The sequence below is a fragment of the Burkholderia sp. COPS genome (assembly GCF_019425585.1).
Classification (GTDB): Bacteria; Pseudomonadota; Gammaproteobacteria; order Burkholderiales; family Burkholderiaceae; genus Burkholderia; species Burkholderia cepacia.
On record NZ_WIXR01000032.1, the window covers coordinates 1 to 55,540 of the forward strand.

Genomic DNA, 55,540 nt, shown 5'->3' on the forward strand with positions numbered 1-55,540 from the left:
GCATAGGTCGGCATGTAGAACGTCAGGATGTAGGTCGACACCGTCCCGCCCATCACCGTGAGCATCAGCAGCAGCACCGTGCGCGTGTGCTTCGAGAACAGCTCGTGCAGCACGCCGCGTTCGATCCCGTGATGGCGGTCGCCGGGCGCATCGTCCGCGAGCCGGCGGCGCAGGTACATGCCGACCGGCGCGATCAGCACGCCGACGAGGAACGGCAGCCGCCAGCCCCAGCTTTCGAGCGCGTCCTTCGTCATCGTGTTCGACAGCAGCGCCGCGAAACCCGAGCCCATCAGCGCGGCGCCGCCCTGCGTCGCGAGTTGCCAGCTCGCGCGGAACGCGCGGCGCGACGTGCCGCCCTGTTCGAGCAGCGTCGTCGTCGCCGCGCCGAATTCGCCGCCCTGCGAGAAGCCCTGCATCAGCCGCGCGAACACGACGAGCAGCGGTGCGGCCACGCCGACCTGCGCATACGTGGGGGCAATCGCGATCAGGCCGGTGCCGAGCGCCATCAGCATGATCGTCAGGTTCAGCGCGGCCTTGCGCCCCTTGCGGTCCGCGTAGACGCCGAGCACGACGCTGCCGAGCGGCCGCGTGAAGAAGCCGGCGGCGAACGTCGCGACCGACAGCAGCAGCGACGTGGTCGGGTCGCTCGACGGGAAGAACAGCTTGCCGATCAGCACCGCGAAGAAGCCGTACACCGTGAAGTCGAAGAATTCCAGCCAGTTGCCGATCACGGCCGCCGCGATCGCGCCGCGCCGCGTGACGGCAGGCGCGCCCGGCGCGCCGGCTTCGGCCACGCCCGTCGACGCGGGGTGCAGCGCGAGATGGTCTTTCTGCATCGCTATCCTCTCCTGTCAATGCGGCCGGAAGCGGCGGCTGCGCCCCCCGCCGCTGGAATCACCGCCCGAGGTAACGCTCCACGAGACGCGTCCAGAACGCCGCGCCGATCGGCAGGTTGCGATCGTTGAAGTCGTATTTCGGGTTGTGCACCATGCAGCCGTCCTCGCCTTCGCCGTTGCCGAGCCGCACGAACGAGCCCGGCCGCTGCTGCAGCATGAATGCGAAATCCTCGCTGCCCATCAGCAGGTCGGTCTGCTCGACCACGTGCGCATCGCCGACGAGTTCGCGAGCGACCTGCGCGGCGAAATCCGTTTCGGCATCCGTATTGACGACGACCGGATAGCCCTCGATGTACTCGACGTTCGCGCTCGCGCCGTAGCTCGCGGCCTGCGTTTCGGCCAGCTCGGTGATGCGGCGCTTGAGCAGCGCGCGAACCTCGGGGCTGAACGAGCGCACGCTGAGTTCGAGGCGCGCGCCGTTCGGGATCACGTTGTTCGCGGTGCCCGCGTGCATCGAGCCGACCGTGACGACCGCCGGCTGCGCGGGGTCGACGTTGCGCGCGACGATCGTCTGCAGCGCCATCACGATGCTTGCCGCGACGACGACCGGGTCGACCGTCAGGTGCGGCCGTGCCGCGTGGCCGCCGACGCCTTCGATCGTGATGATCGCCTTGTCGCCGGCCGACATGAACGGGCCGCGCCGCGTGAGGAAGACGCCGGGCGCCGCGCCCGGATGGTTGTGCATGCCGAACACCGCATCGCATGGGAAGCGCTCGAACAGGCCATCGTCGATCATCTTCTTCGCGCCGCTGTCGACGCCGTGCTCTTCCGCCGGCTGGAAGTACAGGTGTACGGTGCCGGAGAAGTTGCGTGTCTTCGCGAGATGCTGCGCGGCGCCGAGCAGCATCGTCGTGTGGCCGTCGTGGCCGCAGGCGTGCATCTTGCCGTGCGTGCCGCTCGCATACGGCAGGCCGGTCGCCTCGACGATCGGCAGCGCGTCCATGTCCGCGCGAATGCCGATGCTGCGCGCGCCGTCGCCCACCCGCAGCGTGCCGACCACGCCCGTCTTGCCGACCCCTCGCGTCACCTGCCAGCCCCATTGCTCGAGCTTGTCCGCGACGAGCGCGGCCGTGTCGTGCTCTTCGTACGCGAGTTCGGGGTGGTGATGGATGTGGTGACGGATCTCGCGCAGCCCGCCGGCGGCGGGCATCAGATCCTCGACTTCGGTGAAGCGGGTATCGGTGGTCATCAAGGGGCTCCTGCGTTTGTCTGCGCACGCCGGTGGCGCGTGCGGGAAAGCGAGCCACTATAGCCAGCCGATATCGGTTCAATAAGATGCGGAATTTTTCACCGTGATAAGTATTTTTAATCAGGGTTAATGCGTAGTCGGCTCATCGCTTTCGGCGCGAACGTCACGGCTTTCCGGCAATCGGCAACCAAGTCGGAGCGGCCGGGCGCGACACGCCCGGCCGTTGCCATCGCAGACGAATTCAGTTCGTCCGGGCGTTCAGTTTCGCCACGAGGACGTCGCCGAATTCCGGCGCCGACATCGGCTGCTGCCCCGTGATCAGCTCGCGATCGACGACCACGTTGCTGTGCCAGTTCGCCACCGTGTCGACGTGAGCGCCGGCTTCGGCCAGCGCGTTCACCGGATAGAACTGCACGTTGCCGCCGAGCCCGTTCGGGCCTTCGAGCTGCTGCTCCTCGCCCGTCGAGAAGACAGTCATCCGGTAACCGGCATACGGCCAGCCGGCCGCGAGGGAATTCGCGTTGCCGTCGTTGGCGACCATCGATGCAACGAAGGCATTCGGGTCGCGCAGCGTGGACAGCAACACGATCGGCCCGTGACAGATGATCCCCTATTCGCGCAGGAGTCTCGCGACATCCTCCTTGCGCTACGCAAATCCGTACAGCTTCGCCGGGTTCGTGACGAATATCAATTGCTGCCGGTCCGCCCGCCCGATCCAGCCGGCGATCACGTCCAGCATGCTCGCGTCGTCCGGCTTGTCCGTCTTCTGCGTCGGGTGCGGCCAGTCGGTGCCCCACAGCATGCGCTCCGGCGCCATGTCGATCAGCGCCTTCGCGACCGGCGCGACGTCGTCGTAGGCCGGCGCCCCCGACTTGCTGTCGACGTACGGCCCCGACAACGTGATCCACGTATGGCCCTTTTCGACGAGGCGTTTCGCAGTCCGAAACGCGGCCGACGACAGCCCGCCGGGCTGCGGCACATGCGCGATATGGTCGATGACGAGCGGGCACGGCAGCGCCGCGAGATGTGGCTCCAGCTCCGGCAGCCGCGCGCCCTGCACCACCAGTTCGATATGCCACCCGAGGTTCGCGATACGCGCGGCGAGCGGCGCCAGCATGTCGAGCGTCGTCGCGCCCGGATAGCTCAGGTTGAACCGGATCGCCCGGATGCCGCCGCGATCGAGCGCCCGAAGTTCGTCGTCGCTCACGGTGCCGTCGACGACGGCCACCCCGCGCGCGTCGTCGCCGAACTGCGCGAGCGCCGCCAGCGTGCAGCGGTTGTCCGTCCCGTACGTCGACGGCGTCACGACCACGTTGCGCGTCACGCCGATACGCGTCTGCACGCGCCGGTATTGCGCGACGGTCGCATTCGGCGGCCGCAGCGTCGTGCCCGGCGCGACCGGGAACCGGTCGTCGTAGATGTGCATGTGACAGTCGATCGCCCCTTCGGGCAGTTGGAACGCCGGCCGCTCGTTGCCGCTCGACCACGTTTCGTCGGCAGCGGCCAGCGTCGGCAATGCGGCCGAAGCCAGCGTCGCGCCGGCGATCCTGAGGAATTCGCGTCTCGCGATGCGCGCCATGATCAGATCGTCCCCGTCTTGCCGACCAGCTTGCCGGACGCATGATCGCGCGTGAGCAGCAGCAGCGTCGCGACGCTCACGAGCGTGAGGATCGCGAGCGGCATCAATGCGAGCGCGTAGCTGCCCGTCGCCGCCTTCACCCACCCGTACACGTTCACCATCAGCCCGCCGCCGAGCAGGTTCGCGATCGCATTGACCGTCGCGAGCCCGGCCGCCACGGTGCTGTTGGACAGCATGTCGGTCGCGAGCGCCCAGAACGGGCCCTTGAACGAATACGCGCCGACCAGCACCGCACAGAGCATGCAGACCGTCGGCAGCAGCGATCCGCTCAGCGACGTCGCGAACAGGCCCACGCCGATCAGCAGCATCGGCACGACCGTGTGCCAGCGCCGTTCGCCGACGCGGTCCGAGCGCCGGCCCCAGTAGACCATCAGGACCGAGGCCACCGCATACGGCACCGAATTCAGCAGCCCGGTCTCCATGACGGTCAGGCCGAACGACTTCAGCAGCTGCGGCTGCCATACGGACAGCGTGCTGCCTGCCGCGGAAGCACAGGTGTCGACGAGCGCGAGGCACAGCACGTAGCGGTTGCGGAACAGTTGCGTGAGCGGCAGAGACGGCACTTTCTTGCGCGTCTTGTGGCCCGCGGCCAGCGCGGTCGTGAGCCATGCGCGCTCGTCGTCGTCGAGCCACTTCGCGTCGTCCGGCTTGTTCGTCAGCATGAACAGGCACGCGATGCCGAGCAGCACGGTCGGAATGCCTTCGAGGATGAACAGCCAGTGCCAGCCGCGCAGGCCCCACACGCCGTCCATCTGCAACAGCAGCGCGGAGATCGGCGAGCCGATGAAGCTCGCGGCCGGAATCGCGACCATGAACGTCGCGACGATCCGCGCACGGTACTGCGCGGGAATCCAGTACGACAGATAAAGCAGCACGCCCGGGAAGAAGCCGGCCTCGGCGGCGCCCAGCAGGAAACGCAGCACGTAGAACGTCGTCGCGTTGTGCACGAGCGCGGTCGCCGCCGACACGATACCCCACGTGATCATGATCCGTGCGATCCAGATCCGCGCGCCGTATTTCTGCAGCGCGAGATTGCTCGGCACTTCGAAAAAGAAGTATGAAATGAAGAACAGGCTGCTGCCGAAGCCGAAGACCTGTGCCGACATTTCCAGGTCATGGTTCATCTGCAGCGATGCCATCCCGACGTTGCCCCGGTCGATGAAGGCAAGCAGGTAGCAGATCATCAAGAAGGGAATGAGTCGCCAGACGACCTTGCGTAAGGTCCGGCGCTCGATCGCGGACGCTTCCATGAAACCGGTTTGCATGTTGTCTCCGTTTATTGTGCGCCTGAGCGCGTTCCTGTGAACCGTTGCCACGCGATGACCGCGATGACCCCGCACGCGAGCACGGCCGCCATGGCGGCGAAGGTGTGTCGCACGCCGAGCGCCTCGGACGCGCTGCCGACGAGCAGGTAACCGAACGGCATCGTGCCGTTGTAGGCCATGCCGTACATCCCGACGAGCCCGCCGCGCACGTGCTCCGGACACTGGCGCTGAATGGTCGCGTTGGTCGACGTGGCCGCGAACGTGAGGCTGAAGCCGAGGGCATAGAACGCGGGAACCGATCCCGCCGCATCGGTGGTCGCGGCCAGCACGGCCAGCGCGCCGACGGCCGTCCACGGCGCATACGCGATGAACCGGCGCGACGCGCGCGGGCCGAGCGCCGACGACAGCAGCACCGCCGCGCTCAACGAGCCGGCCCCGGCGCACGCGAAGAACACGCCGGTAAAGCGCGCGGCGTCGTGAAAGCCCTGGTCCGCGAGCAGCGGCACGAGCGTCTGGTAGCTGCCGGCGAACAGGCCGATGCACGCGAGAATCGGCAGATAGCGAGCCGAGAACGCATCGGACAGCACGTAGCCGACCGCGTCGCGCAAGCCGCTCTCCGCGCGTGACGGGCGGTCCACCGACGCCGCCCGGATCGAGCGCACGCACGCCGCCATGAAGCACAGCGCGAGTGCATAGATCGCAAACGACGTCCTGGGCCCGAGCGTCGGATAGACGAATCCGGCGATGGTCGGGCCGACCATGCGCCCGACGTTGTAGACCATCGTGTTCATCGCGACCGCGTTGGACGTGTGCGTTGCATCCTGCAGGCTCGTCAGCAGCAGCACCTGCCGTGCCGGCGTTTCCACCGCGCTCGACACGCCGATCGCCAGTGCATGCGCGAGGATCAGCTTCACGCCGAGCAGGCCGAGCAGCGACAACGTGAAGAGGCTGCCCGTCAGCAGCAGCGATGCCGTCAGCACGCAGAGCGTCACGCGGCGCGCGTTGGCCGAGCCGATGCGGGAGCCCGCCACCGGCGCGACGATCAGTTGCGGCCCGTACAGCAGGAAGTTGAGCAGCGCGAGGATCGCCGCGGAGCCGGACAGGTGATAGATCAGCAGGTTCAGCGTGACGTTCTGCGTCCAGCTGCCGAGCACCGACGCGACCTGCCCGCTCAGATAGCGCCGCAGCGATGCCTCCGACAGCGCGGGAAACAGCCGGCTCACCCTACCCGCTTGCGTCGCCACGTTCATGACAACGCCTTCCCGCGCGTTTCGGGCGCGACCAGCACGACCACGGCCGCGGCGATGAACGCGACGATCGTCGTCGCGAGTCCGAGCACGAAGCCGCCCGACGTCGACGCGAGCGCGCCGATGATCAGCGGCGCGATGAAGCCGCCGAGCCGGCCGCCGTTGTACGCGAGGCCCATGAAGAACCCGCGCGATGCCGTGTTGCCGATGATCTCCGCGAGGAACGGGCCGGCACCCGCGAAGATGCCGTTCACGCTGAAGCCGGTCAGGAAGATCGCGCTCATCAGCAGCAACGGATTCGCCGACACGATGTACACGCCGACGGCCAGCGCGCCGACCAGCAGGTACGCCAGGAACATCGGCCGCCGGCCGATGCGGTCGACCCATGCCGAGAACAGCAGAAACCCGGCGATCGCGCCGAACTGCAGCGCCAGCACGAACTTCAGGCTGTGCACGAAGTCGAGGTGCTTCACCGTGATGAGGAACGTCGGCGTCCACGTGAATACGCCCCAGTACAGGTACTGCAGAAAGAAGATGAAGCAGAAGGCGGTGAGCAGGCCGCGCACGTTCAGTTTCTCGTGATTGGCCGTGTCGGTCTTGCGGGCCCGAGACTTCGCGTGCCGGCGTTCGAGCCAGATCGGTGATTCCGGCGTCTTGCGCGCGACCCAGAACAGGATGAAGAACGGCGACGCACCGATCAGGAACAGCAGACGCCAGCCGTCGCCGCCCAACCCGCCATGCGCGGCGCCGACGATGCCCGAAATCGCGATCGCGAGAATCGCGCCGATCGGCAAGCCCATCTGCATCAGCGCGCCGCCCTTGCCGCGCCGGCTCGGGTGCCAGGTCTCCGCGATCAGCGCCGCGCCGGCGGTCCAGGTTCCGCCCATGCCGAGCGCGCCGACAAAGCGCAGCGCGGCAAACCCGTGCGCGTCGGGCGCGAATGCAATCAGGCCGGAGAACAGCGAGTAGATGCCGACGCAGAGCAGCGCGGTGCGCACGCGCCCGATCCGGTCCGACACGAAGCCGAACAGAATGCCGCCGACGATCTGTCCGGCCGCCGTGACGCTCGTGAACATGCCGAGCTGCGCCTTGCTCAGCCCGAACTGCAGCGCGAGCGTCGGCAGCAGCAGCGACAGCAGGAACGAGTCGTAGCTCTCGAACGTCCAGCCGAGCCCCGCGAGCGACAGCGAACGCCATTCGGTGCCGGTCACGCGCGTCAATCCTTTTTCCGCGGCGGCGGACTCCATGTCCTGCGTCGCCGCGGTTGCAGTCGTCTTCATGGGTTGTCTCCGGGAAGCGCGATGCGATACGTCGATGCGGCCGTCCGGCTGAACAGCGCGGCCCGTTCATCGGCCGACATCGCGGACGCGAGTCGTTTGAAGGCGTTCCACAGCACGCGATAGCCGAACATCCCCTTGTCGACGGGGAAGTTGCTTTCGAACATGCAGCGCTCGACGCCGAAGCATTCGACGCAGGTGTCGAAATACGGCTGCCACGCCGCCGCCAGTTCGGGCGACGACGGCGGCAGGTCGCGCGCGGCGAAGTCGAAACCGAACACGGTCATGCCCGCGCCGCCGAGCTTCATGCGCGTGTTCGGCAGCGCCGCAAGACGCGCGAGTTGCCGTTTCCATTGCGCATGCACTTCCGTGCGCCGGCCGGCATGCGGGCCCACGCCGAGCGGGCCGCCGAAATGGTCGATGACGATGGTGACGCCATCGCACGCGCGCGCGAGTTCGTACAGGTCGTCGAGCTGCGTGTGATAGACCCACGCGTCCAGCGACAGCCCGTAGCGGCCGAGCGTCGTCACGCCCTGCCGGAATGCCGGGTCCGACATCCGGTCGCGCGGCGGCGTCACCGGGCTCGATCGCACGTCGGGGCTCGCATGCCACGCGAGCGGGTTGCGGATCCCGCGCAGTCGCCCGCCGGATACCTGCAGCATCGTGTCGAGCACCGCCTCGAGTTCCGCACCGAGCGACAGATCGGCGCCGCCGACGATGGCCTCGCAGCATCGCGCGGGACCGTATGCGCCGCTGTCGAACATCGCGGCGACGCCGCTCGCGAACTCCACTTCGCCGACCGGCTTGAACGCATCCGGGCCGCTTGCACGCAACATCGATCGGCACTGCACGTAGACCGTCGACACGACGCGATGCCCGCTGCGCACGTCCGCGCCGAACTCGTCCGCGAGATAGCGCCCGGTCTGCCGGTCCCACAGGTGATGATGGGCGTCGACGATCGCAAGCTCGGGTTCGAGCACCGGCTCGTCGCGCAACGCGAGCCACTCGGGCCGGACGGGCAGATGGGGCGCGTGAACGATCTGCATCGCGGTCGCCGTCAGAACTTCTGGCGCATGCCGATCACCACGCCCGTCTGGTTGTGATCGGGTGCGACCGTGCCATAACCGTTCACGCCGAGCGCGGAGCCGCCCTTGTTACGCGCGAAACCCGCCGTCGCATAGATATCCGTGCGCTTCGACAGCAGATAGTCCGCGCAGAGCACGGCGAGCCACGGATCGGCACTGGTCGAATGCACGTCCTGGTAATAGGCGGTTGCCGTGACCACGAACGCGGGCGACACCGCATATTGCGCGCCGGCCCAGTACAGGTTCGCCGCGCTGGCTTCGGAGCCGTTCGCGACCCGGATCGGGTTCGCCGGCAGGAACGCGTTCGACGCCCGAAGATAGCGATAGCCGGCGAATCCCTTCACCGGTCCGAGCGTAAACGACGCGGCGGCCGTCGCACGACGCTCGGTGCCCGTGTTCGTCGCGACGGTGTTGCTGTTGCGCTGCTCGTACGACACGCTCGCGGCGAGCGGCCCTTGCGAGAAAGTCAGCGCCCCGCTGTAGAAGCGGCCGGTGAGTTGCGCGCCCGGCACCTCGGCGCCGTACCCGGTGTCGTAGCGGGTGCTGTACATGGCTTGCGCCGTCAGCGGACCGAACACGCCGGTGTACTTCACCGAATTGTCGATACGCGCGGCCGCCGCGTAGTCAAGCGACAGCACCGAGTATCGCGACGACGCGCCCATCGGGTCGAAGGCCACGGCCTGTTCATAGAAGAGCGCGTTCTGGCGGCCGAACGTCAGCTGCTGACCCCGGTACGCCAGCCCGACCCACGCCTGCCGGCCGAAAATCCGCGACGTCGTGGCGGCATTCGCACCGAGGCCTTTCGTCGACTGCGCGGTCGTGCCGTCATTGAGGTTGAAGCCGTTTTCCAGCTGGAACAGGGCTTTCATGCCGCCGCCGAGATCCTCGACGCCCTTCAGTCCCCAGCGCGAACCGGACAGATTGCCCGACGCTTCGCGCGTCTGCGCGCCGCCGGTACTCGTATTGTTGATGTGCTCGATGCCGACGTCGGCAATGCCGTACAGCGTGATGCTGCTTTCTGCATGGGCGGTCCCGCACCACGCGGTCGCGCTCGCGACGGTGAGGGCGCCGAGCATGAGGCGGGGTTTCGGGCGGGAATTCTGGCTGGCCTGATTCGACGACATGAAGTCTCCAAACTGTTTTTTGTGGGTGGGTCTTCCGGCGAAAGAACATTCACGGCTCGCGGACGGCAGGCGCTTCGCCAGCGCCCGCGCCCGGATCGCCGAGCCACGCGATGGTCAGCGCGCCGAGCAGCAGCACACCTGACACGGCGATGAGCGGCGCGGTGAAGCCGCCCGAGAATTGCTTGAGCGCGCCGATCATCGACGGCCCGACGAAACCGCCGAGATTGCCGACCGACACGATCAGCGCGAGTCCGCCCGCGGCAGCCCGTCCGGTGAGGAATCCGGACGGGATGGCCCAGTAAGTCGCCTGGAACGCGAGGATCCCGCTCACCGTGACGCACAGCGCGATCAGCTTGAAAACCGGCGCATGAATGAAGGCGCTCGCGCACAACGCCGCGGCGGCGACAGCCAGCGCACCGGCGATATACGGAATACGGTTGGCCGCCCGATTGGCGAGACGCGCCCACCCGAGCATCACGCCGGCGCCGATCGCATACGGAATCGCCGTCAGCCAGCCGACCACCGCGTGTTCGACGCCGAACTGCTTGATGATCTGCGGCATCCACAAGCCGACGCCGAGCGAGCCGACGATCCCGCAGAAGTTGACGAACGCGAGCACGAACACACGCCAGTTCGTCATCGCGTCGCGCAGCTTGCTGCCGTGCTTCGCGCCGATGTCGCGCTGCTCGAACGCGAGGCGCTTCGCGAGCGACGCCTTCTCTTCGTCATTGAGCCACGCGGCTTTCTCGGGGCGGTCGGCCAGCACGAACAGGCACGCGACGCCGAGCATCACGGCCGGTACGCCTTCGATCAGCAGCAGCCACTGCCAGCTGCGCAGCCCGTGCAGGCCGCCGAGTTCGAGCAGCGCACCGGAAACCGGCGAGCCGATCATGTTCGCGACGGGAATGCCGACGAGGAAGGCGGCCGTCACCTTCGCGCGCCACTTGCCGGGAAACCAGTGCGTGAAATACAGGTAGATGCCGGGCGTGAACCCGGCCTCGGCGAGCCCGAGCAGGAAGCGCGCGGCCGCAAAGCTTTTCGGTCCGACGACGAACGCCGTCGCCATCGAGAACAGGCCCCACGTGATCATGATTCTCGCGATCCATACGCGCGCCCCGACCTTCTGCATGATCAGGTTGCTCGGAATCTCGAACAGGAAATAGCCGATGAAGAACAGGCCGGCGCCGACACCGAACTGCTCGGCCGTCAGACCGAGATCCTTGTTCATCGTCAGCGCGGCAAAACCGACGTTGGTCCTGTCGAGATAGCTGATCACGTAGCAGACGAAGATGAACGGCAGAATGCGCCGGAACGCCTTCGCGAGCGTGCGCTCGCTGGCCGCGTAATCGTCGCCGGCAAGCTGCGCCGACGATGGTGCGTCGGCGCGCGGTGCGTCATCGCCGGCACGCAGCGCGTGCGAAATGGTCATGCTTGTCTCCTTCGTCGCGCGGCTGGCGGCACGATCTTTCGGCATGCGGGCGGGAAGCCGACGCGCGGCTTCCCGGCTCGTGGGTCTCAGTCCTGCTTCACTGCCTGTTTCGCCGCCTGTTTCGGCAGCGGGCCGGCGATGCTCATGTCCGCTTTCAGCACGGAACCGGACGTCGATTCGGTGATGAAGAGCGTCTTCATGTCCGGGCCGCCGAAGCACACGCTCGTGAGCGACGCCCCTTTCGGCCCGGTCAGGATCTCGACGGGCTCCGCGCAGTGGTTGAGCACCCACACGCGCCCGAGCCCCGGATTCGCGACGAACAGGCGGCCTTCGAGATCGACCGTGAGGCCGTCGGGGCCGCTCGGTCCGTAGGAGGTAAAGAACTGGCTGACCTTGGTGACCGACCCGTCGGCCTGCAGCGGCATGCGCCACACGGCATTGCCGCGCGTCATCGCGACGAACAGCACTTTCTCGTCGCGCGACAGCACGAGCCCGTTCGGGCTCGGGCAGGTGCCGAGCAGCATGTCGAGCTTGCCGTCGGGCGACAGCCGATACACGCGGCCCGTCGGATCGTGCAGCCCGGTCTGCCCCTGGTCGGTGAAATAGATATTGCCGGCCGAGTCGAACGTCAGGTCGTTCACGCCCTTGAAGCGCTCGGTGTTGCGGCGCTCGAGATACGGGCGAATTTCACCGCGCTCGATATCGAGCAGCATCAGGCCGTTCCGGTAGTCGGTGATGATCAGGTGCGATGCGTCGAAGCGCTTCATCCCGTTGGGCTCGCCGTCGTATTCGACGACGAGCTCCCAGTCGCCCGACGGCGAAATGCGGAAGACGCGCCCGTGCGGAATGTCGGTCACGAACAGATAGCCGTCCGGATCCCAGACCGGCCCTTCGAGAAAGGAATCCGTGACCATGCCGCCGCGATTCGCGCGCGCCCATTCCGTGCGGACGTCCGGCTTGCGAAACTTGTCCGGCATGCGCGTGAACACGTCGGCTTCGCGCACGTCGGGGTTCGTCAGATAAAACATGCGTTCCTCGATGTTCAGGGTTCAAGCCGCGCTGTGCGCGCGTTCGTCGAGCACCGCGAGGACGTTGGCGGCCGCGCCCTTGCCCATGTTCACGTACGCGGCATCGCTGACGCCGCCGATATGCGGAGACAGAATCACGTTGGGGATCTGCTGGAACGGGTGCGGCGTCGTCATCGGCTCGACGTCGAAGCTGTCGAGCCCGGCCGCGCGCACCTGGCCGCTCGCCAGCGCGTCGGCAAGCGCGGGTTCGTCGATCAAGCCACCGCGTGCGGTATTGACGACGATCGCCCCGCGCTTGAAACGCGCGAGCGTGTCGCGGTTGAGCATCCGGCGGTTGTCGGCCGTCAACGGACAATGCAGCGACACGACGTCCGACTCCGCGTACAGCGTGTCGAGCGGCACGAGCTTCACACCGACAGGCGCTTCCTTGGCGAACGGATCGAACGCGAGCACCTTCATCCCGAACGCCGCGCCGATCGCGGCCACGCGCCGGCCGATCGCGCCGAGACCGACGAGGCCGAGCGTGCGCCCGTCGAGTTCGACGGACTTGTGCGTCGACTTGTCCCAATGACCTTCGCGCATGCGCATATCGAGCTGCGTAACCGACTTCGCACATGCGAGCAACAGCGCCCATGCGTGCTCGGCGACGGCGGCCGCATTCGCGCCGACCGCCGCGCGCACCGCGATGCCGCGTGCGGCAGCCGCGTCCTGATCGATCACGTCGATGCCGCTGCCGTGCTTCGAAATCACCTGCAGGTTTTCGGCGGCGTCCATGATGCGGGCGTTGATCTTGCCGTACCGGACGATGATCGCGACCGGCTTGTGCTCGATGCACAGCGCCACGATGTCGTCCTCGGTCGGTTGCTTGCCGGCGAACACGACGTCGAACTGCGCGAGCATGTCGAGCGCTTGCGGCGCAAGGTCGGCGGCGGTCACGAGGACCACGGGTTTAGGCGAAGCGGCGTGCATCACAGCGCCTCGCCTTCGGCCAGCATGCCGGCCGCGCGCAGTTCCTTCTCGATCCAGCCTGGACGAAGGTCGCCCTTGTGGATCGCCGCGATACGCGCGGTCTCGAAGTCGAGCTTTTTCTGCGCGAGATCGACGATGCGCGCGACGTCGGCGCGCGCAATGACGACGACGCCGTCGGCGTCGCCGACCACCAGGTCGCCCGGATTGACCGCCGTGCCGCCGAGCGAGATCGGCGCATTCACGCGCCCCGCGATGCTCTTGGTCGGGCCGCACGGATTGAGGCCGGCCGCGAAGACCGGATAGTCGCCGTTGGCCAGTTCATGCGCGTCGCGCACCGCGCCGTCGATGACGATGCCGGCGATGCCGCTCGCCTTCGCCTGCGCCGCCATGATTTCGCCGAGCAGCGCGCACGAGATGTCGCCCTTGCCGTCGACCACGACGACGTCGCCCGGCTGCGCGACGGCGAGCGCCGCATGGATCGCCAGGTTGTCGCCCGGGCGGACTTCGACCGTGATCGCGGGGCCGGCGACCTTCATCTTCGGCGACAACGGCCGCACGCGGCCATGCACCGTGCCGCGGCGGCCGGCGACGTCGGCCAGGATCGCGGCCTGGTAGCGCGCGGCCGCCTGAACGAGTTCCGGCGACACGCGTTCGATGTCGCGATTGATCGGAGAAGTGCTGGCGGATGTGTTGCTCATGATTCGACCTCGAGTTGCGCGTTGTACTCTGTACAACACTGGTGTACATGGTGAAATCACTATAACCAGACGACGCGCGCCATGGCACTGGCGTTTACCCTTTTACGTGGTAAACCAGCGTTTTACTCTGTACAATCTCAGGTGAATGTCGACGGGAGAGAAGGAATGGGAAACGACGGGGTCGTTGCCGTGGAAAAGGCGCTTGCGCTGCTGGACTGCTTCAAGCCCGGCGCCGAATCGCAGTCGCTCGCGACGCTGTCGCAGGCATCCGGCATGCACAAGACGACGGTCTATCGGCTGATGAATTCGCTGGAGCGAATGGGCTACGTCGTGCGCGCGCAGTCCGGCAACTATTCGCTCGGACATCGCGTGCTGTACCTCGGCAAGCTGTACGAGCAGTCCTTCCATCTGTCCACGGTGGTGGAACCGGCGCTGCATGCGCTGGCCGCGCTGACGAAGGAAAGCGCATCGTACTACGTGCACGACGACGGCCAGCGGCTTTGCCTGTTTCGCGTCGAGCCGTCCGAAGGTCTACGTGAAACGCGCCTCGCGGGCACGAAGCTGCCGCTCGACGACACCGCCATCAGCCACGTGATCCGCTTCTGGGGGCTCGGCGAACCGATCTACGACAAGCCGCCTGCGCTGCCCCTCTTCACCGCGGGCGCGCGCGACGTGCACACGGCGGCGTTCGCGGTGCCGGTCTTCGGCGCCGGCGACAAGTTCATGGCGGCACTGACGCTTTCCGGTCCGGCATCCCGCCTGAGCGTCGCGCACGAGTCGGGCGAGCTCGATCGACCGCAACTGGATGCGGCCGCCGATCTCTCCCGGAAGCTGGGGGCGAGCGTCGCGCTCTGCGAGCACGTCTACGGCACCTGATCGCCGTTTCGGCAAAGGTCGGAGTCAAGCCGACGAGCCGTTCGTCGCCTGACGGTGGAAACGTTCGCCCACGCCACGCCCGCGCGCTGCGGCATGACGCCTGCATCGCCGCACCGACGCGACGGCCCGTCGGCTCCGCCGAGAAAATCGATCGCGCCGGCCCGCGACCGGGCTTGCGCGGGCGGCACGCTCGACGCGCCGCCCGCGACGACGGCCGCCCTTACTCGATAGCCTTGAGCGCATCCAGCCCGTCCGGCAGCTTCGCGTCCGGGAACTGCGTGGACAGCGTGGCGTCGCGCCACCGCGCCGCCTCTTCCGCGCGCTGTCGTTCCGCCTGCTCGCAGACGAACAGCGCATCGCCGCCGAGCAGCAGGCGCAGCGGCACGTCGTCGCGACGCGACAGGTCGACGATCAGCGCCGCGATCCGCGCGGGATCGCCGATCTCGTGGCCGCCGTACGCACCGAGCAGCTCGAGAATCTTGCCGACCGACGGCTGATAGTCGGGCAGCAGATCGTCGACGTCACGCTTCGCCTGCGCGGCCCATTCGGTACGCATCCCGCCCGGTTCGAGCGTGCACACGCGCACGCCGAACGGCGCGACTTCCTTCGCGAGCACGTCGCTGAATCCGCCGACCGCCCACTTCGCGGCCTGATACGCGGACAACCCGGGCGTCGACGTCCGCCCGCCGACCGACGACACCTGGAAGATGTGCCCCGCGCGCTGCGCGCGCATCGTCGGCAGCACCGCGCGCGTCAGGTTGATCACGCCGAACAGGTTCGTTTCGACCTGATCGCGGAACGCGTCGGCGCCCATCTGCTCGAACGGCGCCGTATGGCCGTAGCCCGCGTTGTTCACCAGCACGTCGATGCGGCCGAACGCGGCGCGTGCCGCGGCGACGGCCTGCTCCGCCGCCGCTTCGTCGGTGACGTCGAGCGCGACCGGCAGCAAGCGGTCGCCATACCGTTCGGCCAGATCGGCCAGTCGCGCCGGGTCGCGTGCGCCGGCCACCAGTCGGTCGCCCGCCGCCAGCACCGCTTCCGAAATCGCTCGCCCGAGGCCGCGTGCGGCCCCCGTTACCATCCAGACTTTCGACATTTTTCCACTCCTTGATCGTGGTGAAACGATGAAAATGAATGATTACTCACTCATTAATATGGACGATGAAGCGATCCTTGATGACCTGCATCGCCCTGCCTGAAACGCCCCGCCCGTCGTCGCGGCACGCGCCGCGCCGACGTCCATGCTTGATTCACACCGTGTGCAACGCGGCCCACATCGCGCGAAACCCCGCTTCCCGGTAGGCATCGGCCCGCGCCGGATCGCGCGCGATGGATTCCATCGCGGTTTCCGCGATCGACGCGAACAACGCCGAACAGAACGCATGCGCTTCGTCGCGGTTCAGCGCGCCCGACGCGGCGACCTGCTCGCGCAGCAGCGCACCGATCCCGCCGAAGCCTTCCGAGCCGGCCGCACGATGCGCGTCGTCGATGCGCCCGCTCACGCCCAACTGCTGCAGCGCACGCCGGCCGTCCGGATTCGCGACGCCCCACGACACATAGCCGTTCCACGCATGCCGCACCGCCTGCTCGGCCGGCGCGTGTTCCGGAAACCCGGTCATCATCGCCTCGCGCAGGCCGGCCTTCAGGTTCAGGTAGAGCGCGTTCAGCAACGCATCCTTGGTCTCGAAATAGGTGAACACCGTGCCTTCCGCCACGCCGGCCAGCCTGGCGATGCGCGCGGTCGTCGCGCTCGCGCCGTCCTCGGCGAGCGCGCGCGCGGCCGCGGCGAGGATGGCGTCGTGCTTGTCAGGACTGCGCGGTCGGGCCACAATCGATTCCTTTAATGAGTGAGCGCTCAATCATAATGGGGCGATCATGTGGAATGCAAGCCCTGTTTCATCCGGGGGAACCCATACGCAATCCATCAAAACCGTGCACTATTAGCGTTTTCACGTACGGGTGCGTTCACGTATCGGCGCCCTGTGCCTCGACGTTCGTTCCACGCTCACCGTTTCAGACGCGAACCTCCCATGACGAATCAGCCTACCCAGACCGCGGCCGACCGGCCCGTTGACATGATCATCTTCGGCGGCGGCGGCGACCTGGCCGCCCGCAAGCTGTTGCCCGCGCTGTACATGGCGCACCTGCACTGCAACCTGCCGCCGGAGACGCGCATCATCGCGGTCGGCCGCCGCGACTGGGGCATCGACGGCTATCGCAAGTTCATGGACGAGCAGTCGCGCCCGTTCATCGACGAGAAGGCGTTCGACGCCGATGCGTGGAGCCGCTTCCTCGACCTGTTCAAGTACGTGCTGATCGACGTGAACGCGCCGGAAGACTACGCGCGGCTCGCCGAAGCGGCGCGCGGCGACGCGATCCGCGTGTTCTACCTGTCGACGTCGCCGGAGCTGTTCACGACGATCTGCGACAACCTGTCGGCCGCGCATCTCGTCGACAGGCACTCGCGCGTCGTCCTCGAAAAGCCGCTGGGCCACGATCTCGCGTCCGCGAAGGCGATCAACAACGCGGTCGGCAAGCACTTCGAGGAATCGCAGATCTACCGGATCGACCACTATCTCGGCAAGGAAACCGTGCAGAACCTGATGGTGCTGCGCTTCGGCAACCCGATCTTCGGGCCGCTGTGGCAGGCGCCGAACATCCGCAGCGTGCAGATCACGGTCGCGGAAACGGTCGGCGTCGGCAGCCGCGCGGGTTTCTACGACCATACCGGCGCGCTGCGCGACATGGTGCAGAACCACCTGCTGCAACTGCTGTGCATCGTCGCGATGGAGCCGCCCGTGTCGCTCGACCCGGACGCGGTGCGCGACGAGAAGCTGAAGGTGCTGCGCTCGCTGCGGCCGATGTCGCTGTCGGACGTCGCGCGCGACACGGTGCGCGGCCAGTACACGGCCGGCGCGGTCGACGGCCAGCCGGTCAAGGGCTATCTCGAGGAAGACAACGTGCCGGCGGACAGCCGCGCGGAAACCTTCGTCGCGCTGCGCGCGCACATCAACAACTGGCGCTGGGCGAACGTGCCGTTCTTCCTGCGCACCGGCAAGCGGCTGCAGCGCCGCCAGTCTGAGATCGTGATCGAGTTCGCGGACATGCCGTTCTCGATCATCCCGACCGGCCCGCGCAATTACGGCAACCGCCTCGTGATCCAGTTGCAGCCGGAAGAGTCGATCCAGCTGCAGATGCTCGCGAAGGAACCGGGCAGCGGGATGAACATGGTGCCGGTGAGCCTGAACCTCGACCTGCAGCAGGCGATTCCGGAGCGGCGCGCGGAAGCGTACGAACGGCTGCTGATCGACGTGATCCGCGGCCGCCTCACGCACTTCATGCGCCGCGACGAACTCGAAGCCGCCTGGTCGTGGGTCGAGCCGATCCTCGACGGCTGGAAGCAGCTCGGCGACCGGCCGCGCCTGTACACGGCCGGCACGTTCGGGCCCGCGGCTTCGTCGGCGCTGCTCGCGCGCGACGGGATGTCGTGGGCCGAGGAAGCGTAGAAAGCGCAGCACGCGACGGCATGTCGGGGGCGCAAGCGCCGTCGGCATGCCGGATCACATCGGCGCGCCCGCCGCGCGCCGCCCGCCTTCGCGCCGTTCGCTTCGGCCGGAGAAAGTCCGCCGAGCTGTCCCGCGCGGGAACGGCGCCCGGCGGCAACGATACAGCCGCCCCCGGCTACACCGTCCCCATCCACGCCGCCTTGCGCCGTGCCGGCGCATCGCTGCCGCCGCCCAGCACCTCGATCATGTAATCGACGAACGACGCGATCCGCGACGAAATCGCGGTATTCCGGTAATACACCGCGTTGATAGGCTGTTCGATCTCGAGCGTCTGGCGCGCGAGCACCTGCACGAGCCGCCCGGCCTCGCGATCCTGCGCGGTCATGAAATCCGACAGGCAGACGACACCCGCGCCCTCCAGCGCGAGCTGCCGCAACGTCTCGCCGCTCGACGAACAGATGTCCGGCTCGATGCGGCACGCTTCGCCGTCCGCGCCGAGGATCGGCCACACGTTCAGCGATTCGGGCTGCGTGAAGCCGAGCAGCGTGTGCTTGCCGAGATCCTCGACCTTGCGAGGCTGGCCGTGCGCTTCGAGATACGCGGGGCTCGCGAAGATGCGCAGCCGGCTGTTGCCGATCCGCCTGCTGTGCAGCGTCGAATCCTTCAGCCGGCCGATCCGGATCGCGACGTCGGTGCGCCGCTCCAGCAGGTCGATGATGCCCTCGTTGCTGTTCAGTTCCAGCTCGACTTTCGGGAAGCGTTCGCGATAGCCGCGCACGAGCGGCACGATCACGTGCAGCATGAACGGCGTCGCGGCGTCGACGCGCAGCCGCCCCGACGGCATCTCGCGTCGCGCGAGCATCTGCTCTTCCGCCGTCTCGACCGATTCGATGATCGCGCGTGCGTCCTGCAGGAACGCGCGCCCTTCCTCGGTCAGTTCGAGCCGGCGCGTGGTCCGGCGCAGCAGCGTGGTCTTCAGCTTCTCCTCGAGCCGTGCGAGCGTGCGGCTCGTGGCCGACACGGTGAGGTCGAGCTGCTGGGCGGCGGCGGTGATCGAACCGGTGTCGACCACGGCGGCAAAGGCCTGGAGTTCGTCGAGAGTGATTTTCATTGTTGATTTGAAATCAAAACAATTTGGTTTATAGACGAGTTTTTCAGCAAAAGTAAAGCCGGCACACTGCGATCCATTCCTACTGAAACCCGGATCCTGTCATGCCACTCGCGTTGCTTGCGCTGACCATCAGCGCCTTTGCCATCGGCACCACCGAATTCGTGATCGTCGGGCTGATCCCGACGATCGGTGCCGACCTCGGCGTCAGCCTGCCGTCCGCCGGCCTGCTCGTCAGCCTCTATGCGCTGAGCGTCGCCATCGGCGCGCCGCTGCTCACCGCGCTCACCGGCCGCGTGCCGCGCAAGACGCTGCTCGCCGGGCTGATGGCGCTCTTCACCGTCGGCAACCTCGTCGCCTGGCAGGCGCCCAGCTACGAATCGCTGATCGTCGCACGCATCCTCACCGGCCTCGCGCACGGCGTGTTCTTCTCGGTCGGCTCGATCATCGCGACCACGCTCGTGCCGAAGGAGAAGGCCGCCAGCGCGATCGCGACGATGTTCAGCGGCATGACCGTCGCGTTCGTCGCCGGCATTCCGCTCGGCACCTTCATCGGCCAGCACTTCGGCTGGCGCGCGACGTTCCTGATCGTCGCGCTGTTCGGCCTGGTCGCGTTCCTCGGCGCGGTGGCGTTCGTGCCGCGCGGGCTGCCGCAGACGCCGCCGGCGCCGCTCGCCCGCCAGCTGCGCGTGCTGGCCCAGCCGCGCCTGCTGCTCGTCTATGCGATGACGGCCGTCGGCTACGGCGGCTCGCTGATCGCGTTCACGTACATGGCGCCGCTGCTCGAACAGATCGCCGGCTTCACGCCGTCGCAGGTCAGCCTCGTGCTCGTCGGCTACGGCGTGTCGGTCGCAGTCGGCAACGTGTGGGGCGGCAAGCTCGCGGATGCCGTCGGCCCCGTGAAGGCGCTCAAGCGGATCTTCCTGCTGCTCGCGATCGTGCTGCTCGCGCTGACCTTCACGATCCACGTGAAATGGCTCGCGGTGCTGACGATGCTCGCATGGGGCGCGGTCGCGTTCGGCAACGTGCCGGGGCTGCAGGTGTACGTCGTCAAGCAGGCGCGCCACTTCGCGCCGGACGCCACCGACGTCGCATCGGGCTTCAACATCGCCGCCTTCAACCTCGGCGTGGCCGGCGGCTCGTCGCTCGGCGGCCTGATCGTCGCGAACGTCGGCCTCGGCCACACGCCTTGGATCGCCGCCGTCGTCACGCTCGGCGCGTTCGCGCTCACCGCATTGAGCGGCCGTCTCGACCGCAGCCACGGGCTGCCGGAACGCACGGCCGAACCCGTCGAACTCGCCCATTGAACGTCACCTATTCACAGGAGCCACCCGCATGAACGCATCGACCCGACGTCCGCCGTTCGCCGGCAAGACTTTCGAAGTCCGTTACGACGGCCTCACCGCGCTCAACGCATACGACGAGGACGGCCTCCACATGCGCTACGAGATCACCGAAGGCCCGTACGCGGGCGCGAAGGGTGAAGTCGAATACACGTGGCAACTCATCGCCGGCGAGGCCTACGCGATCTCGTGGCAGGAAGCCGATCGCGCCACCGTCGTGCACATCGACGATTTCGCCGCCGGCACGTCGCGCTCGTTCTTCACCGCGTCGTCGCTCGATTTCTACCGGCTCGACGGCAGCCTGCGCACGGTCTGAACGGACGGAGCCCCCAATCATGCCCACATCACTCGACAGGCTCGCCGACGGCGGCTTCAGCATCGGCATCGAACTGCCGCTCGACAACGACTGGACCCCGTCCGGCAACGCGAAACGCCGGCACGACGGCCGCCACCCGGGCGTGCCCGACCTCGACATCCACGCGGAGCTCGCGCAACTGGCCGACACGCTCGGTTTTCGCGCACTCTGGGTGCGCGACGTGCCGGTGTACGACCCGTCGTTCGGCGACGCCGCGCAGGTGTTCGAAACGTTCTCGTATCTCGGCTACCTCGCCGGGATCACGCACGACATCCTGCTCGGCACGGCGGCCGTCGTGCTGCCGCTGCGCGAGCCGCTGCTGACGCTGAAATCGGCCGCGACGATCCAGGAACTGAGCGGCGGCCGCCTGATGCTCGGCGTCGCGAGCGGCGATCGGCCGGTCGAATATCCGCTGTTCGGCCGCGACTTCGCGTCGCGCGGCGCGAATTTCCGCGACCAGGTCGCGCTGCTGCGCGACGGCGCGCGCGGGCACCTGCCGCCGGGCCTCGAGGTGCTGCCGGCCGCGCGCTCGCCGGTGCCGCTGCTCGTCGCGGGTCTCGCACAGCAAACGCCCGCGTGGATCGGCGAACACATGGACGGCTGCCTCGCGTATCCGGGCACGCCGGCCGACCATGCGCAGCGCGCCGCGAACTGGCGCGCGGTGGCCGGCGACAAACCGTACGTGAGCTTCATCCACCTCGACCTCGCGGAAGATCCGCACGAGCCGCTGCAGCGGCACCGCTTCGGCGCCCGCGCCGGACGCATCGCGCTGACGGAAGAGCTCGCGGCGATGCGCGACGCGGGCGTACGGCACATCGGCCTGCATTTCCGCCGCAACTGCCGCCCGCTCGACGAGACGATGGCCGAGATCGCGGCGGACGTGCTGCCGATATTCCACGCGAATACGAAGGCAAACGCGCAGACGTGCGCCGCATAAGGCCGGCAACGGCCTCGAGCGAGCCCGCTGCACGACCGATATTTGAATTCAAATCAAATATTTTTGACCTCTAAAGGCGTTTATCTCATCAGTATCAAGCGCCAGAATGACTTCCATACCGCAACCGTTCCACCCCTTTCAGGAGCACTTGATGAGCAACATTCCCGCATTCGGCCTCGGTACGTTCCGCCTGCAAGGCCAGGTGGTCATCGACTCGGTGCGTAACGGCCTCGAAGTGGGTTACCGCGCGATCGACACCGCGCAGATCTACGGCAACGAAGCCGAAGTCGGCGAAGCGATCGCCGCTTCGGGCGTGCGCCGCGAAGACCTGTTCCTCACGACGAAGATCTGGGTCGACAACTACGCACCGGAAAAGCTCGTCGCGAGCCTCGAGGAAAGCCTGCGCAAGCTGCGCACCGACTATGTCGACCTGACGCTGATCCACTGGCCGGCCCCGGGCAACGGCGTGTCGATCCAGGCGTTCATGACCGCGCTGGCCGACGCGAAGGCGAAGGGCCTCACGCGCCAGATCGGCATCTCGAATTTCAACATCGAACTGACGAAGGAAGCGATCGCGGCCGTTGGCAAGGATGCGATCGCGACGAACCAGATCGAACTGAGCCCGTACCTGCAGAACCGCAAGCTCGTCGAGTTCCTGAACGCCGAAGGCATCCACGTGACGTCGTACATGACGCTCGCGTACGGCAAGGTGCTCGGCGACCCGGTGATCGGCGCGATCGCACAGCGTCACGACGCGACGCCGGCACAGGTCGCACTCGCGTGGGCGCTGCAGCTCGGCTACTCGGTGATTCCGTCGTCGACGAAGCGCGAGAACCTCGCGAGCAACCTGCTCGCGCAGACGCTGCGCCTGACCGACGAAGACATGGCGCAGATCGCCGCGCTGGAGCGCAACGGCCGCGAAGTCGACCCGGCCGGCCTCGCGCCGAAGTGGGACTAAACGCACCGCTCTCTCGATCGAATCGTCCGCGGCCAGCCGGCCGCGGCCCCGACAGGACACCATCATGACCCAGGACCCGCTTTTCCAACCGCTGCAATTCGGCGCGCTGACGCTGCCGAACCGCATCGTGATGCCGCCGATGACGCGTTCGCGCGCCAGCCAGCCCGGCGACGAAGCCAACGAACTGATGGCCGCGTATTACGCGCAGCGCGCGAGTGCGGGCCTGATCGTCAGCGAAGGCACCTACATCGCGCCGCTCGGCAAGGGCTACGCATGGACGCCCGGCATTCACACGCCGTCGCAGGTCGCCGGCTGGCGCAAGGTGACGGAGGCCGTGCATGCCGCGCACGGCCGCATCTTCGCGCAGCTGTGGCACGTCGGCCGCCTGAGCCACACGAGCCTGCTCGGCGGCGCGCAACCCGTATCGTCGTCGCCGCTCCAGGCGAAGGGCGTGAACGTGTTCATCGCCGGTGAGGACGGCAGCACGCCGGGCTTCGTGCAGGCATCCGAGCCGCGCGCGCTGTCCGTCGACGAAATCCGCGAGATCGTCGACCAGTACCGCACCGCCGCGCGCCACGCGATCGAAGCCGGCTTCGACGGCGTCGAGCTGCACGGCGCGAATGGCTACCTCGTCAACCAGTTCATCGATTCGAATGCGAACACGCGTACCGACCAATACGGCGGCTCGCTGGAGAACCGGCTGCGCTTCCTGCGTGAAGTCACGCAGGCGCTGATCGAAGGCACCGGCGACGCGTCGCGCGTCGGCATCCGCCTCGCGCCGCTGACCACGTTGAACGGCTGCGTCGACGACGATCCGGAAACGACCTACCTCGCCGCCGCGAAGCTGCTCGGCGAGCTCGGCGTCGGCTACCTGCACATCGCGGAAGCCGACTGGGACGACGCGCCGCTGATGCCGGTCGCATTCAAGCAGCAGCTGCGCGCCGCGTACCCGGGCGTGCTGATCTACGCCGGCGCGTACACCGCCGAGCGCGCACGCGAAGCGATCGCCGCCGGCTGGGCCGACCTCGTCGCGTTCGGCCGCCCGTTCGTCGCGAACCCCGACCTGCCCGAACGCCTGCGCACCGGCGCCGCGCTCGCGCCGCACGACCGCAACACGCTGTTCGGCGGCGGCGCCCAGGGCCTGACCGACTACCCGACGCTCGCGCAAGCCGCTGCGTAACGATTCACCGCAGTCCGGCATGAAAGCAACGCTCGCCCGGCTCGCGTTCGGCGCGATCCTGCCGTTCGCGGCGGCCCGGGCGGCGCACGCCGCGCCGGCCGCACCCGCGGCCGACCGGTATCCGTCCGTCCAGGGCGCGAACGACGCGTTCGGCGGCGACATGTGAGTGGGCGTCGGAGGTCTATCCGAATCCGCACACGCAGGATGAATTCCCGATCGACCAGTACGTGCGCGCGAAGCGCGGCATCTGCAACCTGGAGCTGATCGACAGCCGGGCGCTGGTGCGCGACAAGGCGTGGGAATTCCCGTTCGTGCTCGGCCAGCCCCTGTACGTCGGCTCCACGCAGGTCAACATCAACCCGGTTGCGATCCGCCGATCGCCCCTCCGCCTCCCGACCATCGCGGCCGCTAGCGCCGCGATCGTCATTTCCGGGTTGCAGCCTGCGCCATCGGCGTCTAGTGTTGACGAGATCGACTTCACACGACCGTCACCCGACCTGAGAGGACGCTCCGCCATGCCCAGCCGTTCCCCGACACGCGACATGCTGCTGGCCCTTGCGGCCAGTCTCTATTGCGCGGCGTTCACCGCGCCCGCGCATGCCGACGAGGCCGCCGGCCTCGCGCCGCCCGAGCCGGCCACGCCGGTGCTGTCGACTACCGCGAGCGGCATGCAGGTCTATGCATGCGAATACGACGCCGGGCACCGGCTCGCGTGGGCATTCCAGTACCCCGAAGCCCTGCTGTTCGATGCCGGCGGCACGCTCGTCGTCCGGCACGGCGCGGGCCCGTCGTGGGAGGCACTCGACGGCAGCCGCGTCACCGGCAAGAAGCTCGCGGAAGCGCCGGGCACACACCCGGGCAGCGTTCCTCAACTGCTGCTCGCGGCCACGCCGGCCGCAACCGGCACGCTTGCCGGCGTGCGCTTCGTGCAGCGGCTCGACACGGCGGGCGGCACGCCGCCGGCCGCGACGTGCACGACCGAGCATGCGGTCGGACGCTTTCCTTACTTCGCGCGTTATGTGTTCCTGAAGTGAGGTGACGTGACGTGAGGTAACGCCCGGCGCCGCCGGCACCGGGCATCTTCCCGCTTCCTGCCGCCACGCCGCCACGTCACCATTCATTCAGTTTTCCTGTCTTTCATGCGCACAAGCGTGACAGCGTCGACACCCGCGTTACGCCCGTTCAGCGTATCCGCATCGACAACTCGACTTCGCCGCCGAACGGCACCGACAGATAGCCGTTTTCCGGCGCGCGCACGTACGCGAGGTAGTCGGGGCTGTATTCCGCGTTGTCGGCCACGACGAACGCCCCCGCCTCGAGGTGAGGTTCGACCAGCGCCAGAATCTCGGGATACAGCCCTTTCGCGCCGTCGAGCAGCAACAGGTCGACCGAATCCGGAAGATCGGCGGCCAGCGTGCGCAGCGCATCGCCTTCGCGAATCTCCACGAGATCGGCGAGCCCGGCCGCCGTCAGGTTCGCCCTCGCGCGCGCGACCTTCGACGGTTCGAACTCGCTCGTGATCAGCCGGCCACCGCCGTTGTCACGCAGCGCGGCCGCGAGATGCAGCGTCGAAATGCCGAACGACGTGCCGAATTCGACGATCGCCCGCGCGCCGCCGCTGCGCGCGAGCATGTACAGGAGCGTGCCCGTCTCGCGCGACACGGGAAGCGGATAGTCCTTCAGGCGCGCATACAGATCGGTGTAGTCCGTCTTGCTGCGCATCAGCCGCGCCTGTTCGTCGCGCGACACGTCGGCAAAGGCCGGGCTCGTCGCGGGCGACGACGCCTCGGCTTCGTCGAACAGGCGCGCGAGCAGCGACGCCAGCGGGTCGTGAATCAGGGTGGTCATGCGGATCTCCAGTGTCAGGTTGAGTGCGTCAGTGCGCCCGACTAGAATATGACGAACTATTCAGGTTTTACTATTCGCATTGGCCAACCGCCCATGACCGACCGTCGAAATGCCCCGATTGCCACGCGCAAGCTGCCTCGGCAGGCGCGCTCGACCCGTCTCGTCGAAGACGTCCTCCAGGCTGCTGTTCAGGTTTTGGCGACCGAAGGCGCGCAGCGCTTCACGATGGCGCGCGTCGCCGAGCGCGCCGGCGTGAGCGTCGGCTCGCTGTACCAGTACTTCCCGAACAAGGCGTCGGTGCTGTTCCGGCTGCAGCACGACGAATGGCGGCAGACGTCCGACATGCTGTGCCGAATACTGCAGGACACGCAGAAGACGCCGCCCGAGCGACTGCGTACGGCCGTCCATGCGTTCATCCAGTCGGAATGCGACGAGGCGGGCATGCGCATCGCGCTCGACGACGCCGCACCGCTCTATCGCGACGCGCCCGAAGCACAGGAAGTGAGAGCCGAAGGCAACCGGGTCTTCAGCGCATTCATGCGCGAAGCGTTGCCCGGCGTGCCCGACACCACGCATGCGCTCGCCTGCGAGCTGATCAAGACAACGCTCACGTCGGGCGGCAAGGCGTTCTCCGAAACCGCGCGCACGCCGGCGGAAATCGACGCCTATTCGACCGCGATGGCCGACATGTTCTGCGCGTACCTCGCGCATCTCGCACGCGACTGACGCGACCCAAGCGACTGACGCGACCGGCGCGACGAGGGCCGGAACGCGCGAGCGCAAGCCGCGTGCGGCACCGGTATCATCCGGGTGCCGCTTGTACACGGCCGCGCACCGCATCGCGTCGCGCGCCGCCGTTTTCATGCGCGTGCACCGCCTCGATGAAAGATATTCGTAATATTCAATGCCTCACCCGCTCCCGCCCTGCCTGTCGACCCTGCATTCAAATAGTCGCCTTAACGGATTCGAACTAGGCGTATACACGCGTGTCGTCGCGACGGAGCCCGGTTGCACGCCGATATAAGCGCTGCGACATGCGCTGCATGCACTTCCCCCGATGGGACGTGATGGGCCGCTCGCCTAACCTTCGCTACGGCAAAGCACACGTGACGGGGTCGACCACACCACGCGTCGTCCGACGCGACACCCTCGCGATCGTTTCGATTCGCACGTAACGACACGCATCACGCGTCATTCGTCCCCACGACGTTGCCGACAAATCCCAACTAGATACGAGACACCCTGACGACGGTTCGCTACGGGCCGTTTCAGCATGCTGATAAAGGAGCAAGCTCATGAGTGATACCCCGGTGCAGCCGACGGTCGACGTCGGCGCGGCAGAATCTGACTTTGGCACCCAGGGAGTCATCGACCGGTACTTCGGCATTTCGTCGCGCGGCGGCACGCAACGCACCGAGATCGTCGCCGGCGTCACCACCTTCCTCGCGATGGTCTATTCCGTGTTCGTCGTGCCCGGCATGTTCGGCAAGGCCGGCTTCGACACGAGCGCGGTGTTCGTCGCGGTCTGCCTCACGACCGCGTTCGGCTCGCTGCTGATGGGCCTGTGGGCGAAGCTGCCGATCGCGATCGGCTGCGCGATCTCGCTGACCGCGTTCACCGCGTTCGGCCTCGTGCTCGGCAAGGGGCTGCATCCGACGGTCGCGCTCGGCGCCGTGTTCCTGATGGGCCTCGTGTTCACCGGCATCTCGGTCACCGGCGTGCGCTCGTGGATCCTGCGCAACCTGCCCGCGGGCGTCGCGCACGGCACCGGGATCGGCATCGGCCTGTTCCTGCTGCTGATCGCGTCGAACGACGTCGGCCTCGTGATCAAGAACCCGGGCGCCGGCCTGCCGGTCTCGCTCGGCCAGATCACCGCCCTCCCGGTGATCATGTCCGTCGTCGGCCTCGCCGCGATCTTCGGCCTCGAGAAGCGTCGCGTGCCGGGCGGCATCCTGCTCGTCGTGATCGCGATCTCGATCTTCGGGCTGATCTTCGATCCCGCCGTGAAGTACCACGGCGTCTTCGCGCTGCCGTCGCTGAGCGCACCGGGCCATGCATCGCTGATCGGCGCGATGGACATCAAGGGCGCGCTGTCGATGGCCGTGCTGCCGAGCGTGCTGGCGCTGGTGATGACCGCCGTGTTCGACGCGACCGGCACGATCCGCGCGGTCGCGGGCCAGGCCGGCCAGCTCGACGAGAACGGCCGCATCATCAACGGCGGCCGCGCGCTGACCGCCGATTCGATCAGCTCGATCTTCTCCGGTTTCCTCGGCGGCGCGCCGGCGGCGGCCTACATCGAGTCGAGCGTCGGCGTGGCCGCCGGTGCGAAGACGGGCCTCGCGGCCGCCGTGGTCGGCCTGCTGTTCCTCGTCGTGATGTTCTTCTCGCCGCTCGCGGGCCTCGTGCCGTCGTACGCCACCGCACCCGCGCTGATGTACGTCGGCCTGCTGATGCTCGGCAGCGTGAGCAAGCTGCACATGGACGACATGGTCGACGCGATGTCGGGCCTCGTGTGCGCGGTGTTCATCGTGCTGACCGCGAACATCGTGACGGGCATCATGCTCGGCTTCTCGACGCTCGTGATCGGCCGCATCGCCAGCGGTGAATTCCGCAAGCTGAACGTCGGCACCGTGCTGATCGCGGCCGTGCTCGTCACGTTCTATCTCGGCGGCTGGGCGATCTGACCGCGAGACATGCGCGACGTTGCCTGCAGAAGGGCGGCGCGCATCGGGACGACATCGTCTCCTCCACCATCGTCGTTGATGGTCTCCAGGCCTGGGAACGCACGTTTCCAGGCTTTTTTTGTGCGTGCAGTGCAGCACGATGCGCGTCGCCGCAACGGCGCGACGCAAATCCGCGCCCGGTGCTACGATCGCGCTTTGCCCCCTTCAGGAGCCGCGATGAACGCGCTCGGCATCGTCTCCGAATCGAGCACCCGGACCTCGGCGCGCAAGCCGCCGTTCATCCCGTCGTTCGGGTTTCACGAAGTGCATGAATCGCAGCCGATCGACGCGCCGCCCGCGCGCATCATCGACGCCGTCGCGTCGCTCGACATGCGTGCCGACCCCGTCATCGACGCGCTGCTCATGGTGCGCGAATTCCCGGCCGCCGTCGCCGGCGCGCTCCGCAACGGGCCGGCCCGCCCCGCACACGCGCGCTTCGGCTTCGACTCGTTCACGCTGCTCCACCGCGACGACACATCGCTGTCGCTCGGCCTCGTCGGCCGCTTCTGGCGTCCCACGCCCGACGTTCGAACGATCGCCGACGCAACGGCCTTCGTGCGGCACGACGACCCGCGCGATGCGAAGCTGGTGCTCCGCTTCGAGGTCGTCGGGCTCGCATCGGGCGCGCACATGCTGCGCACGGAAACGTTCATCCACTGCCCGAGCGAGCGCACGCGCTGGCTGCTCACGCCGTACTGGCTCGCGATCCGGCTGGGAAGCGGCTGGATCCGGCGTCGTACGCTGGCGGCCGTCGAAACGGCACTCGTCAGAACGGCTTGATCACGACCAGCCCGACGACGATCGCCGTCGCGGCCACGACCGCGCCCGCCACCTGCCCGAGCCACGGTGTCGGCACGACGACGAGATCGTCGCGCTCCATGCGCCGCAGCGTGCCGGCCAGCATGCCATGCAGCGCCGACAGCGCGACGACGACCGCAAGCTTCACCGACAGCCACGCCGCGCCGAACCAGTGCCCGTTGAGCGCGATCGCGACACCCGTGATCCAGACGATCGCGAGTGCAGGCGCCGTCGCCATGCGATCCCAGCGCCGCACCGCGCGATGCACGGCGAGGTTCGCGATCCGGACACCGACGGACAGCATCAGCAGCCCGCCGACGAACGTGACGACGGCCGCCACGTGCACGGTCTTCATCATCAGGTAGATCATCGCGCGTGCCTCCGGCGCGCGATCCATCCCGCACTCGCCAGCCCCGCGAACGGCACGACGGCCGACAGCAGGAGCCGCGCGACGTCGCCCCTGCTCCACAGCCCGCTCGATGCGGTGCCGACGACCGCCCACACGTACATCGCGAACGCGATGCCGTGGACCGGCCCCATGATCGAAACCGCGACCGGATAACCGGCCAGATGCTTGAGCGGCACGGCGACGCACACCAGCACGACGAGTGTGGTCGCCTCCAGCAACGACAGGTACTGCAGGTTTCGCAACGCGTCGCGATCGTCTTGTTTCATCGGCGGGGCTCCAGGTTGATCCGCCGCGATTGTCGCGTGTGGTGCGGGTTCGAGCCATTGGCTAGAATGACATCTTTCAACGGATTCTGGCCAAACCCTCGAACGCCATGCATACGGTCGCCGTGCTCGCCTTGCCCGATGTCGTCCCGTTCGATCTGGGCGTTGCATGCGACACGTTCGCACGCGTGCGTGCGCCCGGTGTCGAACAGGCCTACCGCGTATGCGTGTGCAGCGAGCATCCGCGCGTCGCCGGCGACCTGTTCGAGCTGCGGCCCCCGTTTCGCCTCGATGCGCTCGCCGACGCCGATACGATCGTCGTCCCCGGCACGTCGGTGCCGCTCGCACCCACGTCACGCCGTGCGATTGCCGCCCTGCGCGAAGCGGCCGCGCGCGGGTGCCGGATCGCGTCGATCTGCAGCGGCGCGTTCGTGCTCGCGGAAGCCGGGTTGCTCGACGGCCTGCGCGCGACGACGCACTGGCTCGCGGCCGCCGAACTCGCACGCCGCTATCCGGACGTCGACGTCGATCCGAACGTGCTGTTCGTCGACAACGGGCGCATCCTGACGTCGGCCGGCGCGGCGGCCGGCCTCGACCTGTGCCTGCACATGATCCAGGCCGACTATGGCGCGGCGGTTGCCGTCGACGCCGCACGCAGCGCGGTGGCGCCGCGCGTGCGCGAAGGCGGGCAGGCGCAGTTCATCGCGCCGGAATGGCCGGCCGCCACCGACGGGCTGCACGACCTGATGGACTGGCTCCAGGCAAACCTGCGCAAGCCGCTCACGCTCGACGAGATGGCCCGCAAGGCTTCGACGAGCGTGCGCACGCTGACGCGGCGCTTCCAGGAACAGACCGGCACGTCGCCGCGGCAATGGCTGCAGACCGCGCGCGTCCGGCATGCGCAGCAGTTGCTGGAGGTCACGGAACTGTCGGTCGAGCATGTCGCGACGGAGGCCGGGTTCAGTTCGGTCACCGCGTTTCGCGAGCGGTTCGCGCGCATCGTCGGCACGTCGCCGCAGCGGTATCGTCGCGCGTTCCGCGCGCGCGCCGGCGCGTGACGTTCGCAACGTCACCGCCGCCTGCGCAACGGCACGCGATGTGTCGGGCCGGCGCGGCACCGCGTGCATGCAACCCTCGGGATCGCGACCGACAACCGCCGCCGCCCCGCCTCGTTCGCCACACTGTCGCGCCAACCGGACCCGATCGATGACCCGCATCCGCAATCCCCTGAACATCGCGCAGCTCCAGGCGTTCGTCTCCGCCGCACATCACAAGAGCCTGCGCGCCGCGGCGCGCGAACTCGGCGTCACGCAGCCCGCGATCACGCATACGATCCGCGAGCTCGAAACGGCGCTCAACGCGGAGCTGCTCGCGCGCAGCGTCCGCGGCGTCGAGCTGACCGCGTGCGGCCATGCGCTGCTACCGCGCGCCGAGCAACTGCTCGGCGATATCCGCCGCACGGTCGAGGCCGTCGAACAGGTGAAGGGCGAGATGTCCGGCCGGGTCGCGGTCGGCACGATGCCGTCGATCGCGCTGACCGCGCTGCCGCGCGCGGTGACGGCGTTCCGCCGGTCGATGCCGGACGTGAGCCTGCATCTCGAGGAAGTGACGGTGCCCGACGCGCTCGCGCAGTTGCGCAACGGCACGCTCGACATCGCTGCGATGCACCATGTGCCCGCGCTCGATCGCGATTTCACGCAGTTGCCGCTGCTGTCGACCGAATTCACCGTCGTGATGCGCGAAGGCCACCCGCTCGCGCACGCGCGCCGGTTAGAGGAATTGCTCGATGCCGAGTGGATCGTCACCGTCGGCGCCGAGCAGTTTCCGCACAGCGTGATGGTCGGGATGTTCCAGGCGCACGGGCTGCCGCTGCCGAAGCGGCTCTTGCGCTCGCCGATGTCGTTCGCGGTGACGCTCGGGCTCGTCGCGCGCTCGGACGTGATCGGCTGCTTCACGCGCCCGCTCGCCGCGACGGTCGCGCCGCTCGGCATCCGCACGGCCGAACTCGACGAGCGCATGCCGCGCTTCGACCTGTCGATCATCGCGCGGCGCGACCTGCTGCCCACGCCCGCCGTCACGCAATTCGTCACGTGCCTGCAGCGTGCGGTCAACGAAACGCTCGGCTGAATCGTTCCTGTGTCTGAAACGGCGGCGCACGCAACGCGCCGCCGCCGGGCCCGGTATCGGGGCTTGTCCTAGGCGCCCTGCCGGTATTTTGTCTTGATAATCTTGCGCACGTCGCGCGCCCGCATCGGGTGGGCGAAACGGACAGCCTGCCGCGAAGCCGCGGCCGGCCGAAGGCTTACGGCGCGGCACAACCGCGCACCCATCGAACAAAACGAGGAGTCACCTGGTGAAAAAGATTCTTGCGGCTGTGACCGTTGCCCTGCTCGCCGTATCGGCCGGCAGCGCGTATGCGAAGGACTGGTCGACCGTGCGGTTCGGCGTCGACGCAAGCTACCCGCCTTTCGAATCGAAAGGCGCTGACGGCAAGGTTGTGGGTTTCGACGTCGACCTCGGCAACGAAATCTGCCGCCGCATGAACGCGAAGTGCGTGTGGATCGAAAACGACTTCGACGGGATGATTCCGGCACTGAAGGCCCGCAAGTTCGACGGCGTGCTGTCGTCGATGTCGATGACGCCGGCGCGTCAGGAACAGATCGCCTTCTCGGCGAAGCTGTTCAACACGCCGACCCGCCTCGTCACGAAGAAGGGTGCCGGCCTGATGCCGACGGCCGAATCGCTGAAGGGCAAGTCGGTCGGCGTCGAGCAGGGCACGATCCAGGAAACCTACGCGAAGACGTACTGGGCAGCGAAGGGCGTGAACGTCGTGCCCTACCAGAACCAGGACCAGGTCTACGCCGACCTGATCTCGGGCCGTCTGGACGGCGCGCTGCAGGACGCGGTGCAGGCTGAGATCGGCTTCCTGAAGACGCCGCGCGGCGCGAACTTCGACTTCGCCGGCAAGGATCTCGACGATCCGAAGACGCTCGGCAACGGCGCCGGTATCGGCCTGCGCAAGGAAGACACCGACCTGAAGACGAAGATCGACGGCGCGATCGCCGGCATGCGCAAGGACGGCACGTACGACAAGATCGCGAAGAAGTACTTCGATTTCGACGTCTACGGCAAGTAATCCGCCACGCAAGCGCACGCTTCGCTTCGGCACGAACGGGCTCCGCAAGGAGCCCGTTTTTTTGCGCACGCGGTGCCGGCAGCGTTATTTTTTCCGCACCAACCTGATGATTCACAACGAAAATCGGCGCGTTCTGGCGCCGGTTTGATGGGGGCGAGGAAGGCAACGTACAATCGATCTTCCACGCACACCGGATCATTCGCGGCTGCGCCGCACTCCCCCATCATGCAAACGCAGACCCATCCGCTGATTTCCCCCGCCGTCGGTACCGAACGCCAGATCACGAGCTTTCACTACGGCCCGCGCGGCGGCAAGAAGGTCTACATCCAGTCGTCGCTGCACGCGGACGAACTGCCCGGCATGCTGGTCGCCACGCTGCTGCGCCGCAAGATCGCCGCGCTCGAAACGGCCGGCAAGCTGCGCGGCGAAGTCGTCATCGTGCCCGTGCCGAACCCGATCGGCCTGTCGCAGCACGTGTTCGGCGATCACCTCGGCCGCTTCGAGCTCGGCTCGATGCAGAACTTCAACCGCAATTTCCACGATCTCGCGGCGCTCGTGCTGCCGCACGTCGAAAGCCGCCTCACGAACGACGCGCAGCGCAATCTCGTCGCCGTGCGCACCGCGATGCGCGAAGCGCTCGACGAACAGAAGCCGCGCACCGAACTCGACTCGCAGCGCCTCGCGCTGCAGAAGCTGTCGTTCGACGCCGATATCGTGCTCGACCTGCACTGCGACAACGATGCGGTGATGCACCTGTACACGAACCCCGATCTGTGGGCGGACGTCGAGCCGCTGGCGCGCTATCTCGATGCACAGGCGTCGCTGCTCGCGCTGAATTCGGTCGGCAACCCGTTCGACGAAATCCACAGCTTCTGCTGGTCGGACCTGCGCAACCGCTTCGGCGACCGCTTCCCGATCCCGAACGGCGCGATTTCCGTCACGGTCGAACTGCGCAGCGAACGCGACGTGTCGTACGAATTCGCCGAAAAGGACGCACAGGCGATCGTCGAATACCTGACCGAGCGCGGTGTCGTCGAAGGCACGCCGGCGCCGCTGCCGCCGCTCGCGCATCCGGCCACGCCGCTCGCGGGCACCGATCCGCTCGTCGCGCCCGTGTCGGGCGTGATCGTGTTCCGCACGCCGGTCGGCGCGATGATCGAGGCCGGCCAGGCCGTGGCCGACATCGTCGATCCGCTGACCGATCGTGTCGTCACGCTGAAGAGCAGCGTGTCGGGCGTGCTGTACGCGCGCCAGGTCGTGCGCTTCGCGACGGCCGGCATGGAAGTCGCGCGCATCGCGGGCGCGACCGCGATCCGCACGGGTTCGCTGCTGTCGGCCTGAGCGGCCGGCCCGCGCGCCGGGTCACGGCGCGTATCGGGCATCCCCCGGCGCTCACCCGCGCGCACCAACGAAATCGCCCGCTTGCGCGGGCGATCTGCTTTTCGGAATACCCGGCGCTCCATCCGGCCGGGCGATGGCACGCGTGGGCGTTCAGAACGCCGGCACGATCGCGCCGCCGAACTTCTGGTCGATGAACTTGCGCACGTCGTCCGATTCATAGGCCGCGACGAGTTTCTTCACCCACGGCTTGTCCTTGTCCTGCGCGCGCACGGCGATCAGGTTCGCGTACGGCCCGCGCAGGTCCTCGATCGCGATCGCATCCTTCACCGGCGTGAGCCCGGCCTTCACCGCGTAGTCGGTGTTGATCGACGCGGCATCGACGTCGGGCAGCGCGCGCGGCAGCTGCGCGGAGTCGAGTTCGACGATCTTGATCTTCTTCGGGTTCTCGGCGACGTCGAGCGGCGTCGCGTTCACGCCGTTGGCGCCGACGCCCGGCTTCAGCTTGATCACGCCGTATTTCTGCAGCAGCAGCAGCGCGCGGTTGCCGTTCGACGGATCGTTCTGGATCCCGACCTTCGCGCCCACCGGCAAGTCCTTCAGCGACTTGATCTTCTTCGAATAGAAACCCATCGGCGCCGTGTAGGTGAGCCCGACGTTGACGATCTTGTAGCCGCGCTGCTTGATCTGGCTGTCGAGGAACGGCTGGTGCTGGAAGCCGTTCGCGTCCAGGTCGCCGGCATCGAGCGCCGCGTTCGGCTGCACGTAGTCGTTGAATTCGATGACCTTGATCGCAAGGCCTTCGCGTGCGGCGACCTTCGTCACCTCGGTCCAGATCTGCGCGTCGGGGCCGCTCATCGTGCCGATCTTCAGCGTTTGCGAGTCGGCGTGCGCGCCGGGCGCCGCGAATGCCAGTGCGGCTGCGAGCGCGCCGAGGCCGGTCAGGAATGAACGTCGCATGGTGTCCTCTTGTCCCGTGTCGTTTGTTGGAAGACGGATCGTGGCACGGGGCCGGAACGCCACCAACCAAGCTTATTTCATGTGCATATTCCGGGGCCGGATCGATTCTCAGCCGAATTCGGTATAACCCGCGACGGTACAACCGGGCAGAATTCAGTGTCGCATCGGCGCCACACATTCTTCATATGACAGTCGCTGTCATATTCATTACGTGGCCCCTCGATAAAGTTGCCGCCGGTCCGTGAAAGCGCCCATAGAGAGCGCCGGAACCGCAACTGGACACGCCATTTATTCGCTCGGAGAATCCTTTGAACAAGAAACTGTTGACCATCGCCGTCCTGGCAGCAACGGCCGGCACGGCGCACGCACAAAGCAGCGTGACGCTGTACGGCGTCATCGATGCCGGTATCAGCTACGTGAACCACAGCAAGACCGCCAACGGCGGCTCGGGCAAGCTGTTCAAGTATGACGACGGCGTTGCCCAGGGCAGCCGTTGGGGCCTGCGCGGCACCGAAGACCTCGGCGGCGGCCTGAAGGCGATCTTCGTGCTCGAAAACGGCTTCAACAGCGGTAACGGCACGATCGGCCAGGGCGGCGCGATCTTCGGCCGCCAGGCTTACGTCGGCCTGAGCCAGTCGCAATACGGCACGGTCACGTTCGGCCGCCAGTACTCGTTCTCGACCGACATCCTCGGCTCGAACTACTCGACGGGCGGCAACACGGTCGCGGGTAACTACGCGTACCACGTGAACGACATCGACCAGCTCACGTCGAGCCGCATCAACAACGCCGTGAAGTTCCAGAGCGCGAACTACTCGGGCTTCACGTTCGGCGCGTTGTACGGCTTCTCCAACTCGACGGACTTCGCCGGCGCACCGGCAACGACGTCGGGCACGACGACGACGGCAGGCTCGTCGCGCGCATACAGCTTCGGCCTGAACTACGCGAACGGCCCGTTCTCGCTCGGCGCCGCGTACACGGACATCCGCTTCCCGAGCCAGTCGACGCCGGCATTCTCGACGACGATCGCGAACCTGAGCACGGGCAACGTCCGCGACCTGCGCACCTACGGTGTGGGCGGCCGCTACGTCTGGGGCCCGGCAACGGCATGGCTGCTGTGGACGCGTACGCAGTTCTCGACCGTCTCGGGCGCAGGCGGCACGTTCTACAACGCGTATGAAGCAGGTGCGAAGTACGCGTTCACGCCGGCTCTGTCGGGCGGCCTCGGCTACACGTACACGAACGCGACGCAGAACGGCAACTCGTGGCACTGGAACCAGGTCAACGGTATCGCCGACTACGCACTCAGCAAGCGTACCGACGTGTACGGCCTGGTCGTGTACCAGCAGGCATCGGGCAAGGGCGTGCAAGCGCAGATCGGCTCGAGCACGAGCTACTTCAACACGTCGGGCACGGGTTCGAAGAACCAGATCGCCGCACGTATCGGTATCCGTCACAAGTTCTAAAGCATCCGCTTAACTCGCGGATCACGACGGCAAGAAGCGCCCCGCTCCACGCGGGGCGCTTTTTTATGGGCTTTTAAGTTTCGCTTAATTCTGGGCTGAGAGGATGCTCTCACCCCCCCTGTTGGCCGCCTGAACATCGGCGGCTTTTTTTTTGAACCGCCGACGGCGCCGCCATCGATTGCCCACAAGACAGGATCGGAGGCCATGATGATCGAAGATACCGTTTTCAGCCATCTGCACGCGATTCTGACGTGCCAACACTCGATGCCGGTCCAGAGCTGCCGCGTATCGGTCGAAATGCAGCGCCCGTGGGGGCGGCCGTATCGTCTCGTCGAATGGACGATGCATCTCGACGCACCCGCGCGGCGCCAGATCGTGCCGGCCGAATCGACCGACGAAGAGATCGCCGAGGTCGTCGCGTCGCACGTGCCGGGCCGGCTTTACGGCGACGGCCGGCTGCAGTTCTGAACGCCGTCCCGTTCCACCCGCTGCCTGTCTTTCGGCCTTGCCGCACGCATCGTGCGGCAGTCGGTCTCGTTTGATGCGGCAATGAAACCTGCTACGCTGCGCGTTTTCGTCCACGCAACACATGATGGAAAACGCATTCAACGAACGCGGCGTGATGATCACGCGCAACGGCCTGTCGGCCGCGGGGCAGGTATTCGCGCTGCGTGACATCCGCTACGTCGATGTCGTCAAGATTCCGAAAAACCGCCTCGTGCCGTCGCTGATCTCGCTGATCGGCGCGGCCGCCGCCGTGGCGGGCGGCATCGCCGGATCGAGCGCCGCGCTCGTCGTCGGCGTGATGCTCGCCGTCGTCGGTTATCTCGCGTGGACCACGCAGGACGTCACGTATCGCCTGATGGTCGAGATGCCCGACGGCAAGCGCGAAGCACTGTCGAGCGTCGACGTCGAGTTCGTCGAACGCGTTGCGCAGGTCGTGCGCGATGCGCAGGCCGCAACGACGGCCGGCTGATTCCGTTCGCATCCCTGCACGCTTCGATCCGTGGTGCCCGGCCGCGCGCGGCGCGTTTCGCGTCGCGCAACGGCGCCCTCGATTGCCCCCGTCGAATCGCATTCCACCACCGCCTCGCCTGCGCTGCGTACGCCGACCGCCTAGTATGGAAAGAGCGGCTCGTCGCCGCATCGTCCGAGGAGGCCAGCATGAACGTCCAGACGCTGTCCGGCACGCTTCGCGCGCAGGAACTGCTGATCGTGTCGATGATCCGCGCGCTTCCCCCTGACGCACGCCGTGCGCTCGTCGACCTCTACACCGAACAGATCGCGTTCGCCGAACAGGCCGGCCTCGAAGGCCACGGCGATCGCGCGACGCACGATGCGTTCATCACGCATGCACGCAACCTGCTGATCCGCATCGAAGCACTCGCATAGGCCTGTTCACGCTCGTGACGGGCTTGCGCCGGGGCCCGCGCTTCTCCCGTATTTCCCGCCACGGCAGGCCCGAGCCGCGCAGGTGAGCGCTCACCCACGCGTGCCGCCTTTCGTTCTTGTATTGATAATAATTCTCATTTACACTGGCAAAATTATCAGTTGCCTTTCAATTCGCCGCCCGCCGCATTCCGTGCGCGGGCGGGCCAGCCAGGTGAACGCGTCACCCAGCCAGCCTTCGGGCTTGTTTTCATCAATGGGAGACCACCTGTGCATTGCTATACGCTGGCGCGGCGGCCGATCTGTGCCGCGCTGTTCGGCGCGTTCGGCCTGTCCGCCGCCCCGGCTCACGCCGATTCGTCGCCGCAAGGCGCCACCCCGCCTTCCACCCTGCTCGTTGCCGCGTCCACGCGCGGCGATGCGGCGCTGCTCGATCCCGTCACCGTCACGGCCAACCGCACCGCAACGGCCACGAGCCGCACGGCTGCGTCCGTCTCGGTGATCACCGACGAGGATCTGGAGGAACAGCAGGCCACCAACATCAAGGATGCACTGCGCTACGAGCCGGGCATCACGGTGCGCCGGACCGCGTACCGGCCCGGCACCGCCGCGCTCGGCGGCGGCCGCGACGGCGATTCGAGCATCAACATCCGCGGCCTCGAAGGCAATCGCGTGCTGCTGATGGAAGACGGCATCCGCCTGCCGAACGCGTTTTCATTCGGCCCGCTCGAAGCGGGCCGCGGCGACTACGCCGATCTCGACACGCTCAAGCGCATCGAGATCCTGCGCGGGCCGGCGTCGGCGCTCTACGGCAGCGACGGCCTGACCGGCGCGGTGAACTTCATCACGAAGGATCCGCGCGACCTGCTGTCGATCTACAACAAGCCCACCTACTTCTCGTTCCGGCCGAGCTACGACTCGGCCGACCGCAGCATCGGCGCGACCGTATCGGCCGCGGGCGGCAACGATCGCGTCCAGGGAATGATCATCGCCGACGGGCGGCGCGGCCACGAGGTCGACACGCGCGGCAGCAACAACTCGGCGAGCACGCTGCGCACCACGTCGAATCCGCAGGACGTCTATTCGGAATCGCTGCTCGGCAAGCTCGTGCTGACGCCCACCGCGCGCGACACGTTCAAGCTCACCGCCGAAACGGTGCAGCGGCGCGTGAGCACCGACGTGCTGTCCGCGATCAATCCGCCGACCACGCTCGGCCTCACGACGAACGACCGGCTCGAACGCAACCGCTTCAGCGTCGGCTACGATTTCCGCGACGATGCGTTTCGCTGGTTCCAGACCGCGCACGTGCAGTTCTACTACCAGGACGCAAAGCAGGACCAGTACGCGTTCGAGACGCGCGGCGCGCCGCTGAAATCGCGCTCGCGCGACAACCAGTACAAGGAACGCACGTTCGGCGGCTCGGCGTTCGCCGAAAGCGGCTTCGCGACCGGGCCGTTCGCGCACAAGCTGCTGTATGGCGTCGACGGCAGCGTGTCGCGCGTGACGAACCTGCGCGACGGCACGGTGCCGGGCGTCGGCGAAGCGTTCCCGAACAAGGCGTTTCCCGACACCGACTACACGCTGTTCGGTGCGTTCCTGCAGGACCAGATCGGCTACGGCCGCCTGCTCGTCACGCCGGGCCTGCGCTTCGACACGTACCGGCTGAGCCCGACCGCAAACGATCCGCTGTTCACCGGCAAGGCCGTGTCGACCAGCGCGAACGAACTGTCGCCGCGCGTCGCCGTGCTCTACGAGATCACACCGGCGGTCATTCCGTACGTGCAGTACGCGCACGGCTTCCGCGCACCGACACCCGACCAGGTGAACAGCAGTTTCTCGAACCCGGTGTACGGCTACACGTCGATCGGCAATCCGAACCTGAAGCCCGAGACGAGCGATACCTTCGAAGCCGGGCTGCGCGGCAAGGCCGGCACCGGCTACGGCGTCGTGCGCTACAGCGCGGCCGCGTTCACGGGCCGCTACCGCAACTTCATCTCGCGCACAACGATCGCCGGCAGCGGCCGGCCGGCCGACCCGTCCGTGTTCCAGTACGTGAACTTCGCCGACGCGCGCATCCACGGCCTCGAAGGCCGTGCCGAATGGGTGATGCCGAACGGCATCACGCTGAAGACGGCGATGGCGTTCACGAAGGGCTCGACGCAGAACGACGGCGCGGCAAGCCAGCCGCTCAACACCGTCAACCCGTTCTCCGCCGTGTTCGGCGTGCGCTACGAACCGACCGAACGCTGGTTCGTGCAGACCGACCTGCTGTTCCAGGCCGCGAAACGCGACAAGGACATCGACAAGTCCGACTGTTCGAACAAGACGTGCTTCTCGCCGCCGTCGTCGTTTGTCGTCGACCTGCGCGGCGGCTACCGCTTCAACAAGCACGTGAGCGCGACGATCGGCATCCGCAACCTGTTCGACCGCAAATACTGGAACTGGTCGGACGTGCGCGGCATCGCAGCCGATTCGCAGGTGCTCGATGCATATACGTCGTCCGGCCGCACGGTCGCCGTCAGCATGAAAGTGGATTTCTGATGCGCGCCGCCCGCGCAACCACCTCAACCGTTACTCGAAGGAGTCCGACATGATGCAATCCGCCCTTCCCGGTCAACCGGCCACGCCGGCCCGCGCGGCCGCCGCGCTGCGCGACGCGTTCGTCAAGCTCAAGACCGAGCGCCAGCTGCGCAACCGCGACGTCGCGCAGGCGCTCGGCGTCAGCGAAGGCGAGGCGCTCGCCGCGTTCGTCGGCGAGCACGTCGTGCGGCTCGACGCGCGCTTTCCGGCGATGTTCGAGGAAATGCCGCGCCTCGGCCGCGTGATGGCGCTCACGCGCAACGACACGGCCGTCCACGAGAAGGACGGCGAATATGCGCAGATGAGCCATGACGGGCCCGTCGGCCTCGCGCTCGGCGATATCGACCTGCGCATCTTCTATCGTCACTGGGTGTCGGCGTTCGCGGTGCGCGACGAGACCGCGCACGGCCCGCTGAAGAGCCTGCAGTTCTTCGACGCGCAGGGACATGCGATTCACAAGGTCTACCTGCGCGCGCACAGCGACCACGCCGCGTACGACGCGTTCGTCGAGCGCTGGCGCGCGCCGTCGCAGGAGCCGGGACTCGAGGTCGCGGCCGCCGCGCCGAAAACGCCCGAGCGCGCCGACACCGAGATCGACGTCGCGGGTTTTCGCGCCGCGTGGGACGCGATGACCGACACGCACCAGTTCTTCGGCATCACGCAGCGCTTCGGCGTGAGCCGCATGCAGGCGCTGCGCCTCGCCGATCCGCAATACGCGTATCCGGTCGAAACCGCGCATGCGCTGCGCCACGTGCTCGAACAGGCCGCCCGGAGCGGGCAGCCGATCATGGTGTTCGTCGGCAACGCGGGGATGATCCAGATTCATACGGGCCCGGTCGCGAACGTGCGCGAGGTCGGCGCGTGGATCAACGTGCTCGATCCGGGCTTCAACCTGCACGTGCGCGAGGACCTGATCGCCGCCGCGTGGGTCGTGAAGAAGCCGACGAGCGACGGCATCGTCACGTCGCTCGAGCTGTTCGACCGGCAGGGCGACCACGTCGCGCTGCTGTTCGGCGAACGCAAGCCCGGCAAGGTCGAACGCGACGACTGGCGCGCGCTCGTCGCGACGCTGCCGGCTTCGGCTCGCGGAGGCGCGCGGTGAGCGCGCGACCGTTCGATCCGCGCCGCCGCGCGATGCTGGCGGGCGCGGCGGCCGGCGCGCTCGCCGGCGCGCTGCCCGGCAGCGTGCTCGCCCAGGCTGCACCGGCTGCGCCGAAGCGCGTGGTCGTGATCGGCGGCGCACTCGCGGAAACCGCGTTCGCGCTCGGCGGCGCCGAGACGCCGCGCTACCGGCTCGTCGGCGCCGACACGACCTGCACGTATCCCGATGCCGCGAAGCGTTTGCCGAAAGTCGGCTACCAGCGCGCGCTGTCGGCCGAGGGGCTGCTGTCGCTGCGGCCCGATCTCGTGCTCGCGTCGGCGGAAGCCGGCCCGCCCACCGCGATCGCGCAGGTGAAAGGCGCCGGCGTCGCGGTGACGACGTTCGACGAACGGCACGACGTCGAATCGGCCCGCGCGAAGATCACGGGCGTCGCGCAGGCGCTCGACGTGCGCGACGCGGGCACCGCGCTGCTGCAACGTTTCGATCGCGACTGGCAGGCCGCGCGTGACGCGGTCGCTGCCCCCGCGCCCGGCGGCGCGCAGCCGCCGCGCGTGCTGTTCGTGCTGAACCATACCGGCAACCAGGCGCTCGTCGCCGGCCAGCGCACGGCCGCCGACGCGATGATCCGCTACGCGGGCGCACGCAACGCGATGCAGGGTTTCGATCACTACAAGCCGCTGACGACCGAGGCGCTCGCCGCCGCCGCGCCCGACGTCGTGCTGATTTCCGACGAAGGGCTCGCGGCCGTCGGCGGGCGCGCGGCGCTGCTCGCCACGCCCGGCTTCGGCGCGACGCCGGCCGGCCGCGCGCAACGCGTCGTGTCGCTGGATGCCCTGTTCCTGCTCGGCTTCGGCCCACGCCTGCCGCTCGCCGTCACGACCCTGCACCGACGGCTGTCGGATGCGCTCGCCTGATCCCGGATCGCCCCGATGCCCGCTCATGCTTCGCCCTTCCCCGCCCCGTCGCCCGCGTCGCGCTCCGGCGCCGCGCGCATGGGCACGTCGCGCCGCTTCGCGCCGTTCGCGCTGGCCACGCTCGCCGTTCTCGTGTGCGCGATGTCCGTCGTCGCGCTGTGCGTCGGCGCGTACCGCATTCCGCTCACGGAAGCCTGGGCCGCGCTGACCGGCGATGCCGCCGCGCAGCAGGCGCGCGCGGTGCTGCTCGACATCCGCGCGCCGCGCGTCGCGCTCGCACTGCTGGTCGGCGGCGGCTTCGGCGCGGCCGGCGCCGCGATGCAGGCACTGTTCCGCAACCCGCTCGCCGATCCGGGGCTCGTCGGCGTGTCGAGCGGCGCGGCACTCGGCGCGACCACGATGATCGTGCTCGGCCCCGTGCTGTTCGCCGCACACGCAAGTGCCGCCGCGTTGCCCGTCGCCGCGTTCGCGGGCGCGCTCGCGGTCGCCGCGCTCGTCTACCGGCTCGCCGCGGCGCGCGGCCGGCTCGCGTTGCCGCTGCTGCTGCTCGCCGGCATTGCGATCAATGCGCTGGCCGGCGCGGCGATCGGGCTGCTCACGTTCGTCGCCGACGATGCGCAGTTGCGCTCGCTGACCTTCTGGAGCCTCGGCAGCCTCGGCGGCGCGCAATGGTCCGCGCTCGCGGCCGTCGCGCCGTGCGTCGCGCTCGGCTGCGTGCTGCTCGCACGCGAACGCGACGCGCTGAACGCGTTGCAGCTCGGCGAAACCGAGGCGCTGCACCTCGGCGTGCCCGTGCAGCGCCTGAAGCGGCGCGTGCTCGTTGCGGTCGCGCTCGCGGTCGGCGCGTTGGTCTCGTGCGCCGGCATCATCGGCTTCATCGGGCTCGTCGCGCCGCATTGCGTGCGCCTCGCGTGCGGCCCCGACCAGCGCGTCGTGCTGCCCGGCGCCGCGCTGCTCGGCGCGTTGCTGACGCTCGCCGCCGATCTCGCCGCGCGCACGGTCGCGGCGCCGGCCGACATTCCGCTCGGCGTGCTGACCGCGCTGCTCGGCGCACCGTTCTTTCTCGCGCTGCTGTGGAAAAGCCGCGGCGCGCTCGGCGGGTAACCCTTTCTTCACGACGACCATGCTGACCGCTCACCATCTCGACGTCGCGCGCCGCCACAACGCGATCCTCCGCGACCTGTCGCTGTCGATCGAACCGGGCCGCGTGACCGCGCTGCTCGGCCGCAACGGCGCGGGCAAGAGCACGCTGCTGAAGACCTTCGCCGGCGAGCTGACCGGCAGCGTCGCGCCGAACGGCGTGCGCGTGACCGGCGACATCACGCTGAACGGCGAACCGCTCGCGCGCATCGACGCGCCGCGCCTCGCGTGCCTGCGCGCGGTGCTGCCGCAGGCCGCGCAACCGGCCTTCCCGTTCAGCGTCGACGAAATCGTGCTGCTCGGCCGCTATCCGCATGCGCGGCGCAGCGGCGCGACGCCGCATCACGATCGCGACATCGCGTGGCGCGCGCTCGAACGCGCGGGCGCCGACGCGCTCGTCGGCCGCGACGTCACCACGCTGTCGGGCGGCGAACTCGCACGCGTGCAGTTCGCGCGCGTGCTCGCGCAGCTGTGGCCGGACGACGAGGCGACGGAAAGCGGCCCGCGCTACCTGCTGCTCGACGAACCGACCGCCGCGCTCGACCTCGCGCACCAGCACCGGCTGCTCGACACCGTGCGCTCGGTCGCGCGCGAATGGCGGCTCGGCGTGCTCGCGATCGTCCACGATCCGAACCTCGCCGCGCGGCACGCGGATACGATCGCGATGCTCGCCGACGGCACGATCGTCGCGCACGGCACGCCGCGCGACGTGATGACGCCCGCGCATATCGCGCAGTGCTACGGGTTTTCCGTGAAGATGGTGGAAACCGGCGACGGTGCGCCGCCGGTCATGGTCCCGGCGTGACGCCGAGGACGCGTGCCGGGCGGCCGCTTCCTGCCCGTTGATCAGCACGTTCGACTTTCAAGCGACCTCATTCGCGCTTCGCGCTTCCCCTTCGAGGAAACCCCATGCCGCTTCCGATGACCCGCATCATCCTGTACGTCCAGGACGTCACGCTGCTGAAGGCGTTCTATCAACGCCATTTCGATCTGCCCGTCATCGAGGAAATCGACGGTCAATGGGCGGTGCTCGACGCGGGTGCGATCGAACTCGCCCTGCATCTGGCGGGCCTGGCGTTCCGCCACGCGGCCGCGCCGTCGAATGCGCCCCCCGCGACGAACAACGTGAAGCTCGTCTTCCGGATCGACGCCGACATCGAAGCGCATCGCGGCCGTCTCGCGCGCGACGGCGTCACCGTGCGCGACGTCAAGCGCTTCGACGGATTCCCGTACCGGCTGCTCGACGGCATCGATCCGGAAGGCAATGTCTTCCAGGTGATGCAGCCGGACTGAACGCCGCCGCGCCGCCTCGCCGCCGCGCGTCAATGCCCGACGTCGGCCGCGCCGAAGGTCCGCATCTTCCATCCGAGCCGCACGGCCAGCATCCGCATCGAAAAACCGGCCGCCAGCGCGACCACGGTCGCCGCGCCCGCATCGACCGCGAGATGCTGCATCCCGACGTACAAAGCGCCCGTCACGAACGCGACGCTCGCGTACAGTTCCTCGCGCAGGATCAGCGGCATCTCGTTGCACAGCAGGTCACGCAGCATCCCGCCGCACACGCCGGTGATCGCGCCGGCCAGCACGACGATGATCGGCGCGGCGCCGGTCGACGCGCCGATGTCGCAGCCGATGATCGTGAACGCGGCGAGGCCGATCGCGTCGACGGTGACGAACAGCGTCTTCATTCGCGCGACATGCCGGGCGGCCCACGATGCGACGGTTGCCGCGGCGAGCGTGATCACCAGGTATTCGGGATGCGCGATCCAGCCGAGCGGATAGTGGCCGAGCAACACGTCGCGCACGGTGCCGCCGCCGAGCGCCGTCACCGCACCGACGAGCGCGAGCCCGAAGCGGTCCATCCCGCGCCGCATGCCCATCAGCGCACCCGACATCGCTTCCGCGACGATCGCAATCAGATAAAGCGTATGCATGGTGCGCGTCAGTCGTCGGTACGGAACAGGTCGAGCACGCGTTCGCGCTCGGCCGCGTCGACGGCCGCGGGCAGCGGCGCGTCGGGTTTGCCGCTGCCGGCCGGCGCATCGGAGGCGTCCTGTGCTGCCGCGCCGCCGCACGCGAAGCGGCTGCGGATGTACGGCGGCACGTCGGCCGTGCACGTGCCGCGCGCGTATTCGGCGTAGACGAAATCGCCGTCGACGAGCGCGACGTCCTGCGGCGGCGTCGCATCGACCGGCGTGCGTCCGTCGACGGCCGTCTTCATGTAGTCGAGCCAGACCGGCAGCGCCAGCGTCGCGCCGGTCGCGCGCCCCATCGGGCGCGGCGTGTCGTAGCCGAGCCACGCGACCGCGACGATGCCCGACGAGTAGCCGGCGAACCACACATCCTTCGACCCGTTCGACGTGCCCGTCTTGCCGGCCGCGTCGTCGCGGCGCAGCGCGAGCGCGCCGCGCGCGGTGCCGGCCTTCACGACGTCGCGCAGCATGCTGTCCATCAAGAACGCGTTACGCGCCGACACGACGCGCGCACCTTCCGGCGTCGTGGCCTCGTACATCGCGCCGCCGTGGCGCTGCTTCACCGACAGGATCAGGCGCGGCTCCATTCGCGTCCCGCCGTTCGCGAACACGCTGTACGCGCTCGCGAGTTCGAGCGGCGTCACCGCGCCCGCGCCGAGCGCGAGCGGCAGCGACGCCGGATTGCGCTGCGCGTCGAAACCGAAATGCACCGCGTGCTGCTGCACGTAGCGCGCGTCGGTGGCCTGCATCAGGCTGACCGCGACCAGGTTCTTCGAGCGCACGAGCCCGCGCCGCACCGGGATGAAACCCTCGTAGCGGTTGCCGAAATTGCGCGGACGCCACGGCCGCGCGCCGGTTTCCTCATGGGTGAGCGTGCGCTGCGTATCGTCGACGAGTACACCCGGGAAGTAGCCCTTCTCCAGCGCGGCCGAATAGACGAACGGCTTGAAGCTCGAACCCGGCTGGCGATACGCCTGCAGCGCATGGTCGAACACGTTGCGATTGAAATCCACGCCGCCGACGAGCGCGAGCATGTCGCCGGTGGCCGCATCGAGCGACACGAGCGCGCCTTCGAGCCCGTTGCGCGCATCGCGCTTCGCGCCCGGCTGCCGGCTCAGCTGACGCTGCAGCGCGGCTTCGGCCGCGCGCTGGTCGCGCATCGAGATCGTCGTCGTCACATCGAGGCCGAGCGTATAGGCGTCGTCGTGAAAGCGCTCGACCATCATCCGGCGCGCGCGTTCGGCGACGTACGGCGCGGCGACGATCCCGGGCGGCGGCGTGGTCGCCAGCGCGATCGGCGCGTCGACGGCCGCGCGATAAGTCGCATCGTCGAGCTGGCCGAGTGCATGCATCCGCCCGAGCACGTAGTTGCGCCGCGCGGTCGCGCGCGCCGGATTGACGACCGGGTTGAACGCGGACGGCGCCTTCGGCAGCCCCGCGAGCACGGCCGCCTCGCCCGCGTTCAGCGCGTCGAGCGGCTTGCCGAAATACACGTTCGCCGCCGCCGCGAAACCGTATGCGCGCTCACCCAGGTAGATCTCGTTCATGTACAGCTCGAGCAGCTTGTCCTTGCTGTATTCACGTTCGAGCTTGGCCGCCATCAGGATCTCGGCGAGCTTGCGGCTCAGCACCTTGTCGCGCGTCAGGTAGAAGTTGCGCGCGACCTGCATCGTGATCGTGCTGCCGCCCTGCCCCGGCTGCCCCGTCACGACGTTCGCGAACGTCGCGCGCGCGAGGCCGCCGACATCCACCGCGCCGTGCTGATAGAACTTCGCGTCCTCGGCCGCGAGCAGCGCGTGCCGCATCAGCGGCGGGATGCGTTCGAGCGGCACGAACTCGCGCCGCTCGACGCCGTATTCGGCGAGCAGGTCGCCGTCGCGCGAGAAGATCCGCAGCGGCAGCGCGGGACGATAGACGGCGAGGTGCTCGACGGACGGCAGCTGCGTCCAGATGCGATGGATCGTCCATGCGCCGATGCCCGCGCACGCGAGCGTCAGGCCGAGCAGCGCGCCCGCGAGCGTGCGCCATGCGCGACGGCGGCGCGGCGGCGGCACGGGCGGCGGCGGAGGGGATGCGGTGTGGTCGGTCATGTCGGGCTCCTTCTTCGATGCTGCGACGGCCGGCGCGCGATATGCACCGACCGTCACGAAAGGCGCGCATTGTCGAAGGGATCGCGCGAAACCGGAACATTCTTTAGCCAAAGTTTGGCAGGCTAAATTTTATTTAGGAAAGTGCGTCGGGCCGCTCACGTCGAACATGCGGGCACGTCAAACACGGCCGGGAGAACCGCGCTGCGCGCGATCCGTTTCGCCTGTAGCATCGTGGGATGTTCGATCGATACCTCGCCCTGTGGGGCCTCGTACCCGACGGCGGCCCGATCCTGACCGCGAGCGGCGGCCTGTTGCCCGTTCTCTGGCAGGCGCAGCCTGCGATGCTGAAGGTCGCCACCTGCGACGAAGAGCGGCGCGGCAACGCGCTGATGACGTGGTGGAACGGGCACGGCGCGGCGCAGGTGTGGCAGCACGACAGCGACGCGATCCTGCTCGAGCGCGCGCAGCCCGCGCCGTCGCTGGCCCATTTGTCCGCATCGGGTCACGACGACGACACGATGCGCATCGCATGCGGCGTCGTCGCCCGGCTGCACGCGCATCGCGCGCCGGAGCCGGTTTCGGTCGTGCCGTTGCGCGACTGGTTCCGTTCGCTGCTGTCGGATGACGTCGGCAACGACGTGCTGCATCGCTCGGCAACGATCGCGCGCGAGCTGCTGGCCGGGCCGCCCGTCGACGAAGTCGTCCTGCACGGCGACATCCATCACGACAACATTCTTCATTTCGGCGATCGCGGCTGGCTCGCGATCGACCCGAAAGGGTTGCGCGGCGATCGTGCGTTCGACTACGCGAACCTGTTCTGCAATCCCGCGCACGAGATCGCGGCCGATCCGGCGCGCTTCACGCAACGCGTCGTGTGCGTGTCCGATGCCGCGCGACTCGATCGCCGTCGGCTGCTGCAGTGGATTCTCGCGTGGGCGGGCCTGTCGGCCGTGTGGCTGATGGAGGATGACTTGCTGCCCGACACGCGGTTGCAGGTTGCGCGACTCGCGGCAATCTCGCTCGATCTGTAGCGATACGCACCGGCCATGAAAACGGGGCCGGTAACGCACGCCCGCTGATGGACGGTCATGCCCGGCGCATCATGCTCGAGCGTCAATCACTGCATGAGCCAGGCCGACGCTGCCGTGAACCAATTATTTTGGCGTCTGATACATTCGATTCGCATCCGTTTCCGGGACACGTCATGAAACTTCGAACCGTGTATTTGAAGGTGAGTGATATGGAGACGTCCGCTTCTTTCTGGGAGCGGCTACTTGGATACGCACCGCTCAAGCGGTCCGGCAAGTGGACCGAATTCATGATCGGCACAAACAGACTGGGCCTTTTGTTAAACGATTTCGGAGACGAGATAAAAGGTAGCGGCTCCGTCCCTGTCTTCGAGTTCGAAGAAAAGGCGCTTCACGAATTCGTGAAGCGGGCAACAGAAAACGGAGCCTCCATCGTGATGGACGGATTGAAGATCGAGTCCATGAAAAGCATTGTATTGAGCAGCCCCGACGGACACGAGTTCGAGCTTTGCATGTGCCGCGACTAGCCCGCGGCTTTCCACTTCATCGCACGTCCTGCGAACGACCGCTTGGCGGCGACGAAGGGCCGTTGCAAGAGTTGCGACGAATGTCGATCACGCAATCCGGCCGGGTGATCGCTTCGCTCCGTTCACCTGCCCCAACAGCTTCATGCACAGGCATCCGACATGAGCAAACGCCACCTCAGGCGTTTTCGCCCATCGTCAGGATGATCTTTCCGACGTTCACGGCCGACTCCATCCGTCGATGGGCAGCCGCGGCATCGGCGAGAGGAAACACGCTGTCGACGACCGGTTCCAGGCCTGCCCCTCCCGCAAAGCGGTCCAGCCAATGTTCACGAAACCGTCGGACCATCGCGTGTTTCTCGCGCTGGTCGCGCGACTTCATCACCGTGCCGATGATTTGCAGATGACGGTACAGGATCTGTTCGAGGCTCACGCTCACGTCACCGCCCCCACCCAGAATGCCGACCTGCACCAGCCGCCCTCCGTTTGCGAGCGATGCGATGTTCCGCGCGAAATACGGTGCACCGACGAAGTCGATAACCACGTCGACACCGCGCTTGTCTGTCTTGTCGGCGATGACTTCCGCGAAGTCCTGCGTCTTGTAGTCGATCGCATGGTCCACACCCAGTTGAACGATCCGTTCCAGCTTCGAAGCTTCGGCGGTCGCGAATATCGTCGCGCCGGTTGCGTAGGCCAGCTGGACTGCTGCGGAACCCACTCCGCCCGCCGCCGCGTGAACCAGCACCGAATCGCCATGCTGCAACCGGCCAAGATGCAACAACGCTTCGTGCGCAGTGACGAAGACTTCCGGTATCGCCGCCGCGTGCACGTAGTCGATCGTTGCGGGAATGGGCATCGCCATTCTCCAGTCGATGCGCGCCAGTTCTGCATAGGCCCCGCCGCCCACTACGCCCATGACACGATCGCCGACCTTGTAACCCTGAACGGAAGGTCCGGTCTCGATCACCTCGCCGGCGATTTCGAGCCCCATGATCGTCGAGTCGCCGAAGTTCGGCCGGCCGTATCCTCCTCGCCGATGCGTAAGATCCGCGCGATTCACGCCTGCGGCATGGACGCGCACCAGCAGATCGTCGGGACGAACTTCGGGTGCCTGGACCTCGGCGAGCTGGAGAACCTCGGCCTCGCCGAATTCGCTGAATGTGATGGCTTTCATTTCACACCTTCCTGCGTCATGGATGAATGGCCGGCGACATCGTCGGACCGAGGTTGCGCGCCAAGCGTTGCCTGCGCCGCGGCGGATGCCGAGATCGCCGCGGGAAACCCCGCATAGAACGCGAGGTGAGTGATGGCCGCCGACAGCTCTTCCCGCGTGACACCGTTCGTCACGGCACGACGCAGGTGCGCCGGCAACTCGTCGAGATGGCCGCCCGCGATCAGCGCGGCGACGGTCACGAGGCTGCGGTCGCGCGGCGACAGCGCCGGGTCGTTCCAGATGCGCGGATAGAGCGTGTCGTCGACGAATGCCGAGAGCGTCGGCGTAAAGGCGCGTGCGGCTTCCCGCGGGCTGCTGAAATCTGCATGAGACATGTCGGTGCTCCTTTTAAACCTGGCTGATGAATTTGCGTGTCAGGTAATACTCGATGCCCTCGGCGCCGCCTTCCGAACCATGGCCGCTTTCCTTCATGCCGCCAAACGGGAGTTCGGTCGAGACGATGCGGTACTGGTTGATGCCGATCATGCCGGCTTCGAGACCGTCTGCCACATCGATGGCCGTGCGCGCACTGCTCGTGAACGCGTAGGCGGAGAGCCCGTACGGCAACCGGTTCGCTTCGGCGAGCCCGTCGGCGAGCGCATCGAAGCGCATCAGCACCGCGATCGGGCCGAACGGCTCTTCGTGCATCACGCGCGCGTCCTTCGGGACGTCGGCCAGCACCGTGGGCTCGAAGAAGTACCCTTCACCGTCGATGCGCTTTCCGCCGGCGAGAACCGTTGCGCCACGCTCCACCGCATCGGCGATGAGTTCCTCCATCTTGGCGAGCTGGCGCGGATTGGCCAGCGGCCCGACCTGCGTGCCCGCATCCATGCCGTTCCCGACCTTGAGCGCGTTGGCGGCACGCACGAAGTGCCCGACGAACGTGTCGTAGACTTCGCGCTGGATCAGGAAGCGCGTCGACGAGATGCAGATCTGGCCCGTCCCGCGAAAGCGGTTCGCCGCGCCTTCGACCGCAGCCTTCTCGACATCCGCATCGTTGAAAACGAGGACGGGCCCGTGGCCGCCCAGCTCCAGCGTGATGGGTTTGACGCCTTCGGCTGCGCGCGCCGACAGCAGACGGCCGATCGGCACCGAGCCCGTGAACGTCACCTTCCGGATGACCGGGGAAGCGATCAGGTGCTTCGACACCTCGTCGGGCACGCCGAACACGACTTGAAGCACGCCCTTCGGCAAACCGGCGTCATCCAGTGCGCGTGCCAGCGCGAGCGCCGTTGCGGGGCTTTCCTCGCCGGGTTTGATGATGACGCTGCATCCGGCGGCGAGTGCGGCGGACAGCTTGCGCGCCGGGGTAATCGCCGGAAAATTCCACGGCGTGAAGGCGGCGACAGGCCCGATCGCCTGTTTCTTCACGAGCTGCTGCACACCCGGGCGGTTGGACGGCACCACGCGGCCGTCGATACGACGCGCCTCTTCGGCGAACCATTCGAAATAGTCGGCGGCCCGCAGGACTTCGTCGCGGCTTTCCGCCAGCGGTTTGCCTTCCTCGAGCGTCATGACGGTCGCGATGTGCTCGGCGCGCTCGCGCATCAGCTCCGCCCCGCGCTTGAGAACGCGCGCGCGTTCGGCCGGCACGGTGTTGCGCCAGACGTCGAACGCCTGCGCGGCGACCTGCAGGGCGCGATCCAGGTCGGCTGCCGTCGCCAGCGGCACGCGCCCGATCTCGATTTGCGTGGCGGGATTGATCACCGGCGCCGTTTCGCGTTCGCTCGCGCCGATCCATTCGCCGTTGATGAAAAGGTGAAGTGCGTCGTAACTGATGTCCATGGTATTGCCTTCTATGGTTAGGAATACGATTCAATATGTGTTCGCCGCGAGCCGGATAGGGGAACCGCGCCACGCCGTGTCGGGCCGAGCTCGGGTTTCAAACGTCCGTGTTCTGACTGCCTGACTTCGGGACCCAGTCTAGGGGTGAAGCCGGCGGCAACTTAGAGGGGCCGGAAAGAATGAATCTTGTCTCGGGAGAGAAAATCCCCTGCCGGCATGAAGGCATATTGAAAGGATGCGCAAAAACGACACGCTCTTGCGCGCTGACTGCATGGAACAGGCGCGCGCTCTATGATCACTGGCTCGCGCGGGCCGAAACGCAGCGATTCGACGAAAAATTCAAAACCAGGGTGCGTAATGGACAAGGTTCACACCATGTCGGTGTTTGCGAAAGTGGTCGAGATGGGCAGTTTCACGGCTGTCGCAAACCACCTCGATACGACGGTCGGCAACATTTCCCGAGCGGTCTCGGTACTCGAGGACAATCTCAATACGCGGTTGCTGCAGCGCTCGACGCGACGGCTCGTGGTCACCGATGCGGGGCGACGTTTTTACGAGCGCAGCGTTGCGATCCTGTCGGACATCGAGCGGGCAGAAGCGGAAGCCCGCGATGCGCTCCTGGAGCCGCGCGGTGTATTACGCGTGCACGCGGTTCCCGGATTGGGCCGTCGACTGGTTTCGCAAGCCGTGCTGGCCTATCGAAGCGCATACCCGGAAGTATCGGTCGATCTCATGCTGTCGCAGCGAATGCCGAATCTGCTGGAAGAGCAGCTCGACGTGGCGATCGTGATTGCGCGCACCCTGCCGGACTCGGCGTATGTGAGCCAGAAGATCGGTGCAAGCCATTGCGTTCTGGCGGCATCGCCCGATTATCTGGCACGGCATCCGGCTCCCGAATGTGTGGAAGATCTCGCCGATCACACGTGTGTGCTCCTCAGCACGGTCGATTACGCACCCGACGAGTGGCATCTGCAAGGCAGGGCCGGTGACGCGGTGTATCGTCCGACGGGATCGTACTTCGGTGTCAACGACATGGATGCCATGTCCACTGTGTTGCAGGAAGGCGCCGGAATCGGGCTGATCGCCGCCTTCTCGGCAATCGACGAGTTGCGAAAAGGATCGCTCGTTCGTGTCCTGCCTCAATTCCACACCGCTCAGCGCAACGTGTATGCGATGTATTCGTCCCGTCAGTTCGTCGACGCGAAAATCAAACGGTTCATCGATGTACTGAAGGTGCGGGTAGGTGACCAGTTGAATGCGTATGCGGAGGAGCTCGCCATCACGGTCTCATGAGCCACTTCGCGGTCGGCATGGGTATCCGGTTTCGCGGTGCCGCCCTCCTCGCATTGAGCGTATGCGGTTGTGACACTGCCATTACGGCGGATCGACGAATCCGCATACCGTGCCGCTCGTGCCGGACTCGATGTGTCGCGACCGGTTCCCGATCCATTGCAGCCGTTCGCCGACGTTCCGCCCCACGAAGCGCCCGAAAAAAAACCGCCGGCTTGCACCGGCGGCCTTTCGTGTCCGACTTGCGCGGCGCTTCAGCGCGCCGGATTCAGCGTCAGGTTCATGTGACGGTTCACGTCTTTGTACAGCAGGTAGCGGAAGCGGCCAGGGCCGCCCGAATAGCATGCCTGCGGGCAGAACGCGCGCAGCCACATGAAATCGCCCGCTTCGACCTCGACCCAGTCCTGGTTCAGGCGATAGACGGCCTTGCCTTCGAGCACGTACAGCCCGTGCTCCATCACGTGCGTTTCAGCGAACGGAATCACGCCGCCCGGTTCGAACGTCACGATGTTCACGTGCATGTCGTGGCGCATGTCGCTCATGTCGACGAAGCGCGTCGTCACCCATGCGCCGTTGGTACCCGGCATCGGGATCGGCTCGACGTCCTGCTCGTTGGTCACGAATGCTTCCGGCAGCGGAATGCCGTCGACGGCCTGGTAATGCTTGCGCACCCAGTGGAAACGCACTGCGGCATCGCTGACGTTGTGCAGCGTCCAGTCGGCGCCCGGCGGAATGAACGCGTAGCCGCCCGGCGTCAGCACGTGCTTCGTGCCCTGCAGCGTCAGCTCCGCTTCGCCTTCGACGACGAACAGCACGGCTTCGGCGTTCTTGTCCTGCTCGGGCTTGTCGCTGCCGCCGCCCGGGTTCACTTCGACGATGTACTGCGAGAAGGTTTCCGCGAAACCCGACAGCGGGCGGGCGATCACCCACAGGCGCGTGTTCGTCCAGAACGGCAGCCAGCTCGTGACGATGTCGCGCATCACACCCTTCGGGATCACCGCGTACGCCTCGGTGAACATCGCGCGATCGGTCAGCAGATCGGTCTGCGGCGGGTGGCCGCCGTGCGGCGCGTAATACGTTGTCTTAGACATAGTGCATCCAGGCAATGGGTTGGTCCGGCCCCGGGCGCCAACGGCATCGGCGACACGCATGCGTGTGGGGCACGCATGCGGCGGCGGGACATCGTTGCCGGGGTGGCTTGAAAGCGCACGCGCCTTCGTTCGGTCGGCCAGGCTTCGCGACGGGTTCGTCCGGTTCATCGGACGCAGCGGCCCATGCTTGTGGCCGGCGGCCGGGCCGTGGCGCTCGCGTTCATGCGGCGACGCGCGGCCGGCGGCACGGTTCGACGCCGTACGCGAGCATCGCCGACGATAGCGAAGTCGTTCGCAATCGACCAATTAAATGTTGCGATGGATTCCATTCGATTTCCCACTACCTGCCGGCACCCGCGATACGCGGTGAC

54 protein-coding genes and 1 pseudogene are annotated in these 55,540 nt (G+C 67.4%); 29 read left to right on the forward strand and 26 right to left on the reverse strand.

What is annotated here, in order from left to right; all coding sequences use genetic code 11:
• The 13 genes from FOZ70_RS25070 to FOZ70_RS25130 all read right to left on the reverse strand — a co-directional run.
• On the reverse strand, positions 1 to 836 hold an 836-nt coding region (locus tag FOZ70_RS25070; RefSeq protein ID WP_219707073.1), incomplete at its 3' end, for an MFS transporter.
• A 58-nt stretch (positions 837 to 894) separates the two neighbouring features.
• Positions 895 to 2,085 (reverse strand): M20 aminoacylase family protein, encoded by a 1,191-nt coding sequence (locus tag FOZ70_RS25075; protein WP_219707075.1) that lies wholly within the window; start codon positions 2,083 to 2,085, stop codon positions 895 to 897.
• Between the two features lie 241 nt (positions 2,086 to 2,326).
• On the reverse strand, positions 2,327 to 2,671 hold the full coding sequence (locus FOZ70_RS25080; protein WP_226281747.1) for a hypothetical protein: 345 nt from the start codon (positions 2,669 to 2,671) through the stop codon (positions 2,327 to 2,329).
• A 60-nt stretch (positions 2,672 to 2,731) separates the two neighbouring features.
• Positions 2,732 to 3,664 (reverse strand): amidohydrolase family protein, encoded by a 933-nt coding sequence (locus FOZ70_RS25085; RefSeq protein ID WP_219707077.1) that lies wholly within the window; start codon positions 3,662 to 3,664, stop codon positions 2,732 to 2,734.
• A gap of 2 nt (positions 3,665 to 3,666) precedes the next feature.
• On the reverse strand, positions 3,667 to 4,989 hold the full coding sequence (locus tag FOZ70_RS25090; RefSeq protein WP_219707079.1) for an MFS transporter: 1,323 nt from the start codon (positions 4,987 to 4,989) through the stop codon (positions 3,667 to 3,669).
• Positions 4,990 to 5,000: 11 nt separating this feature from the next.
• Entirely contained in the window at positions 5,001 to 6,239 is a 1,239-nt protein-coding gene (locus FOZ70_RS25095; RefSeq protein WP_219707087.1) for an MFS transporter, read from the reverse strand.
• Positions 6,236 to 7,516, reverse strand: a complete 1,281-nt coding sequence (locus FOZ70_RS25100) for an MFS transporter (protein ID WP_219707089.1) — start codon at positions 7,514 to 7,516, stop codon at positions 6,236 to 6,238. The genes FOZ70_RS25095 and FOZ70_RS25100 overlap by 4 nt, the downstream gene beginning before the upstream one ends.
• The gene (locus FOZ70_RS25105) at positions 7,513 to 8,559 is read right to left on the reverse strand and encodes an amidohydrolase family protein (RefSeq protein ID WP_219707094.1); all 1,047 of its coding nucleotides are present in this window, start codon (positions 8,557 to 8,559) and stop codon (positions 7,513 to 7,515) included. The genes FOZ70_RS25100 and FOZ70_RS25105 overlap by 4 nt, the downstream gene beginning before the upstream one ends.
• A gap of 11 nt (positions 8,560 to 8,570) precedes the next feature.
• Entirely contained in the window at positions 8,571 to 9,722 is a 1,152-nt protein-coding gene (locus FOZ70_RS25110) for a porin (protein ID WP_219707096.1), read from the reverse strand.
• A gap of 49 nt (positions 9,723 to 9,771) precedes the next feature.
• Positions 9,772 to 11,151 carry an MFS transporter gene (locus FOZ70_RS25115; RefSeq protein ID WP_219707098.1) on the reverse strand — a complete coding sequence of 460 codons (1,380 nt, stop codon included), beginning with the start codon at positions 11,149 to 11,151 and terminating at the stop codon, positions 9,772 to 9,774.
• An 86-nt stretch (positions 11,152 to 11,237) separates the two neighbouring features.
• A complete protein-coding gene (locus FOZ70_RS25120) occupies positions 11,238 to 12,179 on the reverse strand; it encodes an SMP-30/gluconolactonase/LRE family protein (RefSeq protein ID WP_219707100.1) in 942 nt (313 codons plus the stop codon).
• A 21-nt stretch (positions 12,180 to 12,200) separates the two neighbouring features.
• Positions 12,201 to 13,148 (reverse strand): hydroxyacid dehydrogenase, encoded by a 948-nt coding sequence (locus FOZ70_RS25125; protein ID WP_060220013.1) that lies wholly within the window; start codon positions 13,146 to 13,148, stop codon positions 12,201 to 12,203.
• Positions 13,148 to 13,846, reverse strand: coding sequence for an RraA family protein (locus FOZ70_RS25130; RefSeq protein WP_124841417.1), 699 nt, complete (start codon positions 13,844 to 13,846; stop codon positions 13,148 to 13,150). Before FOZ70_RS25130 ends, FOZ70_RS25125 begins: the two co-directional genes overlap by 1 nt.
• A gap of 165 nt (positions 13,847 to 14,011) precedes the next feature.
• Between FOZ70_RS25130 and FOZ70_RS25135 the strand changes: the two genes are divergently transcribed.
• A complete protein-coding gene (locus FOZ70_RS25135) occupies positions 14,012 to 14,722 on the forward strand; it encodes an IclR family transcriptional regulator (RefSeq protein WP_021156453.1) in 711 nt (236 codons plus the stop codon).
• A 220-nt stretch (positions 14,723 to 14,942) separates the two neighbouring features.
• Here FOZ70_RS25135 and FOZ70_RS25140 read toward each other — a convergent pair whose 3' ends face one another.
• Together FOZ70_RS25140 and FOZ70_RS25145 are read right to left on the reverse strand one after the other, a co-directional pair.
• Positions 14,943 to 15,818 (reverse strand): SDR family NAD(P)-dependent oxidoreductase, encoded by an 876-nt coding sequence (locus FOZ70_RS25140; protein WP_059590983.1) that lies wholly within the window; start codon positions 15,816 to 15,818, stop codon positions 14,943 to 14,945.
• A 154-nt stretch (positions 15,819 to 15,972) separates the two neighbouring features.
• On the reverse strand, positions 15,973 to 16,551 hold the full coding sequence (locus FOZ70_RS25145) for a TetR/AcrR family transcriptional regulator (RefSeq protein ID WP_060376397.1): 579 nt from the start codon (positions 16,549 to 16,551) through the stop codon (positions 15,973 to 15,975).
• Between the two features lie 201 nt (positions 16,552 to 16,752).
• Here FOZ70_RS25145 and zwf point away from each other — a divergent pair, with 201 nt between their 5' ends.
• Positions 16,753 to 18,228, forward strand: coding sequence for a glucose-6-phosphate dehydrogenase (gene zwf, locus FOZ70_RS25150; RefSeq protein WP_042972725.1), 1,476 nt, complete (start codon positions 16,753 to 16,755; stop codon positions 18,226 to 18,228).
• A 175-nt stretch (positions 18,229 to 18,403) separates the two neighbouring features.
• Here the strand turns inward: zwf and FOZ70_RS25155 are convergent, their stop codons facing one another.
• Positions 18,404 to 19,339 (reverse strand): LysR family transcriptional regulator, encoded by a 936-nt coding sequence (locus FOZ70_RS25155; RefSeq protein WP_060051006.1) that lies wholly within the window; start codon positions 19,337 to 19,339, stop codon positions 18,404 to 18,406.
• Between the two features lie 101 nt (positions 19,340 to 19,440).
• On the opposite strand from FOZ70_RS25155, the gene FOZ70_RS25160 reads away from it, so the two are divergent.
• The 7 genes and pseudogenes from FOZ70_RS25160 to FOZ70_RS25190 all read left to right on the forward strand — a co-directional run bounded on the left by FOZ70_RS25160 (position 19,441) and on the right by FOZ70_RS25190 (position 25,143).
• Positions 19,441 to 20,643 (forward strand): MFS transporter, encoded by a 1,203-nt coding sequence (locus FOZ70_RS25160; RefSeq protein WP_059487487.1) that lies wholly within the window; start codon positions 19,441 to 19,443, stop codon positions 20,641 to 20,643.
• A gap of 28 nt (positions 20,644 to 20,671) precedes the next feature.
• Positions 20,672 to 20,995: a hypothetical protein gene (locus FOZ70_RS25165; protein ID WP_059676059.1), complete on the forward strand. Its 324-nt coding sequence runs from the start codon at positions 20,672 to 20,674 to the stop codon at positions 20,993 to 20,995.
• A 19-nt stretch (positions 20,996 to 21,014) separates the two neighbouring features.
• A complete protein-coding gene (locus FOZ70_RS25170) occupies positions 21,015 to 21,971 on the forward strand; it encodes an LLM class oxidoreductase (RefSeq protein WP_165582059.1) in 957 nt (318 codons plus the stop codon).
• Between the two features lie 151 nt (positions 21,972 to 22,122).
• On the forward strand, positions 22,123 to 22,929 hold the full coding sequence (dkgB, locus tag FOZ70_RS25175) for a 2,5-didehydrogluconate reductase DkgB (RefSeq protein ID WP_059590975.1): 807 nt from the start codon (positions 22,123 to 22,125) through the stop codon (positions 22,927 to 22,929).
• Between the two features lie 64 nt (positions 22,930 to 22,993).
• A complete protein-coding gene (locus FOZ70_RS25180) occupies positions 22,994 to 24,109 on the forward strand; it encodes an alkene reductase (RefSeq protein WP_060159784.1) in 1,116 nt (371 codons plus the stop codon).
• A gap of 145 nt (positions 24,110 to 24,254) precedes the next feature.
• A pseudogene (locus FOZ70_RS38545) lies at positions 24,255 to 24,483 on the forward strand (cyclase family protein); the annotation flags it as partial.
• A 141-nt stretch (positions 24,484 to 24,624) separates the two neighbouring features.
• Positions 24,625 to 25,143 carry a DUF3455 domain-containing protein gene (locus tag FOZ70_RS25190; RefSeq protein WP_048023480.1) on the forward strand — a complete coding sequence of 173 codons (519 nt, stop codon included), beginning with the start codon at positions 24,625 to 24,627 and terminating at the stop codon, positions 25,141 to 25,143.
• Between the two features lie 148 nt (positions 25,144 to 25,291).
• On the opposite strand, the gene FOZ70_RS25195 is transcribed toward FOZ70_RS25190, so the two are convergent.
• Positions 25,292 to 25,957 (reverse strand): O-methyltransferase, encoded by a 666-nt coding sequence (locus FOZ70_RS25195; RefSeq protein ID WP_059496304.1) that lies wholly within the window; start codon positions 25,955 to 25,957, stop codon positions 25,292 to 25,294.
• A gap of 48 nt (positions 25,958 to 26,005) precedes the next feature.
• On the opposite strand from FOZ70_RS25195, the gene FOZ70_RS25200 reads away from it, so the two are divergent.
• The 3 genes from FOZ70_RS25200 (at position 26,006) to FOZ70_RS25210 (ending at position 29,460) form a co-directional block, all read left to right on the forward strand.
• The gene (locus FOZ70_RS25200; RefSeq protein WP_059487496.1) at positions 26,006 to 26,683 is read left to right on the forward strand and encodes a TetR family transcriptional regulator; all 678 of its coding nucleotides are present in this window, start codon (positions 26,006 to 26,008) and stop codon (positions 26,681 to 26,683) included.
• A 569-nt stretch (positions 26,684 to 27,252) separates the two neighbouring features.
• Positions 27,253 to 28,641, forward strand: a complete 1,389-nt coding sequence (locus tag FOZ70_RS25205; protein WP_219707102.1) for an NCS2 family permease — start codon at positions 27,253 to 27,255, stop codon at positions 28,639 to 28,641.
• Positions 28,642 to 28,857: 216 nt separating this feature from the next.
• Positions 28,858 to 29,460 carry a hypothetical protein gene (locus tag FOZ70_RS25210; RefSeq protein WP_048023485.1) on the forward strand — a complete coding sequence of 201 codons (603 nt, stop codon included), beginning with the start codon at positions 28,858 to 28,860 and terminating at the stop codon, positions 29,458 to 29,460.
• On the opposite strand, the gene FOZ70_RS25215 is transcribed toward FOZ70_RS25210, so the two are convergent.
• Entirely contained in the window at positions 29,447 to 29,848 is a 402-nt protein-coding gene (locus FOZ70_RS25215) for a CopD family protein (RefSeq protein WP_219707146.1), read from the reverse strand. The genes FOZ70_RS25210 and FOZ70_RS25215 overlap by 14 nt on opposite strands.
• The gene (locus FOZ70_RS25220) at positions 29,845 to 30,153 is read right to left on the reverse strand and encodes a DUF3817 domain-containing protein (RefSeq protein WP_060051016.1); all 309 of its coding nucleotides are present in this window, start codon (positions 30,151 to 30,153) and stop codon (positions 29,845 to 29,847) included. Before FOZ70_RS25220 ends, FOZ70_RS25215 begins: the two co-directional genes overlap by 4 nt.
• 107 nt (positions 30,154 to 30,260) lie before the next feature.
• Here FOZ70_RS25220 and FOZ70_RS25225 point away from each other — a divergent pair, with 107 nt between their 5' ends.
• From FOZ70_RS25225 to FOZ70_RS25240, 4 genes are all read left to right on the forward strand, one after another.
• Positions 30,261 to 31,208, forward strand: a complete 948-nt coding sequence (locus tag FOZ70_RS25225) for a helix-turn-helix domain-containing protein (protein WP_021156471.1) — start codon at positions 30,261 to 30,263, stop codon at positions 31,206 to 31,208.
• 148 nt (positions 31,209 to 31,356) lie between these two features.
• A complete protein-coding gene (locus FOZ70_RS25230) occupies positions 31,357 to 32,277 on the forward strand; it encodes a LysR substrate-binding domain-containing protein (RefSeq protein WP_021156472.1) in 921 nt (306 codons plus the stop codon).
• Between the two features lie 226 nt (positions 32,278 to 32,503).
• Complete coding sequence (locus FOZ70_RS25235; protein WP_021156473.1) at positions 32,504 to 33,286, forward strand: ABC transporter substrate-binding protein; 783 nt, start codon at positions 32,504 to 32,506, stop codon at positions 33,284 to 33,286.
• A gap of 225 nt (positions 33,287 to 33,511) precedes the next feature.
• The gene (locus FOZ70_RS25240) at positions 33,512 to 34,627 is read left to right on the forward strand and encodes a succinylglutamate desuccinylase/aspartoacylase family protein (protein WP_021156474.1); all 1,116 of its coding nucleotides are present in this window, start codon (positions 33,512 to 33,514) and stop codon (positions 34,625 to 34,627) included.
• Between the two features lie 150 nt (positions 34,628 to 34,777).
• Here FOZ70_RS25240 and FOZ70_RS25245 read toward each other — a convergent pair whose 3' ends face one another.
• Positions 34,778 to 35,584, reverse strand: a complete 807-nt coding sequence (locus FOZ70_RS25245) for a MetQ/NlpA family lipoprotein (protein WP_021156475.1) — start codon at positions 35,582 to 35,584, stop codon at positions 34,778 to 34,780.
• A gap of 308 nt (positions 35,585 to 35,892) precedes the next feature.
• Between FOZ70_RS25245 and FOZ70_RS25250 the strand changes: the two genes are divergently transcribed.
• The 10 genes from FOZ70_RS25250 to FOZ70_RS25295 all read left to right on the forward strand — a co-directional run bounded on the left by FOZ70_RS25250 (position 35,893) and on the right by FOZ70_RS25295 (position 45,468).
• Positions 35,893 to 37,050 (forward strand): porin, encoded by a 1,158-nt coding sequence (locus tag FOZ70_RS25250; protein WP_021156477.1) that lies wholly within the window; start codon positions 35,893 to 35,895, stop codon positions 37,048 to 37,050.
• A gap of 207 nt (positions 37,051 to 37,257) precedes the next feature.
• The gene (locus FOZ70_RS25255; RefSeq protein ID WP_011353838.1) at positions 37,258 to 37,518 is read left to right on the forward strand and encodes a DUF2866 domain-containing protein; all 261 of its coding nucleotides are present in this window, start codon (positions 37,258 to 37,260) and stop codon (positions 37,516 to 37,518) included.
• Positions 37,519 to 37,642: 124 nt separating this feature from the next.
• Positions 37,643 to 38,026, forward strand: coding sequence for a DUF6232 family protein (locus tag FOZ70_RS25260; protein ID WP_219707104.1), 384 nt, complete (start codon positions 37,643 to 37,645; stop codon positions 38,024 to 38,026).
• 188 nt (positions 38,027 to 38,214) lie between these two features.
• Complete coding sequence (locus FOZ70_RS25265; RefSeq protein WP_021156479.1) at positions 38,215 to 38,442, forward strand: hypothetical protein; 228 nt, start codon at positions 38,215 to 38,217, stop codon at positions 38,440 to 38,442.
• A gap of 267 nt (positions 38,443 to 38,709) precedes the next feature.
• Complete coding sequence (locus FOZ70_RS25270; RefSeq protein ID WP_059812233.1) at positions 38,710 to 40,980, forward strand: TonB-dependent hemoglobin/transferrin/lactoferrin family receptor; 2,271 nt, start codon at positions 38,710 to 38,712, stop codon at positions 40,978 to 40,980.
• A gap of 49 nt (positions 40,981 to 41,029) precedes the next feature.
• Positions 41,030 to 42,121, forward strand: a complete 1,092-nt coding sequence (locus tag FOZ70_RS25275) for a ChuX/HutX family heme-like substrate-binding protein (RefSeq protein WP_219707106.1) — start codon at positions 41,030 to 41,032, stop codon at positions 42,119 to 42,121.
• A 32-nt stretch (positions 42,122 to 42,153) separates the two neighbouring features.
• Complete coding sequence (locus FOZ70_RS25280) at positions 42,154 to 43,035, forward strand: helical backbone metal receptor (protein ID WP_219707148.1); 882 nt, start codon at positions 42,154 to 42,156, stop codon at positions 43,033 to 43,035.
• Between the two features lie 15 nt (positions 43,036 to 43,050).
• A complete protein-coding gene (locus FOZ70_RS25285) occupies positions 43,051 to 44,139 on the forward strand; it encodes an iron ABC transporter permease (protein WP_219707108.1) in 1,089 nt (362 codons plus the stop codon).
• 19 nt (positions 44,140 to 44,158) lie between these two features.
• A complete protein-coding gene (locus FOZ70_RS25290; RefSeq protein WP_219707110.1) occupies positions 44,159 to 44,980 on the forward strand; it encodes a heme ABC transporter ATP-binding protein in 822 nt (273 codons plus the stop codon).
• A 104-nt stretch (positions 44,981 to 45,084) separates the two neighbouring features.
• The gene (locus FOZ70_RS25295) at positions 45,085 to 45,468 is read left to right on the forward strand and encodes a VOC family protein (protein WP_219707112.1); all 384 of its coding nucleotides are present in this window, start codon (positions 45,085 to 45,087) and stop codon (positions 45,466 to 45,468) included.
• Between the two features lie 29 nt (positions 45,469 to 45,497).
• Here FOZ70_RS25295 and FOZ70_RS25300 read toward each other — a convergent pair whose 3' ends face one another.
• Positions 45,498 to 46,109, reverse strand: a complete 612-nt coding sequence (locus FOZ70_RS25300) for a trimeric intracellular cation channel family protein (protein ID WP_060279686.1) — start codon at positions 46,107 to 46,109, stop codon at positions 45,498 to 45,500.
• Positions 46,110 to 46,117: 8 nt separating this feature from the next.
• Positions 46,118 to 48,238 (reverse strand): PBP1A family penicillin-binding protein, encoded by a 2,121-nt coding sequence (locus FOZ70_RS25305; protein WP_219707114.1) that lies wholly within the window; start codon positions 48,236 to 48,238, stop codon positions 46,118 to 46,120.
• A gap of 236 nt (positions 48,239 to 48,474) precedes the next feature.
• Between FOZ70_RS25305 and FOZ70_RS25310 the strand changes: the two genes are divergently transcribed.
• The gene (locus tag FOZ70_RS25310; RefSeq protein ID WP_219707116.1) at positions 48,475 to 49,269 is read left to right on the forward strand and encodes an aminoglycoside phosphotransferase family protein; all 795 of its coding nucleotides are present in this window, start codon (positions 48,475 to 48,477) and stop codon (positions 49,267 to 49,269) included.
• Positions 49,270 to 49,442: 173 nt separating this feature from the next.
• Positions 49,443 to 49,793, forward strand: coding sequence for a VOC family protein (locus FOZ70_RS25315; protein WP_042978265.1), 351 nt, complete (start codon positions 49,443 to 49,445; stop codon positions 49,791 to 49,793).
• 175 nt (positions 49,794 to 49,968) lie between these two features.
• On the opposite strand, the gene FOZ70_RS25320 is transcribed toward FOZ70_RS25315, so the two are convergent.
• Genes FOZ70_RS25320 through FOZ70_RS25330 form a run of 3 tightly spaced genes read right to left on the reverse strand, consistent with a single transcriptional unit; the run spans position 49,969 to position 52,788 of the window.
• Positions 49,969 to 50,964, reverse strand: a complete 996-nt coding sequence (locus FOZ70_RS25320) for an NAD(P)H-quinone oxidoreductase (protein WP_059621810.1) — start codon at positions 50,962 to 50,964, stop codon at positions 49,969 to 49,971.
• Positions 50,961 to 51,338, reverse strand: coding sequence for a carboxymuconolactone decarboxylase family protein (locus FOZ70_RS25325; RefSeq protein ID WP_219707118.1), 378 nt, complete (start codon positions 51,336 to 51,338; stop codon positions 50,961 to 50,963). Before FOZ70_RS25325 ends, FOZ70_RS25320 begins: the two co-directional genes overlap by 4 nt.
• 13 nt (positions 51,339 to 51,351) lie before the next feature.
• On the reverse strand, positions 51,352 to 52,788 hold the full coding sequence (locus FOZ70_RS25330; protein ID WP_219707120.1) for an NAD-dependent succinate-semialdehyde dehydrogenase: 1,437 nt from the start codon (positions 52,786 to 52,788) through the stop codon (positions 51,352 to 51,354).
• 357 nt (positions 52,789 to 53,145) lie between these two features.
• Between FOZ70_RS25330 and FOZ70_RS25335 the strand changes: the two genes are divergently transcribed.
• Complete coding sequence (locus FOZ70_RS25335) at positions 53,146 to 54,081, forward strand: LysR family transcriptional regulator (RefSeq protein ID WP_059496273.1); 936 nt, start codon at positions 53,146 to 53,148, stop codon at positions 54,079 to 54,081.
• A gap of 251 nt (positions 54,082 to 54,332) precedes the next feature.
• Here FOZ70_RS25335 and FOZ70_RS25340 read toward each other — a convergent pair whose 3' ends face one another.
• Entirely contained in the window at positions 54,333 to 55,169 is an 837-nt protein-coding gene (locus FOZ70_RS25340) for a bifunctional allantoicase/(S)-ureidoglycine aminohydrolase (RefSeq protein ID WP_021164018.1), read from the reverse strand.
• Positions 55,170 to 55,540: the final 371 nt, after the last annotated feature.

What these genes read in the sequence shown, in the direction of transcription:
- FOZ70_RS25075 (WP_219707075.1), bottom strand. Translation starts at nt 2,085, where the DNA reads ATGACCACCGATACCCGCTTCACCGAAGTCGAGGATCTGATGCCCGCC.
- FOZ70_RS25085 (WP_219707077.1), bottom strand. Translation starts at nt 3,664, where the DNA reads ATGGCGCGCATCGCGAGACGCGAATTCCTCAGGATCGCCGGCGCGACG.
- FOZ70_RS25090 (WP_219707079.1), bottom strand. Translation starts at nt 4,989, where the DNA reads ATGCAAACCGGTTTCATGGAAGCGTCCGCGATCGAGCGCCGGACCTTA.
- FOZ70_RS25095 (WP_219707087.1), bottom strand. Translation starts at nt 6,239, where the DNA reads ATGAACGTGGCGACGCAAGCGGGTAGGGTGAGCCGGCTGTTTCCCGCG.
- FOZ70_RS25100 (WP_219707089.1), bottom strand. Translation starts at nt 7,516, where the DNA reads ATGAAGACGACTGCAACCGCGGCGACGCAGGACATGGAGTCCGCCGCC.
- FOZ70_RS25105 (WP_219707094.1), bottom strand. Translation starts at nt 8,559, where the DNA reads ATGCAGATCGTTCACGCGCCCCATCTGCCCGTCCGGCCCGAGTGGCTC.
- FOZ70_RS25110 (WP_219707096.1), bottom strand. Translation starts at nt 9,722, where the DNA reads ATGTCGTCGAATCAGGCCAGCCAGAATTCCCGCCCGAAACCCCGCCTC.
- FOZ70_RS25115 (WP_219707098.1), bottom strand. Translation starts at nt 11,151, where the DNA reads ATGACCATTTCGCACGCGCTGCGTGCCGGCGATGACGCACCGCGCGCC.
- FOZ70_RS25120 (WP_219707100.1), bottom strand. Translation starts at nt 12,179, where the DNA reads ATGTTTTATCTGACGAACCCCGACGTGCGCGAAGCCGACGTGTTCACG.
- FOZ70_RS25125 (WP_060220013.1), bottom strand. Translation starts at nt 13,148, where the DNA reads ATGCACGCCGCTTCGCCTAAACCCGTGGTCCTCGTGACCGCCGCCGAC.
- FOZ70_RS25130 (WP_124841417.1), bottom strand. Translation starts at nt 13,846, where the DNA reads ATGAGCAACACATCCGCCAGCACTTCTCCGATCAATCGCGACATCGAA.
- FOZ70_RS25135 (WP_021156453.1), top strand. Translation starts at nt 14,012, where the DNA reads ATGGGAAACGACGGGGTCGTTGCCGTGGAAAAGGCGCTTGCGCTGCTG.
- FOZ70_RS25140 (WP_059590983.1), bottom strand. Translation starts at nt 15,818, where the DNA reads ATGTCGAAAGTCTGGATGGTAACGGGGGCCGCACGCGGCCTCGGGCGA.
- zwf (WP_042972725.1), top strand. Translation starts at nt 16,753, where the DNA reads ATGACGAATCAGCCTACCCAGACCGCGGCCGACCGGCCCGTTGACATG.
- FOZ70_RS25155 (WP_060051006.1), bottom strand. Translation starts at nt 19,339, where the DNA reads ATGAAAATCACTCTCGACGAACTCCAGGCCTTTGCCGCCGTGGTCGAC.
- FOZ70_RS25160 (WP_059487487.1), top strand. Translation starts at nt 19,441, where the DNA reads ATGCCACTCGCGTTGCTTGCGCTGACCATCAGCGCCTTTGCCATCGGC.
- FOZ70_RS25165 (WP_059676059.1), top strand. Translation starts at nt 20,672, where the DNA reads ATGAACGCATCGACCCGACGTCCGCCGTTCGCCGGCAAGACTTTCGAA.
- FOZ70_RS25170 (WP_165582059.1), top strand. Translation starts at nt 21,015, where the DNA reads ATGCCCACATCACTCGACAGGCTCGCCGACGGCGGCTTCAGCATCGGC.
- dkgB (WP_059590975.1), top strand. Translation starts at nt 22,123, where the DNA reads ATGAGCAACATTCCCGCATTCGGCCTCGGTACGTTCCGCCTGCAAGGC.
- FOZ70_RS25180 (WP_060159784.1), top strand. Translation starts at nt 22,994, where the DNA reads ATGACCCAGGACCCGCTTTTCCAACCGCTGCAATTCGGCGCGCTGACG.
- FOZ70_RS25190 (WP_048023480.1), top strand. Translation starts at nt 24,625, where the DNA reads ATGCCCAGCCGTTCCCCGACACGCGACATGCTGCTGGCCCTTGCGGCC.
- FOZ70_RS25195 (WP_059496304.1), bottom strand. Translation starts at nt 25,957, where the DNA reads ATGACCACCCTGATTCACGACCCGCTGGCGTCGCTGCTCGCGCGCCTG.
- FOZ70_RS25200 (WP_059487496.1), top strand. Translation starts at nt 26,006, where the DNA reads ATGACGAACTATTCAGGTTTTACTATTCGCATTGGCCAACCGCCCATG.
- FOZ70_RS25205 (WP_219707102.1), top strand. Translation starts at nt 27,253, where the DNA reads ATGAGTGATACCCCGGTGCAGCCGACGGTCGACGTCGGCGCGGCAGAA.
- FOZ70_RS25210 (WP_048023485.1), top strand. Translation starts at nt 28,858, where the DNA reads ATGAACGCGCTCGGCATCGTCTCCGAATCGAGCACCCGGACCTCGGCG.
- FOZ70_RS25215 (WP_219707146.1), bottom strand. Translation starts at nt 29,848, where the DNA reads ATGATCTACCTGATGATGAAGACCGTGCACGTGGCGGCCGTCGTCACG.
- FOZ70_RS25220 (WP_060051016.1), bottom strand. Translation starts at nt 30,153, where the DNA reads ATGAAACAAGACGATCGCGACGCGTTGCGAAACCTGCAGTACCTGTCG.
- FOZ70_RS25225 (WP_021156471.1), top strand. Translation starts at nt 30,261, where the DNA reads ATGCATACGGTCGCCGTGCTCGCCTTGCCCGATGTCGTCCCGTTCGAT.
- FOZ70_RS25230 (WP_021156472.1), top strand. Translation starts at nt 31,357, where the DNA reads ATGACCCGCATCCGCAATCCCCTGAACATCGCGCAGCTCCAGGCGTTC.
- FOZ70_RS25240 (WP_021156474.1), top strand. Translation starts at nt 33,512, where the DNA reads ATGCAAACGCAGACCCATCCGCTGATTTCCCCCGCCGTCGGTACCGAA.
- FOZ70_RS25245 (WP_021156475.1), bottom strand. Translation starts at nt 35,584, where the DNA reads ATGCGACGTTCATTCCTGACCGGCCTCGGCGCGCTCGCAGCCGCACTG.
- FOZ70_RS25255 (WP_011353838.1), top strand. Translation starts at nt 37,258, where the DNA reads ATGATCGAAGATACCGTTTTCAGCCATCTGCACGCGATTCTGACGTGC.
- FOZ70_RS25260 (WP_219707104.1), top strand. Translation starts at nt 37,643, where the DNA reads ATGGAAAACGCATTCAACGAACGCGGCGTGATGATCACGCGCAACGGC.
- FOZ70_RS25265 (WP_021156479.1), top strand. Translation starts at nt 38,215, where the DNA reads ATGAACGTCCAGACGCTGTCCGGCACGCTTCGCGCGCAGGAACTGCTG.
- FOZ70_RS25275 (WP_219707106.1), top strand. Translation starts at nt 41,030, where the DNA reads ATGATGCAATCCGCCCTTCCCGGTCAACCGGCCACGCCGGCCCGCGCG.
- FOZ70_RS25280 (WP_219707148.1), top strand. Translation starts at nt 42,154, where the DNA reads ATGCTGGCGGGCGCGGCGGCCGGCGCGCTCGCCGGCGCGCTGCCCGGC.
- FOZ70_RS25285 (WP_219707108.1), top strand. Translation starts at nt 43,051, where the DNA reads ATGCCCGCTCATGCTTCGCCCTTCCCCGCCCCGTCGCCCGCGTCGCGC.
- FOZ70_RS25290 (WP_219707110.1), top strand. Translation starts at nt 44,159, where the DNA reads ATGCTGACCGCTCACCATCTCGACGTCGCGCGCCGCCACAACGCGATC.
- FOZ70_RS25295 (WP_219707112.1), top strand. Translation starts at nt 45,085, where the DNA reads ATGCCGCTTCCGATGACCCGCATCATCCTGTACGTCCAGGACGTCACG.
- FOZ70_RS25300 (WP_060279686.1), bottom strand. Translation starts at nt 46,109, where the DNA reads ATGCATACGCTTTATCTGATTGCGATCGTCGCGGAAGCGATGTCGGGT.
- FOZ70_RS25305 (WP_219707114.1), bottom strand. Translation starts at nt 48,238, where the DNA reads ATGACCGACCACACCGCATCCCCTCCGCCGCCGCCCGTGCCGCCGCCG.
- FOZ70_RS25310 (WP_219707116.1), top strand. Translation starts at nt 48,475, where the DNA reads ATGTTCGATCGATACCTCGCCCTGTGGGGCCTCGTACCCGACGGCGGC.
- FOZ70_RS25315 (WP_042978265.1), top strand. Translation starts at nt 49,443, where the DNA reads ATGAAACTTCGAACCGTGTATTTGAAGGTGAGTGATATGGAGACGTCC.
- FOZ70_RS25320 (WP_059621810.1), bottom strand. Translation starts at nt 50,964, where the DNA reads ATGAAAGCCATCACATTCAGCGAATTCGGCGAGGCCGAGGTTCTCCAG.
- FOZ70_RS25325 (WP_219707118.1), bottom strand. Translation starts at nt 51,338, where the DNA reads ATGTCTCATGCAGATTTCAGCAGCCCGCGGGAAGCCGCACGCGCCTTT.
- FOZ70_RS25330 (WP_219707120.1), bottom strand. Translation starts at nt 52,788, where the DNA reads ATGGACATCAGTTACGACGCACTTCACCTTTTCATCAACGGCGAATGG.
- FOZ70_RS25335 (WP_059496273.1), top strand. Translation starts at nt 53,146, where the DNA reads ATGGACAAGGTTCACACCATGTCGGTGTTTGCGAAAGTGGTCGAGATG.
- FOZ70_RS25340 (WP_021164018.1), bottom strand. Translation starts at nt 55,169, where the DNA reads ATGTCTAAGACAACGTATTACGCGCCGCACGGCGGCCACCCGCCGCAG.